Annotated in this window: 42 protein-coding genes and 1 pseudogene (1 of these 43 cut by a window edge); 14 read left to right on the top strand and 29 right to left on the bottom strand. The window is 68.3% G+C overall.

The genetic code is table 11. The features are described 5' to 3' along the window. The 10 genes from ACT6SE_RS00355 to ACT6SE_RS00400 all read right to left on the bottom strand — a co-directional run. Window positions 1–53, bottom strand: the 5' portion of a protein-coding gene (locus tag ACT6SE_RS00355) for a cytochrome b (protein WP_032961466.1). 484 nt of this gene lie to the left of the window's left edge; only the first 53 of its 537 coding nucleotides appear in the window; it begins with the start codon at window positions 51–53; its stop codon lies off the left edge, out of view. Further along, on the bottom strand, window positions 50–1,153 hold the full coding sequence (locus ACT6SE_RS00360) for a catalase family peroxidase (RefSeq protein WP_032961465.1): 1,104 nt from the start codon (window positions 1,151–1,153) through the stop codon (window positions 50–52). Before ACT6SE_RS00360 ends, ACT6SE_RS00355 begins: the two co-directional genes overlap by 4 nt. A 136-nt stretch (window positions 1,154–1,289) precedes the next feature. After that, on the bottom strand, window positions 1,290–2,657 hold the full coding sequence (locus ACT6SE_RS00365; RefSeq protein WP_046428142.1) for a leucyl aminopeptidase family protein: 1,368 nt from the start codon (window positions 2,655–2,657) through the stop codon (window positions 1,290–1,292). A gap of 3 nt (window positions 2,658–2,660) precedes the next feature. Then, window positions 2,661–3,380: an HAD family hydrolase gene (locus tag ACT6SE_RS00370; protein WP_046428145.1), complete on the bottom strand. Its 720-nt coding sequence runs from the start codon at window positions 3,378–3,380 to the stop codon at window positions 2,661–2,663. 74 nt (window positions 3,381–3,454) lie between these two features. Continuing rightward, window positions 3,455–3,922: a hypothetical protein gene (locus tag ACT6SE_RS00375; protein WP_032961458.1), complete on the bottom strand. Its 468-nt coding sequence runs from the start codon at window positions 3,920–3,922 to the stop codon at window positions 3,455–3,457. A gap of 91 nt (window positions 3,923–4,013) precedes the next feature. Next, window positions 4,014–5,123, bottom strand: coding sequence for an AI-2E family transporter (locus ACT6SE_RS00380; RefSeq protein WP_032961455.1), 1,110 nt, complete (start codon window positions 5,121–5,123; stop codon window positions 4,014–4,016). A gap of 67 nt (window positions 5,124–5,190) precedes the next feature. Next, on the bottom strand, window positions 5,191–5,646 hold the full coding sequence (locus ACT6SE_RS00385) for a hypothetical protein (RefSeq protein ID WP_014645650.1): 456 nt from the start codon (window positions 5,644–5,646) through the stop codon (window positions 5,191–5,193). Further along, entirely contained in the window at window positions 5,643–6,113 is a 471-nt protein-coding gene (locus ACT6SE_RS00390; RefSeq protein ID WP_014645651.1) for a phage holin family protein, read from the bottom strand. The genes ACT6SE_RS00385 and ACT6SE_RS00390 overlap by 4 nt, the downstream gene beginning before the upstream one ends. An 8-nt stretch (window positions 6,114–6,121) precedes the next feature. Beyond that, on the bottom strand, window positions 6,122–6,487 hold the full coding sequence (locus ACT6SE_RS00395) for a hypothetical protein (RefSeq protein WP_004153835.1): 366 nt from the start codon (window positions 6,485–6,487) through the stop codon (window positions 6,122–6,124). 101 nt (window positions 6,488–6,588) lie between these two features. Next, window positions 6,589–8,022, bottom strand: a complete 1,434-nt coding sequence (locus ACT6SE_RS00400) for a Do family serine endopeptidase (RefSeq protein ID WP_014645652.1) — start codon at window positions 8,020–8,022, stop codon at window positions 6,589–6,591. A 490-nt stretch (window positions 8,023–8,512) separates the two neighbouring features. On the opposite strand from ACT6SE_RS00400, the gene ACT6SE_RS00405 reads away from it, so the two are divergent. Both ACT6SE_RS00405 and ACT6SE_RS00410 read left to right on the top strand, forming a co-directional pair. After that, window positions 8,513–9,394, top strand: coding sequence for a hypothetical protein (locus ACT6SE_RS00405; protein ID WP_046428150.1), 882 nt, complete (start codon window positions 8,513–8,515; stop codon window positions 9,392–9,394). Between the two features lie 107 nt (window positions 9,395–9,501). Then, window positions 9,502–10,190: pseudogene (locus tag ACT6SE_RS00410) on the top strand (hypothetical protein). Window positions 10,191–10,205: 15 nt separating this feature from the next. Here ACT6SE_RS00410 and ACT6SE_RS00415 read toward each other — a convergent pair. Together ACT6SE_RS00415 and ACT6SE_RS00420 are read right to left on the bottom strand one after the other, a co-directional pair. After that, complete coding sequence (locus ACT6SE_RS00415) at window positions 10,206–10,565, bottom strand: DUF1428 domain-containing protein (protein ID WP_014645655.1); 360 nt, start codon at window positions 10,563–10,565, stop codon at window positions 10,206–10,208. A 91-nt stretch (window positions 10,566–10,656) separates the two neighbouring features. Further along, on the bottom strand, window positions 10,657–13,059 hold the full coding sequence (locus tag ACT6SE_RS00420) for a S9 family peptidase (protein ID WP_046428152.1): 2,403 nt from the start codon (window positions 13,057–13,059) through the stop codon (window positions 10,657–10,659). 210 nt (window positions 13,060–13,269) lie between these two features. Between ACT6SE_RS00420 and ACT6SE_RS00425 the strand changes: the two genes are divergently transcribed. Together ACT6SE_RS00425 and ACT6SE_RS00430 are read left to right on the top strand one after the other, a co-directional pair. Next, window positions 13,270–13,842 (top strand): OmpO family porin, encoded by a 573-nt coding sequence (locus ACT6SE_RS00425; protein WP_014645657.1) that lies wholly within the window; start codon window positions 13,270–13,272, stop codon window positions 13,840–13,842. 198 nt (window positions 13,843–14,040) lie between these two features. Further along, complete coding sequence (locus ACT6SE_RS00430) at window positions 14,041–14,724, top strand: response regulator transcription factor (protein WP_032961444.1); 684 nt, start codon at window positions 14,041–14,043, stop codon at window positions 14,722–14,724. 6 nt (window positions 14,725–14,730) lie between these two features. Here the strand turns inward: ACT6SE_RS00430 and ACT6SE_RS00435 are convergent, their stop codons facing one another. Continuing rightward, window positions 14,731–15,120 carry a DUF6165 family protein gene (locus tag ACT6SE_RS00435; RefSeq protein WP_046428155.1) on the bottom strand — a complete coding sequence of 130 codons (390 nt, stop codon included), beginning with the start codon at window positions 15,118–15,120 and terminating at the stop codon, window positions 14,731–14,733. A 178-nt stretch (window positions 15,121–15,298) separates the two neighbouring features. On the opposite strand from ACT6SE_RS00435, the gene ACT6SE_RS00440 reads away from it, so the two are divergent. Next, window positions 15,299–15,997 carry a TorF family putative porin gene (locus ACT6SE_RS00440; RefSeq protein ID WP_046428441.1) on the top strand — a complete coding sequence of 233 codons (699 nt, stop codon included), beginning with the start codon at window positions 15,299–15,301 and terminating at the stop codon, window positions 15,995–15,997. On the opposite strand, the gene ACT6SE_RS00445 is transcribed toward ACT6SE_RS00440, so the two are convergent. Continuing rightward, window positions 15,994–17,142: an MFS transporter gene (locus ACT6SE_RS00445; RefSeq protein WP_444811169.1), complete on the bottom strand. Its 1,149-nt coding sequence runs from the start codon at window positions 17,140–17,142 to the stop codon at window positions 15,994–15,996. The genes ACT6SE_RS00440 and ACT6SE_RS00445 overlap by 4 nt on opposite strands. 143 nt (window positions 17,143–17,285) lie before the next feature. Between ACT6SE_RS00445 and ACT6SE_RS00450 the strand changes: the two genes are divergently transcribed. Then, window positions 17,286–18,173 (top strand): LysR family transcriptional regulator, encoded by an 888-nt coding sequence (locus ACT6SE_RS00450; protein WP_014645661.1) that lies wholly within the window; start codon window positions 17,286–17,288, stop codon window positions 18,171–18,173. On the opposite strand, the gene ACT6SE_RS00455 is transcribed toward ACT6SE_RS00450, so the two are convergent. Next, window positions 18,142–18,609, bottom strand: coding sequence for a DUF1456 family protein (locus tag ACT6SE_RS00455; protein WP_014645662.1), 468 nt, complete (start codon window positions 18,607–18,609; stop codon window positions 18,142–18,144). The genes ACT6SE_RS00450 and ACT6SE_RS00455 overlap by 32 nt on opposite strands. Before the next feature lie 123 nt (window positions 18,610–18,732). Between ACT6SE_RS00455 and ACT6SE_RS00460 the strand changes: the two genes are divergently transcribed. Beyond that, window positions 18,733–19,485, top strand: coding sequence for an SDR family NAD(P)-dependent oxidoreductase (locus ACT6SE_RS00460; protein ID WP_014035694.1), 753 nt, complete (start codon window positions 18,733–18,735; stop codon window positions 19,483–19,485). Window positions 19,486–19,575: 90 nt separating this feature from the next. Here ACT6SE_RS00460 and ACT6SE_RS00465 read toward each other — a convergent pair whose 3' ends face one another. The 4 genes from ACT6SE_RS00465 to ACT6SE_RS00480 all read right to left on the bottom strand — a co-directional run bounded on the left by ACT6SE_RS00465 (window position 19,576) and on the right by ACT6SE_RS00480 (window position 23,696). Next, window positions 19,576–20,472, bottom strand: a complete 897-nt coding sequence (locus ACT6SE_RS00465) for an SPOR domain-containing protein (protein WP_046428160.1) — start codon at window positions 20,470–20,472, stop codon at window positions 19,576–19,578. Window positions 20,473–20,493: 21 nt separating this feature from the next. After that, entirely contained in the window at window positions 20,494–22,182 is a 1,689-nt protein-coding gene (gene argS, locus ACT6SE_RS00470; RefSeq protein WP_032961431.1) for an arginine--tRNA ligase, read from the bottom strand. A gap of 112 nt (window positions 22,183–22,294) precedes the next feature. After that, the gene (gene radC, locus ACT6SE_RS00475) at window positions 22,295–22,999 is read right to left on the bottom strand and encodes a RadC family protein (RefSeq protein ID WP_014035697.1); all 705 of its coding nucleotides are present in this window, start codon (window positions 22,997–22,999) and stop codon (window positions 22,295–22,297) included. Window positions 23,000–23,069: 70 nt separating this feature from the next. Further along, entirely contained in the window at window positions 23,070–23,696 is a 627-nt protein-coding gene (locus ACT6SE_RS00480; RefSeq protein WP_014645666.1) for a response regulator transcription factor, read from the bottom strand. Window positions 23,697–23,895: 199 nt separating this feature from the next. Here ACT6SE_RS00480 and coaBC point away from each other — a divergent pair, with 199 nt between their 5' ends. From coaBC to ACT6SE_RS00495, 3 genes are read left to right on the top strand one after another with little or no spacing between them, the layout of a single operon-like run. Continuing rightward, the gene (gene coaBC / locus ACT6SE_RS00485) at window positions 23,896–25,185 is read left to right on the top strand and encodes a bifunctional phosphopantothenoylcysteine decarboxylase/phosphopantothenate--cysteine ligase CoaBC (RefSeq protein ID WP_014645667.1); all 1,290 of its coding nucleotides are present in this window, start codon (window positions 23,896–23,898) and stop codon (window positions 25,183–25,185) included. Next, window positions 25,182–25,655, top strand: a complete 474-nt coding sequence (gene dut / locus ACT6SE_RS00490) for a dUTP diphosphatase (RefSeq protein ID WP_014035700.1) — start codon at window positions 25,182–25,184, stop codon at window positions 25,653–25,655. Before coaBC ends, dut begins: the two co-directional genes overlap by 4 nt. A gap of 12 nt (window positions 25,656–25,667) precedes the next feature. After that, entirely contained in the window at window positions 25,668–28,016 is a 2,349-nt protein-coding gene (locus ACT6SE_RS00495; RefSeq protein WP_046428169.1) for a phosphomannomutase/phosphoglucomutase, read from the top strand. 395 nt (window positions 28,017–28,411) lie between these two features. On the opposite strand, the gene ACT6SE_RS00500 is transcribed toward ACT6SE_RS00495, so the two are convergent. From ACT6SE_RS00500 to pyrE, 8 genes are all read right to left on the bottom strand, one after another. Continuing rightward, complete coding sequence (locus ACT6SE_RS00500) at window positions 28,412–29,125, bottom strand: response regulator transcription factor (protein ID WP_032961423.1); 714 nt, start codon at window positions 29,123–29,125, stop codon at window positions 28,412–28,414. After that, entirely contained in the window at window positions 29,106–31,766 is a 2,661-nt protein-coding gene (locus tag ACT6SE_RS00505; RefSeq protein ID WP_014645670.1) for a sensor histidine kinase, read from the bottom strand. The genes ACT6SE_RS00500 and ACT6SE_RS00505 overlap by 20 nt, the downstream gene beginning before the upstream one ends. 51 nt (window positions 31,767–31,817) lie before the next feature. Continuing rightward, window positions 31,818–32,468, bottom strand: coding sequence for a potassium-transporting ATPase subunit KdpC (gene kdpC / locus ACT6SE_RS00510; RefSeq protein WP_014645671.1), 651 nt, complete (start codon window positions 32,466–32,468; stop codon window positions 31,818–31,820). Next, complete coding sequence (gene kdpB, locus ACT6SE_RS00515) at window positions 32,465–34,522, bottom strand: potassium-transporting ATPase subunit KdpB (RefSeq protein ID WP_046428174.1); 2,058 nt, start codon at window positions 34,520–34,522, stop codon at window positions 32,465–32,467. The genes kdpC and kdpB overlap by 4 nt, the downstream gene beginning before the upstream one ends. 10 nt (window positions 34,523–34,532) lie before the next feature. Next, window positions 34,533–36,242 carry a potassium-transporting ATPase subunit KdpA gene (kdpA, locus tag ACT6SE_RS00520; RefSeq protein ID WP_014645673.1) on the bottom strand — a complete coding sequence of 570 codons (1,710 nt, stop codon included), beginning with the start codon at window positions 36,240–36,242 and terminating at the stop codon, window positions 34,533–34,535. An 11-nt stretch (window positions 36,243–36,253) separates the two neighbouring features. After that, on the bottom strand, window positions 36,254–36,346 hold the full coding sequence (locus tag ACT6SE_RS00525; RefSeq protein ID WP_005407770.1) for a potassium-transporting ATPase subunit F: 93 nt from the start codon (window positions 36,344–36,346) through the stop codon (window positions 36,254–36,256). A gap of 221 nt (window positions 36,347–36,567) precedes the next feature. Further along, window positions 36,568–37,230, bottom strand: a complete 663-nt coding sequence (locus ACT6SE_RS00530; RefSeq protein WP_032961414.1) for a hypothetical protein — start codon at window positions 37,228–37,230, stop codon at window positions 36,568–36,570. A gap of 18 nt (window positions 37,231–37,248) precedes the next feature. Beyond that, entirely contained in the window at window positions 37,249–37,908 is a 660-nt protein-coding gene (gene pyrE, locus ACT6SE_RS00535; RefSeq protein WP_032961411.1) for an orotate phosphoribosyltransferase, read from the bottom strand. A 162-nt stretch (window positions 37,909–38,070) separates the two neighbouring features. Between pyrE and ACT6SE_RS00540 the strand changes: the two genes are divergently transcribed. The 3 genes from ACT6SE_RS00540 (at window position 38,071) to ACT6SE_RS00550 (ending at window position 40,481) form a co-directional block, all read left to right on the top strand. Then, window positions 38,071–38,871, top strand: coding sequence for an exodeoxyribonuclease III (locus tag ACT6SE_RS00540; protein WP_041862998.1), 801 nt, complete (start codon window positions 38,071–38,073; stop codon window positions 38,869–38,871). Next, a complete protein-coding gene (locus ACT6SE_RS00545) occupies window positions 38,868–40,172 on the top strand; it encodes an AmpG family muropeptide MFS transporter (protein WP_014645677.1) in 1,305 nt (434 codons plus the stop codon). The genes ACT6SE_RS00540 and ACT6SE_RS00545 overlap by 4 nt, the downstream gene beginning before the upstream one ends. A gap of 78 nt (window positions 40,173–40,250) precedes the next feature. Further along, a complete protein-coding gene (locus ACT6SE_RS00550; protein WP_046428179.1) occupies window positions 40,251–40,481 on the top strand; it encodes a hypothetical protein in 231 nt (76 codons plus the stop codon). A gap of 111 nt (window positions 40,482–40,592) precedes the next feature. Here the strand turns inward: ACT6SE_RS00550 and ACT6SE_RS00555 are convergent, their stop codons facing one another. Both ACT6SE_RS00555 and ACT6SE_RS00560 read right to left on the bottom strand, forming a co-directional pair. After that, a complete protein-coding gene (locus ACT6SE_RS00555) occupies window positions 40,593–41,720 on the bottom strand; it encodes an anhydro-N-acetylmuramic acid kinase (RefSeq protein WP_080342706.1) in 1,128 nt (375 codons plus the stop codon). Between the two features lie 66 nt (window positions 41,721–41,786). After that, a complete protein-coding gene (locus ACT6SE_RS00560) occupies window positions 41,787–43,259 on the bottom strand; it encodes a M23 family metallopeptidase (protein WP_032961400.1) in 1,473 nt (490 codons plus the stop codon). Between the two features lie 167 nt (window positions 43,260–43,426). On the opposite strand from ACT6SE_RS00560, the gene tyrS reads away from it, so the two are divergent. Continuing rightward, window positions 43,427–44,638: a tyrosine--tRNA ligase gene (gene tyrS, locus ACT6SE_RS00565; protein ID WP_014035711.1), complete on the top strand. Its 1,212-nt coding sequence runs from the start codon at window positions 43,427–43,429 to the stop codon at window positions 44,636–44,638. Window positions 44,639–44,829 lie beyond the last annotated feature (191 nt).

Below are 44,829 nucleotides of genomic sequence, written 5' to 3' on the forward strand. Positions count from 1 at the left end.
GACCAGTGCAGCACCCGCGCCAGCAGGTTGAAGTGGCCGTTGCCGGTGCTCATCGTGCGGCCTCCTTCCGTTGCTCGACGTTGCCGGTGGCGCGCTCGCGTTCGCGGCGGTTGAAGGACTGCGAATACACGGCCGAGCGGGCCGCCAGGATCGGATCGTCACTGCCACGCACGCCGCTGGGCAGGATCAGCGGATCGAAATTGATCTGCCCGCAGGCGCCCTGTTCCTGCGACTGCATGCGGTCCAGGCTGAGTACGCCGGCCACTACCTGGTCACGCGATTCGGGCCACGGTACCGACGGATCATCGATGGCATCGCCCGGCTCGGCGGTGGTCACGACCAGGTTCCAGCGCACCGGGCCGCTGGCCAGGCGCTGCTGCAGTTCCTGGCTGAGGAAATCGACGCTGGCCTGCTTGCGGGTTTCCGCATCCATCTCCACCACCGGCGCCTGCGGCTGCCAGCGCCAGCGCACCGCGCGCTTCTGGCCCTGTGCATTGGTGAACCAGAAGCTGTTGACGCTGTTGAAGGTGGTGTCGGCCCAGCTGCTGGTCCACGGCGCGGTCTTGGCCCACTGCTGGAAAGCCTGCGCACTGGGGTATTTGGCCAGCACCGCGGCCATCTTCTGCGGATCGGGCTTGCCGGTGGCCGGGTCGGGAATGGAGGCGCGGGTCTGCTCGTAGAACGCCTCTGCGCTGGGCACGGCGAAGAACGGGAAGCTGTTCATCGCCATGCGCCATTCCTGGCCATCATCGCTGACCATCTGCACCGCGAGGCTGCGCACGCGTGCGGTGTTGTCGGCGCCGTAGGGGTCGCCGCCGCCGATCGACAGGCGGCCCATCACCGGCACGCGGCGCTGCGAGAACACCCGTGCGCTGGACAGGGTGGGGGCCTGCGCGCTGGGTTCGAACCAGCCGCTCACGCAGATGCCCTTGCTGTGCGCGCGGCGGAAGCCCGGGTGGGCCGGGCCGGTGGCCTCGATGGTGTCGGTGAAGCGCTGCGCGGTCAGGCGGTTTCCAATCCAGCCGGCCAGCCAGGCGAAGGCCAGCGCGACGGCACCCAGAATGAGTGCGATCAGTGCGATCCAGAGCAGGGGGGAATGCTTGCGTGGCGCGCCCGGCGTCTGGCCAGCGCGGGTGTAGCGGAAGAGCGACATGGTCGGAGTCCTGCCTTCACGGAGCGTGTGGGTGGTCGACCTACACATCCTCGCAGAACCCGGCCGGGGCCGAAATTCAATTTTTCGTCAGATTTTCCGGGGACGGGGTGCCGACCAACGGTCGGCACCCACCCGATCAGCTGTAGCGCTGCTTCAGCATCGCCCACGCCGAGCGCAGCGCCAGCGCTTCGCCACCGGCCGGACGGCCCGGGCGCTCGCCGTCGTTCCAGGCATACACATCCAGGTGCGCCCAGCGCTGGCCGTCTTCCAGGAAGCGCTCCAGGTACAGCGCGGCGGTCACCGAGCCGGCCATGCGCGAACCGGCGTTGGCCAGGTCGGCGATGCCGCTGCTCAGGTAGCGCAGGTAGGGGCGCCACAGCGGCATGCGCCAGACCGGGTCGCGGGTCGCGTCACCGGCCTGCAGCCACTGCTGGGCCACCGTGTCGTCGTTGCTGAACAGTGCCGGCAGGTCCGGGCCCAGTGCGATGCGCGCGGCACCGGTGAGGGTGGCGAAATCCAGCACCAGGTCCGGCTTCTGCTCACCGGCGAAGGTCAGCGCATCGCACAGGATCACGCGGCCTTCGGCATCGGTGTTGTCGATCTCCACGCTCAGGCCCTTGCGGGTGGCGATCACTTCGCCCGGGCGGAAGGCATCCGGACCGATCGCGTTTTCCACCGCCGGCACCAGCAGGGTCAGCCGCACCGGCAGCCCACGTGCCATCACCAGGCCGGCCAGGGCCAGTGCGTGCGCGGCGCCGCCCATGTCCTTCTTCATGTTGCGCATGCCGTCGGCCGGCTTGATGTCCAGCCCGCCGGTATCGAAGCACACGCCCTTGCCCACCAGCACCAATGCCGGATCGGTGTCCTTGCCCCAGCGCAGCACGACCAGGCGCGGCGCACGATGCGAAGCGCGGCCCACGGCGTGGATGGCCGGGAAATTCTGCTTCAGCAGTTCGTCGCCGGTAATCGCCTCGACCTGCGCACCATGTGCATCGGCCAGCGCGCGCGCGGCGTCTTCCAGCTGCTGCGGGCCCATGTCTTCGGTCGGGGTGTTGACCCAGTCGCGCACGCGCAGGCTGGCGGCGATCAGGTCGGCCACTTCGCCGGATGGCGCCGCCACCAGCTGCGCCGGTGCGCGGTTGCGCTTGCGATAGCGGTCAAAGCGGTAGCTGCCCAGGCCCCAGCCCAGCTGCAGCAGCGCCCGTTCGGCGGCCGGCAGTTCATTGGCCAGCTGCCACACGCTGCCTTCCGGCAGCGCGTGCGGCGCATGCGCATAGCTGTAGGCATCGGCACGATCACCCACGCCCATCACGGCACCGGCCAGGCCATCGGCGCCCGGCAGCAGTGCCACGCTGTGGGCGCCGGCGTTGAAGCCCTGCGATGCCAGCCACGCCTGCGTGGCAGCCGGCTGGCTGTCCTTCCAGGCGGCGAACTGCTCGCGGTCCAGCACGTACAACGGCAGCGCCGCAGCGGTGTCGGCGGTGAAACCAGTGATCTCGCTCATGCGTCAGGTACTCCGGGGTGCGGCGGCGTCGAGGTTGGCATCCAACCAGTCGGCCAGGCCGGTAAGGGTGTCGAACTGCAGGTCCGGCTGCAGCTGCGGATGGGTCCAGGTGGCTGCGTCGCGGTTGATCCAGCAGCCGCGCAGGCCGGCGGCAATCGCCCCGGCCACGTCCATGTCGGCATGGTCGCCGACGTGCAGCACCTGTGCCGGTGCCACACCCAGGCGGGTGCACGCGGCATGGAAGATGCTGGCTTCGGGCTTGGCCGCGCCGTGTTCGCGCGAACCCAGCTGGAAGGCGAAATGATGGGCCAGGCCGATCCGCTCCAGGTCGGCGTTGCCGTTGCTCAGCGCCGCCACCGGTACCCGTGCGGCAATGCGCGCCAGCGCGTCGATCGCATCGGGATAGCACTCCACCTGGTTGCGCGCGGAGTAGAACACTTCATACGCAGGCTCCAGCAGATCGAGGCTGGCACCGCTGGTGTGCAGTGCTTCGTGCAGGGTCAGCCGGCGCAGCGCACTCAGGTCGTGGTGGAGGTACGGATGGGCGTGGTACAGCCGCTCGCGCAGTTCGCGCATCGCCTCCACCGGATACATCGCGGCGGTAGCGGGGCTGTGTTCGCACATCCAGGCGTGCAGGACCTGTTCGATGCGGGCGCCGATCGGAGCGAACGGCCACAGCGTGTCGTCAAGGTCGAGGGTGATGGCTTGGACGGGGAAATTCACCTCGCCATTCTACCCCTGCCCGCGCGGGCTTTCATGCGACGCGGCGGGCGGGTGGGCACTGTGGCTGGGCCGGGTCAGCGCAGGTTGTACGAGCAGGCGATGGTGGTCTGGCCGTCGAACTGCTGCACGTCCAGGTTGTGCCGCCCAACTTCCTTCGTGTAGGTGCCTGCTACCGGATCGGACATCTTCGCCAGTGCCGCGACCTGTTCCACACTGGCCGAGCTGAAGTACGCGGTGAAACTGTCGATGCCATCCTCGCCGCTGTCGCCGTCATAGGACTGCAGCCGGTTCACGGGCTGGCCCAGCACCATCAAGGGCGTGGTCAGCCGGAACTCGCCGCTGGATTCGCCGTCCTGCGCCCTTGCCGGGGCCGGTGCCAGCATCCGGGCCATGGCGTCGAACTGCATGGGCGTGAGGTGCCGCTTGCAGGTAACCGCCTCAGCAAGCTGGGTGCGCGCCTGATCGGCAGTCGGCGGTGTCGCGGCGAACGCGGGAGCGGCAATGCAGGCCAAGGCAAGGCAACGCGTGGCGAGAGAGTTCATACGAGCGGATCCATCCGGGTAGGGCGCCATAGTCTGCCACTTCGTCCCTGTTTCTGGTTCCGCCACCTGCGTCCATCCGTTGTTGATGCCGTCACTCCAGCAGGCGTGCCCAGCCCTGCATGCCATCCAGGCGTGCCAGCACCAGCTTGATGCACACCAGCAGCGGCACTGCCAGCAGCAGCCCGATCATGCCCCAGGCCCAGCCGAACACCATCAGCGCCAGGATCAGCACCAGCGGCGACAGCTTCATCCGACGGCCCAGCACGATCGGGGTCACCATCTGCCCTTCCAGGGTGTGCAGGCCCAGGTAGGCGGCGGCCGGCAGCAGGGCCTGCAGCGGGTCGCGGAACTCGACGAAGCCCATCAACAGCATCAATGCCACTCCGATCAGCGGGCCCACGTACGGGGCGAAGTTCAGTAGTGCAGCCACCGTGCCCCACAGCAGTGCTTCCTGCAGGCCGATGCCGAGCAGCATCAGCACGCCGGCGAACACCAGCCCGACCAGGGTGTTGATGACGCTGATGGTCAGCACGTAACGCGAGACCTCCCGTTCGATCGAACGCAGGATGTCGGTGGTGAACCGCTGCTGCTGGCGGTTCGGGAACAGGGCGATCGCTGCGCGCTGCAGGCTCTGCCCGTAGATCATGAAGAACAGGGTCAGCAGCACCACCGCCAGCACCGACGCGGCCAGGCGCGGTGCACGGGTCAGCATGCGGTATGGATCGTCCAGCTGGGTGCGGATCACCTGCACCTTGTGGTTGCTGTCACCGCCGGCCACGCGGGCGAAGTTTTCCGCCGCCTGGTTGGCCTGCTGCACCGGCTTGGTCAGGTCCTGCACCTGCCGGGCCACCTTGCGCAGCTGCTGCGGTGCTTCCTGCGCCCATTCCATCGCCGGACCGATCAACTGCACCGCCAGCGAACCGGTCACGCCCAGCCCGGCGCCGAGGATCAGCAGTGCGCCCAGGGCGCGCGGAATCCACAGCTTCTGCAGCAGGCGCAGGATCGGGTTGCCGACCAGTGCGAAGAACATCGCCAGCAGCACCGGCAGGATGATGTCCTGCGCGGCCCACAGCGTGTAGCCCACCGCCAGGGTGGCCAGGACCACCAGCGACATCGGCCCGCGTGGACGCGACGGGGGCGGCAGCGGCGCCTCCGCACCCTGCGGATCGGCTGGTGACGGGGACAGGAGGGACTCGCTCATCGACGCACCAACCGGGAAGGGGAGCGCATTATCCGCCGGCCGCGATCGGCGCGGCGGAGTGCGTGGATCAACGTTCGGACAGCTCGGTGGCGGCTTCGGCCGGGCGCGGTTCGCGCGGTTCCGGTTCGGGTTCCGGGCGGGGGGCAGGTGCCGGCCGTGCGTTGGCGGCGGAGGCCGCCGCCTGTGCCTGTTCGCTGGCATCGTCGGCTTCTTCGGCCGCGTCGTCGGCGGTCGCTGCAGCCTGTGCCGCCATCGCCGTGGCAAACGCCGCCTGGGCACTGGCGAACAGGTTCGAGACCGAACCGACCATCTGCAGCCAGCGCGCACCGTTGACCTTGCCGGGCACTTCCAGCTTGCCGGCGATGAAGCCACCGGCCAGGCCGACCACCACGATGCGCAACGGCGACCAGCCCTTTCGCCAGACGTCGCTGAGCGTGGACCAGTGGTCCTGGGTCTCGCCCAGGCGCACGGTCACCACCTGTTCGCAGCGTTTCACCCGCCGCTGCAGCGCGCCGAACTTCATGGCTTGCCCTCGGGCAGCTGCACGCCGGCATCGGGGTCGTCTTCGCTGGGCTCGTCGAACAGGCCCAGGCGTGACAGCTGGCGCCGGGTGGCATGCATGCCGGTGTGGTGGAAGAAGTAGGACACCCGCCAGATCGCGTAGCCGGTGACGGCCAGGCTCAGCAGCGAGGTGATCAGCAGCGCCTGCAGCCAGCTAAGGCCCCAGCTCTGCAGCAGGGCGATGAGGGTGGCCGCCATCAGCAGCCAGGCCGAGGCACCAAATACGATCGCCACGCCGGCCCAGGCCAGCGCACGGCCGAAGGCACTGCGGGCCAAGGCGAAGTCGGCCGAGGCCAGCCGGCGCAGCGAGCGCACGGTGTGCTTGGCCGAATCGGCAGCGGCACGACCGGCCGCGCCGACCTGGCGGATGCTCTCATCCAGCGGCGGGGTGGCCGCCGGATCAGGGGCTTGCGCGTTGTCTTCGCTCACGCCGCGGCTTACTTGTCGCTGCTGCCGCGGGCCAGCTTGGCGATGATCCAGCCGGCAGCGAAGGCGACGCCGAACGATGCCAGCGGACGCTCACGGATCAACTCGGCGGCGCTGTCGATCAGGTCCTTGCCCTTGTCCATCAACGCGTCAACCTGTTCCTTGGCAGCGGCACCACCGAATTCGGCGGCGGCCAGGCCAGACAGTGCGCTGTCGGACAGTTCGGCCTTGACGTTGGCCTTGCCGATGCGCAGCTCGTCGGTCGCGGCACCGGTTGCGCCCTTGATCGCACCGCCGGCGGCCGTGGCGGCCTGCTTCAGGTGGGAACCGGCTTCACCCAGGTGTTCCTTCAGGTTCTCGGTATTGGTGGGGCTCATCGAATCACTCCTGTTGCGATGGGGGAACGGGTGTCGGCGGTGCCGACCTGGACTGACAGCAATAGCATTGCCGGGGTATAGGGGGTGTTACGGCGGGGCGATCAGCGCATCACGAGCTGGCCCTGCTGCTGGCCATTGTTGCGCAGCACGCGCACCACCAGGGTCGGCGGGCGCTGCTGGAAGTTGGCACGCCAGCTGGCCAGGTCGGCGAATTCACCCACGGTGGCGTCGGTGATGATGTCGCCCTGCTGCAGGCCGTTGCTGGCCGCGCGGCTGCCACGCTTGACCTCGCTGACCAGCACGCCGCCAACACCCGACTGTCGCAGCGACTCGGGCAGGTCGACGAAGGTGGCACCGGTCAACCGCGGGTCCAGGCTCTCGCCGGTGACCGCACGCGCCTGTTCCTTCAGCGTGGCCTTGATCTGCACGGGCTTGCCTTCGCGGCGTACGTCCAGCGTCATCGGGCTGCCGACCGCAGCCAGGCCTTCCACGTTGTGCAGGGCTTCGGCGCTGTCCACGCGTTGGCCGTTGGCCGAGACCACCACGTCGCCCGGCTTCAACCCGGCCGCGGCGGCCGCCGAACCGGCCAGCACGCGGGTGATCAGCGCACCGCGCGTTTCGCCCAGGCCCAGCCCCTGCGCGATCTGCGCGGTCAGGTTCTGGCTCTCCACGCCCAGCGTGCCGCGTACCACCACGCCGTGCTTGACCAGCTGGTCGACCACGCTGCGCGCCAGGTTGGACGGAATCGCCAGGCCCAGGCCGATGTTGCCGGCCATGCTGCCCTGCGGGTTGAAGCTGGCGGTATTGATGCCGACCAGCTGGCCCTGCAGGTCGACCAGGGCGCCACCGGAATTGCCGGGGTTGATCGACGCATCGGTCTGGATGAAGTTCTGGTAGCCCAGGCCACGGATGCCGCTGCGGCCCACCGCCGAGACGATGCCCGAGGTGACCGTCTGGCTGAAGCCGAACGGGTTGCCGATGGCCACCACGAAGTCACCGACCCGCAGCTGGTCGCTGTTGCCGAGCTTGATGTCGGTCAGGTTCTGCGCCGGGATGCGGATCAGCGCGATGTCGGTATCGCGGTCCGAACCGAGGAACTCGGCCTTCACCGTGCGCCCGTCGGCCAGTGTCACCTGCACGTCATCGGCGTTGTCGATGACATGGTGGTTGGTCAGCACCAGGCCTTCCTTGGCGTCGATGATCACGCCCGAGCCCAGCGATTCGTTGATGCGCTCCTGCGGGATATCCGGGAACAGGCGGCGGAAGAACGGGTCGTTGAAGAACGGGTTGCGCACGCGCACCACCTGCTTGGTGTTGACGCTGACCACGGCCGGCATCGCCTTTTCCAGCATCGGCGCCAGCGAAGGCACCGCCTGTCCGGCCACCGCGGCCGGCAACGCGGCGGTGGTCGGCAGCACCGCTGGCAGCGGTGCTGCATCGGCACGGTTGTCCAGGTGGGCATTGATGCCGGTGGCAACGAAGCCACCGAAGGCGGCGGCGATTGCGAGCGTAAGCAGGGTGGGAAGCGGTCGCATGGTTGTCGGTTCGCTGGCGTGGGTGGGGGCGGTTCGGCCCTACGGTAAAACAAGCTGAATGAGTGTGTCGCGATCTGGATAAATGCGCCATGAAAACCGCAGGCCGCGAAAGGCGAGTGAGGAGGCTGACAGCATGGCTGTGGCGACACCGCACAGGCGACGCCTGCACCACCGAAGACGATCGCCGGGGGCGCCGACACAGACCGATACCTGCGCAGTTCCGCGCAACCGGGTGCCGCAATGCGCCACAGCACGCATCGGATGCCGCGTCCGTGCAACGGCACGCAACGGCCATCTTCGACCACGCGCTTGCTGTGGCGTAGTCCTTAAAAAAAGGGGTTTCCTGTGAACCCGCCGCTTCCGCGGCAGTGGTGGGCTACACCATGGCCGTCGCATCAGATGCGATTGCGGGCGCGTGCCCCGTTCCACGATCGTCAATGTCGGTATAGCATCGCCCCGTTTTGATACTTAAGGCCCCCAGGAGGGCAACATGAGCAACGGTAATGGTGTGTCGGTCGTGACCGACGCTGTCGAGAACGTCAAAGAAGCCGCCACCAACGTTGGCGAGACCATCGCCCACGCCGCCGAAGACGCCGTGAAGTCGGTCAAGAAGACCGTCAAGCGCGCCACCAAGGCGGCCGGTACCCGCGTTGCCAAGGCCAAGAAGGCCGTGGCCAAGGTCGAGAAGACCGTTGCCAAGAAGGCCGACAAGGCCGCCAAGTCGGTCGGCAAGACCGTTGCCAATGCCAAGAAGAAGCTGGAAGCGGCCAAGAAGAACGCCAAGGCCGAAGCCGCTGCCCTGAAGAAGGAAGTGGCCAAGAAGAAGGCCGCTGCAGGCAAGGCTGTGACCAAGAAGACCGCTGCCGCCAAGAAGGCCACCAAGGCTGCCGGCAAGAAGGTCGCCACCGTGAAGAAGGCCGCCACCAAGAAGGCCGCCGTCGCGAAGAAGACCGTTGCCAAGAAGACCGCGGCCGCCAAGAAGGTGGTCGGCAAGAAGGTCGCCACCGCCAAGAAGGCTGTGGCCAAGAAGACCGTCGCCGCCAAGAAGGTCGCCGGCAAGAAGGCCGTGGCTGCGAAGAAGGTTGTCGGCAAGAAGGTTGCCGCCACCAAGAAGGTCGCCACCAAGAAGACCGCGGCCGCCAAGAAGGTTGTCGGCAAGAAGGCTGCCGTCGCCAAGAAGGCTGTTGGCAAGAAGGCCGCCGTCGCCAAGAAGGCTGTCGGCAAGAAGACCGCCGTCGCCAAGAAGGCGGTGGGCAAGAAGGTTGCCGCCACCCGCAAGACGGTCGCCAGGAAGGCTGCGCCGCTGAAGAAGGTCGCCGCCAAGAAGGCTCCGGCCAAGAAGGCCGTGCGCAAGGTCGCCAAGCGCAAGTAATCGCGCCGTGACCGAAGGCCCTGCCACCCACCGGGTGGTAGGGCCTTTCGCGTTTCTGGGGCGCTACCTGGGGCAAGATGCAGGTTCTTCCCGCCGGAGCCCCGACCATGCGCGGTATCGACTTCAGTTCCTGGCAGGGCGTGCTGTCCACGTTGGCCGGCCTGGTCCTGATCACCCTGCTCGGCGTCGGCATCCGCCTGCTGGTGATGCAGACCCTGCAGCAGCGCCGCGAGCGCGAGAACCGGCAGATCAACGAACGGCTGCGCACGCTGATGGCCGCCTACAAGACCCTGGGCGGTTCGTTCACCGGCGAGCTGGGCGTGGATCCCAGCCATCGTCGCGACCTGCGCCAGCGCGAAGATGCCGACGGCATCGCCGAGCCGCGCTCGGACCGTGCGCGGCGCATCCGCGATGCGGTCGAGGCCGCGCTGTCGGACATCCTGCTGCTGGGCACCGACGAACAGGTGCGGCTGGCCACGCGTGCCGCCAACGAACTGGCACAGGGGCGCCCGGTGCATACCCACGAACTGGTGGTCTCGCTGCGCGACTTCGTGCGCGAAGCGCTGGATCTGGCCCCGATTCCGGCCGATCTGCAGATTCCACCGCAGGGGCCGACCCGGCCCGTTGCCAGTGGTGGCGGCAAGGGCCGTAACGACGGCGATGCCAAGGGCGGCCGTGCAGAGGCGGTGGCGGTGGTGGTGGAATGGGCGCCGGCATGGGCGGCATGGGCCTCGGTGCCGGCGCCGCACTGGGCGCCGGCCATGCTGCTGCCAGCGATGAAACGGACGCGCGCTGAGCACGTCCGCCGGGTTCAGCGCGTCAGCTCGTAGAGCGGCACGAAGCCGCCGTAGATCATCCGCGCGCCGTCGAACGGCATCGGATTCTTCGTTGGATCAAACCGCGGGTCCTCCATCATCTTCTTCATGCCGGCGTCGCGGGTCGGCTTGTCCGGCCATTCGATCCAGGAAAACACCACCGTCTCATCCGGCGTGGCTTTCACCGCGCCGAAGAAGTCGGTGGTCTTGCCGTGCGGCACGTCATCGCCCCAGCACTCGACCACGCGCAGCGCGCCGTACTCGATGAAAACGGGATCCCCTGTGCGTGCATGGGCGAGGAACTTCTCCTTGTTGGCGGTGGGCACCGCCAGGACGAAACCGTCGATGTAGCTCATTGCCTGCCTCCGGATGGACCGTGCCACATGCACGGCCTTCAGGTACACGACGAACCAGCGCGTAGGGAATCGACATCCCGCGTGCGCCTGTTCAGCCCGGGCCACCCGGGAGCGGGGCCAGCACCGTATCCGGTGGCTGCTGGCCGGCCAGGTGGCGCACGAAGTAGTCCCACATGCGGTGCGTGTAGGTGGCGTCGTTGCGGAACAGTTCGTGGTCCTGCCGGGCCAGGTACAGCAGGTCGTAACTACGCTGGGCCTTGTTCAGGGCCGCGGCCAGCTGCAGGGTCAGCGCCGGTGGCGCGTTCTCGTCCAGTTCGCCATAGACCAGCAGCAGATGCCCGCGCAGGTTGCCGGCCAGTGCCGCATTGTCGAGCCCGGCAAGGGGGGCCGGCACGCCACCGGCCATGGCTGTAGCTGGCACCACGCCACCGAACAGCCGGTCCATGCCGTGCAGGGCGCCGCCGTACATGCCCTGGAAATTGTGGCTGCCGGCCGAGGCCACAGCCACCTTGTAGAACGCCGGGTGGCGCAGCAGTGCACGCGCCGCGCTGTAACCACCGAACGAATGCCCGTAGATGCCGACCCGCTGCAGGTCGATGCCCCGGTAGCGTTCGCCCAGCTGGCGCAGCGCGGCCACATGGTCATCGAGCTGCACATCGGCGCCGTGCAGGAAGCTGCTGTCATGGAATGCCTTGTCGCGGCCGCCGGTGCCGCGGGCATCGATGCTGACCACCACGAAGCCGAGCTCGGCCAGGCTGGCGCGCGATACCGGGTTCTGCGCCGAAACCGCTTCGGCATAGGTCACCGGCGCATTGCTGATGAAGGCGCCGCCGTACATCGCGTCGATCACCGGGAAGCTGCCGTCATCGCGATAGTCGCGGGGCAGGTAGACGGTGGCGAAGATCGGCGTGCGCCCGTCGGCGGCCAGCAGCCGTTCGCGCCGCGGCGGCCGCCAGCCAGCAGCGATGATCGCCTGCGCATCCGCAGCCTCCAGCACCATCACTTCGCTGCCATCGTCGCTGGCGCGCAGCACCGTGCGCGGCGGCTGCGCGAGGCTGGACACGGTATCCACCAGATAGCTGCCGCCCGGCGACAGCGCCTGCGGCGCGCGTCCGCCGAACAGCATGCCGGTGCCCGCATCGGCCAGGTGGTCGCTGCCATCGGCGGCCAGGCGCTGCACCGGCCCACCGTGCAGTGCTACCCGGTACAGGCCACGTACGTAGGGATCGCCGCCCTCGACACCGCCAGCACTGAAGTATGCCCAAGCGCCTGCGCTGTCCACCCCGAGCAGGTCACGCACCGCCCACCGGCCGCGGGTGAGCTGGCGCATCACCTTGCCGTCGGACAGGCGCACCCGGTACAGATGGCCCCAGCCATCACGCTGCGAGAACCACACGGCGGTGTCCTGGCCGGGCAGGATCGCAACCGAGGCACGGTTGTAGGAATACAGGCTGAGCTGCAGGCGCGCGTCGCCGGCTTCTTCCAGCACGGTGCGCAGCGCACCGCTGCCGGCATCGATCTCCACCAGGCGCAGTCGTCGCGGCGCGCCGAAGTGCGCGATCGCGGCATACAGCCGGTGGCCGTCCCAGCCCAGCACGCCGGCCTCGCTGAGGGTGTTCCAGCCCTCGGGCAGGGTGATGTCCTGCTGCCGGCCGCTGCGCACATCGACGATGTACAGGCTGTCACGCACCTGCTGTGCATCGCCCAGCAATCCCAGTTTCACCGTGTGCACGCGGGGCCGCGCGCCGCCGGCCGGGGTGCTTTCCAGATAGGGGTAGTCCTGCAGCGCACGTTCGTCGTAGCGGATGCCGGCAACATAGCGTCCATCGGGCGACCAGCCGACGGCGAATGGCCGCGCCGGCATCCGGCCCTGGCTGCGTGGAATACCGCGCAGGGTGAAATCGGGCAATACACCATAGCCATGGCCGGCGACACCGCCGGTGGTCAGCGCCCGCGGTGCCTGTCGGCGTTGCTGCAGCCATAGATTGTGGTCGCGCACCTGCAGCCAGGCCTCGCCGTCGGGTGCGGGCAGTGCATCGGCAGCAGGCATGGCGCCCTGCGTCCGCAGGCACTGCCAACGTGGCCACTGGCAGTCGACGCCGGCTTCACCGCTGAAGCGCAGGCGCAGGCCATCGGCCAGCACCTGCACATTGACCAACCGCAACCGTTGCCCGTTCACCCCCAGGGCCCCCGCAGCGCTGTCCAGCGCAGCGCGATCGAAAAGGATCTGCCGGGAGGCCTGCGCCGGATCGACCAGCACGCCCTCGCGCCGGCCCTGGCCGTCTTCGCGTTCGTACCAGAAGCGGCCATCGGCCAGCCAGTTCGGCAGGAGCGAGGCATTGCGCAGCGCACCGCGCAGGTGGCTGTCGTGCACGCGCTCGGCGCGCTGGTAATCGGAGGGCTGCAACGGCCGAGCCGATGCTGTGGAAAGCACGCCGATGAAGGCGAGGACGGCGGCGCAGAACCGGAACCGCAGCGGGGCAGGTACGTGCAAGGCAACCTCCTGTTGCAAGGGTCAGCGGAATTCGAATGCACGCGCGCCGCGCGCGTATGCCAGACGCAGCCTGAATCAAGCCAAAAAATTCAGCAATGCGAAGACCGCTGTTTTCAGGGAGCGTTGTGGCGAATAACGGAGAATTTACATTCCCGATGCGATGGCGCCCTGGCGCTGCTGCACACCATAAGAAAGTAAAGGTGTACCCCCATGAAGAATTCGCTGATTGCTCTGGCCCTGGCCGCTGCCCTGCCGTTCACCGCTTCGGCTGCTGAGAACCTGTCCTACAACTACGCCGAAGCCGACTACGCCAAGACCGACGTTGAAGGCATCAAGGCCGACGGCTGGGGCGTGAAGGGTTCCTACGGCTTCCTGCCGAACTTCCACGCCTTCGGCGAATACAGCCGCCAGGAAATCGACCACACCAACCTGAAGGTTGACCAGTGGAAGGTCGGTGCCGGCTACAACGTTGAAATCGCTCCGAGCACCGACTTCGTTGCCCGCGTTGCCTACCAGAAGTTCGACCGCAAGCACGGTCTGGACTTCAACGGCTACAGCGCTGAAGCCGGTATCCGCACTGCCTTCGGCGCCCACGCCGAGGTCTACGGCATGGTCGGTTACGAAGACTACGCCAAGAAGCACGGCGTCAATCCGGATGGCCAGTGGTACGGCCGCCTGGGTGGTCAGGTCAAGCTGAACCAGAACTGGGGCCTGAACGGCGAGCTGAAGATGAACCGCCACGGCGACAAGGAATACACCGTCGGCCCGCGCTTCAGCTGGTAATTGCTGCCTCGGCGCGATTGCGCGCTGGAGACGCCCCAACAGGCCCGGCATTTGCCGGGCCTGTTGCGTTTGCGCCGTGGCAAACCGGAATGCTGTCTGACTGGCGGAATGCGCGGGCCAGCCATTGCAAGGAATTGGATTCCGCCGCTGCGGGCACCGACCTACGTTGGATGTCCCATGTTGCCTGGACATGCCGCAATGCCGCTGACCCTCCCGCCTCTGCTGCCTGATCGGCCACGACGCCTGGCGCTGCTGGACCCGCACCCGGTACTGCGGTTGGGCGTGGAAGTGCTGCTGCGCCAGCACGCGGGTGTGCAGGTACGGGTGAGCCTGTCCAGCGAGGCGCACCTGCTGCACCTGCTGGAGCGCAGCCCGACGTGTGTCGACCTGCTGCTGATCGATGCGTTGCCCATGGGCGACCTGGGCGATGGGTTGGCCCTGTTGCACGTGCTGTCGCAGCGCTGGCCGGCACTGCCGGTGCTGGTGCTCTCGGCACACTGCAATGCCAGCACGGTGGCCACCGCGATGCGTGCCGGTGCGCGCGGCTTCCTGTCCAAGTCGACGCCACCGGACGTGCTGCTGCGTGCCATTGATGTGGTCGCCCGGGGAGGGCGCTTCGTGCCACCGGAGCTGCGCGCGGAACTGAACCTGCCGGGCACGCGTGCACGCAGAATGCCGGCCCCGGCACTGGTGCCGTTGAGCCAGCGCGAACGGGAAGTGCTCGGGCTGGTGCTGAAAGGGGTCAGCACCAGCGAAATGGCCCTGCGATCGGGGCGTTCAGCCAGCACGATCAGCTCGCAGAAAACCTCGGCCTACCGCAAGCTCGGCATCCGCGGGGACGGTGACCTGTTCCGCTTCCGCCACCTGCTGGAATGCGGATGAGCGGCGTTACTCGCCCTGGTACTGCTTCTCTTCCACCAGTGCAGAACCGGCCAAGCGGTTGATCTCGTTCTTCACCTGCACGCGCTCGCCATTGGTGCCATAGACACCGCGTGCCAGCTGGATGAATGCATCATCGAACACCTGGGCCGCTTCCTTGTCGCGCAGCTGGTCCTGGATGTCCCACATACGCTCGTTGATCGCCTTCAACTGCTGCTGCAGCGCGGCCAGGGCCGGCTGTGCCTGCAGCTGCTGCTGCAACAGGGGCAGCAGGCCGTCCAGCTCGGTGCGCACGTTGGCCAGCTTGGCGGCATCGTCGATGCGCTCGGCCTTGATCTGGAGAATGGTGATCTTGTCGATCAGCTCGCCGATCGATACCGGGGTCAGGATGGCGTCCACGCGGTTGGTTCCTGGAAACAGGGCGCCATGATACCGCGCCGCTGGCGCATGGCCCCGATCCACGGGATTTACGCCGAATTTGCGCCGCGGGCCGGGCCGCACCCTCGATCCGTTACGTCCACGCGCTGGACACTGCCGTCCCGGCGGCGTGACCGCCTTCGACGAGGAACACAGTGCAGTGAACAGCAAGGGGATGATGGCGGCGGTGGTGGCCGCCCTGGCAGGGCTGCTTGGCATGGGCAGCGCGCAGGCACAGGTGCAGGTCAGTGGCAGTGCGGCCTTGACCAGTGACTACCTGTGGCGCGGCAGCTCGCAGAGCGATGGTGACCCGGCGGTGCAAGCCGGCGCGAAGATCTCGATCCCATCGGGCTGGTACGCCAGCGTGTGGGGGTCCAACGTCTCGTTCAAGCCGGACAATGGCGCGCGCAGCGAGTTCGACCTGGTGGCGGGCTGGTCCGGCGCGCTGGCACCGGACTGGACGCTGGATGCGAACCTGACCCGCTATGTGTATCCGGGTACCGGTCGTGCGCTGGACTGGACCGAACTCAACACCACCGTGACCTGGAAGCAGCGCGCCTGGCTGCAGGTCGCGCATTCCAACGATGCGTTGGCCGGTGGCCATCGCGGAACCTATGCCCAGCTGGGCGTGCGTGTGCCGCTGCACGAACGCGTCCGCCTGGAAGCAGCGGTGGGCCAGTACTGGCTGGCCACCGCGCAGGGCCCGGATTACCTGCATGGCCAGCTCAGTGCCATTGCCACGCTGACTCCGGCATGGGAGCTGCGCGCCACCGTGCATGACACCGACAGCGCGGCCAAGCGACTGTTCCCGGGCAATGCCGGTGGACGCTGGGAGCTGGCGCTGCAGGGCAGCTTCTAGTTCGACGATGCCGCCTGGCGCGCGCGCAGCGCGCCGGGCAGCCACAGCAGCAGGGCCAGCACGGCCACGGCGGCACCGGCCACGCAGACGCCGGTCCAACCGTAGCGCTGGTAGACCTGCGCCGACAGCAGCGAACCCAGCGAGCCGCCGATGAAGTAGCCGGTCATGTAGCCGGCATTGAGGCGGTTGCGCGCCGCGGGCTGCAGCGCATAGATCAGGTTCTGGTTGCTGACGTGCAGCAGCTGTGCGGCCAGGTCCAGCACCACCACGCCGATCAGCAGCGCCAGCAGCGAGTGGGCCGACAGCCCCAGTGGCAGCCACGACAGCAGCAACAGCACCAGCGCGATGGCAGTGGCGCGTCCGGTCTGGCCGCGGTCGGACATGCGCCCGGCCAGGCCGGCCGCCAGCGTGCCGGCTGCACCGACCAGCCCGAACAGGCCGATGGTGGCATCGCTGTAGGAGTAAGGTGGCTGCGCCAGCAGGAACGCGAGCGGGGTCCAGAAAATCGCGAACATGGCAAAGCTGCAGGCACCCAGCAGGGTGCGCTGGCGCAGCACCGGCTCCTGCACGAACAGCACGCCGATCGAGCGCAGCAAGGCGAAATAGCCCAGGCCGGCGCTGTGGTGGAATCGCGGCAGGCCGCGCTGCAATGCCAGTGCGGTCAGCACCAGGGTGCCGGCAGCGATGGCATACACCAGGCGCCAGTCACCCAGGCTGGACAGCAGGCCGGCCACGGTACGCGCCAGCAGGATGCCCAGCAGCAGGCCACTCATCAGCGTGCCGACCACGCGGCCACGATGTTCCGGCGCGGCCAGCGTGGCCGCGAACGGCACCAGCACCTGTGCCACCACCGAAAACAGACCGGTGATCGCGGTCCCGACCAGCAGCCAGGCCAGCGACGGCGCGCAGGCACTGATCACCAGGCCACCGGCCGACAGCAGGCTCATCACCACGATCAAGCGGCGGCGCTCGAACAGGTCACCCAGTGGCACCAGCAGGATCAGTCCGGCGGCATAGCTCAGCTGTGCTGCGGTAACCACCATGCCGACCTGGCCGAACGGCACGCCGAAGGCATCTGCGATGGTGTGCAGCAGCGGTTGCGCATAGTAGTTGCTGGCCACGGCCACGCCGGTGGCGACCGACATCAGCAGCACCTGCCAGCGGTGCAGAGGGGGAAGGGAGGGGCTCACGCGGTGTTCCAGGAAGCGGGGTGCACAGTGTCCGCCTGCTGCGGTCATGATGGAAATGAATCATCATCATCCTTGTCATCTGAAAACAAGATAGCTGGATGAACCTCAAGCAGCTCGAGTTTGCCGTCGCCCTGGCCGAGGAGGGCAATTTCACCCGTGCCGCCGAGCGCTGCCACGTGGTGCAGTCCGCGCTCAGCCACCAGATCGCCCACCTGGAACAGGAACTGGGTGCCACGCTGTTCGAGCGCCTGCCACGCCAGGTGCGGGCTACCGCCGCCGGCGAGGCGTTGCTGGTGCACGCACGCCAGGTGCTGGCCAGCCTGCGCCACCTGCGCGCCGACGTGGCCGCCGTCAGTGGCGAAGTGCGTGGCCTGCTGGCCATCGGGCAGATTTCTTCGCTGACCGACATCGACGTCGTGGCGATGCTGGCGGCCTTCCAGCGGGTGCACCCACAGGTGGAGTTCCAGCTGCGCGTGGACAAGAGCGAAGACCTGATCGCACAGGTGCAGTCGCGCGCGCTGGATGTGGCACTGGTCGGCCTGGCGCCGTCGGCAGCGCTGGATGGCGTCTGCCACCAGGTGCTGCAGGAGGAGGATCTGGTAGCGGTACTGGCGCCGTCGCACCGGCTCGCCGGGCGCACGCGGTTGCCATTGACCGCACTGCAGGATGAAGCGCTGGTCGACTTCCCGCGCGGTACCGGTGCGCGCCGGCAGACCGACGATGCCTTCGCCGCCGCTGGCCTGCCGCACACGGTGCGTTTCGAGGTCAACCTGATGGAACTGGTCGAGCGCTTCGTCCGCCACGGATTGGCGGTCGGCATCGTGCCGGCGTTGATCGCCGAAGGTTTCCAGGGCGTGGTTCAGATTCCACTGCAGCCGACCCCGACCCGGCGCGTACACCTGGTCTGGCAGCGGCTGCCGACGCCGGCCGCGCGCGCCTTCGTCGAGGCCGTGCTCAGCCGCGCAGGCGCAGGCTCAGGCCCTTGAGGAAGTTGCGCAGCATCTGGTCCAGGCAGCGCCGGTAGTTGGTGTGCCCGGGCTGGCGGAACAACGCACCGACTTCCGACTTGGACACGTTGAAGCCGGCGCTGGCGAAGATCTCCATCAGGTCCACGTCGCGCAGCTGGAAGGCCACGCGCAGCTTCTTCAGCACCAGGTTGTTGTCGATGCGGGTTTCCACCGCACGCTGCGGCTGGCTCTCGTCGCGACCGCGCAGGTGCACGATCAGGCCATCGAGGAAGTGCGCCAGTGCGCTGTCGTTCATCGCCTCGAAACCGGCTTCGTCCTCGCGGCGCAGCCAGGCCTTCACCTGCTCGGTATCCACGGCGAAGGCCGGGTCGGCCATCTGGCACAGGGTGACCACGTGCTGGTCACCCAGGTCCAGGGAGTAGCGCACGCTGCGCAGGACATCATTGTTGATCATGGCGCAATTGTACCGGTCACCCCGACACGTGGGGTCGCCGCCCCGGATCTGGCCGATCCGGCAACACGGGTGCTGCCGGACGGTGCCAGAATGGAGATCTGGTTTTCCCCCTGGAGTTGCCTGATGACCCGCACTGTCCTGATTACCGGCGCCACGTCCGGCTTCGGCGCCGCCGCCGTCCACCGCTTCGCCCAGGCCGGCTGGAAAGTGATCGCCACCGGCCGCCGCGGCGAACGCCTGCAACCGCTGGTCGAGCGCTATGGCAAGGACGTGGTGCACGCCGCCGCCTTCGACATCCGCGATCCGGTGGCGATGGAGGCGGCCCTGCTGGCGCTGCCGCCGGCCTTCGGCGAGATCGACCTGCTGGTCAACAACGCCGGTCTGGCGCAGGGCACCGCACCGGCACAGAGCGCCAGGCTGTCGGACTGGACCACGATGATCGACACCAACATCACCGCGCTGGTGACCCTGACCCACCGCCTGCTGCCGCAGCTGGTGGAGCGCAAGGGTGCGATCATCAACATCTCGTCGGTGGCCGGCGTCTACCCGTACCCGGGTGGCAACGCCTACGGTGGCACCAAGGCCTTCGTCAGCCAGTTCTCGCTGGGCCTGCGTTCGGACCTGCACGGCACCGGCGTGCGCGTGACCACGATCGAGCCGGGCATGGCCGAGACCGAGTTCACCGTGGTCCGCACCCATGGCGACCAGAATGCGTCGGACAAGCTGTACAGCGGTGCCAATCCGATGACCGCCGAAGACATCGCCGAACAGATCTTCTGGGTGGCCACGCTGCCACCGCACCTGAACATCAATCGCCTGGAGCTGATGCCGGTCAGCCAGTCCTTCGCCGGGTTCCAGGTCGCCCGCGAGGGCTGACGCCGTGTGTGGAGTCGAGCCATGCTCGACTCGGCAGAAACAAAAAAAGCCGGGCAATGCCCGGCTTTCTTCATGCAGTCCCGCAGAACGTCACTGCGCCTTGATGGCCATCGCCTGCAGGCCGGTGCCATCCAGCTTCTGCTTCGCTTCAGACAGTTCGCCGGCGCTGCCGTACGGCCCCATGCGCACGCGATACACGGTCTTGCCGTTGATCTGCGCCGACTCCACGCGTGCCGCCAGGCCCATCATGGCCAGCTTGGCCTTGGTGGCTTCGGCGTCGCCGGACGCACCGAAGGCACCTGCCTGCAGGATGTAGCGGGCGTTGTCGGCGGGCGCCGGTGCGGCAGTGGTCGCCGGCGCGGTGGGCGCGGCTTCCGCGCGCGGCGCGGGGGTGGCGGCCGTGCTGGTCGACGCCGGTGCGGTGCTGGCCGGCGGGGTTGCCGCGGCCGGGCGCTCGCTCAGCGGTGCCGGCAGCGGACGGTTGCTCGCGGTCACCGGTGCGGTGCTGGCGACGCTGGCCGTTGCGGTCGGTGCCGGCGTGGCCGTGCTCGCCGGCGGCACCGGCTTGCCCTCCAGCGCGGCCTGCGCGCGCGACGCTTCGGCCTTGGCCCGGCGCTGGTCCTCGGCACGCGCGCTGGCGGCCAGTTCGGCGTCGGACATTTCCACTTCCTTGCCCGGCAGCAGGGTGTAGAAGTCGTACTGCGTCGCCGCGGGCTTCTCCGGTTCGGCCGGCTTCGGCGTGGCCGGCTGCGCGGCTGGCTGGCTGCCGACATCGCTGTCTGCATCAGCAACCGGGGCCGGCTGCGCGTTCGGGTTCGGCTGCGGACCGGCGCGCAGGAAGCCGTCGCCTTCGCCCTTGAACAGGTTCGGCGCCGCCAGGAACACCACGGCGGCGATCGCCACACCGGCCACCAGCCACACCCATCCGGGTGTGCCCTGGCTGCTGCTGTTGCGTCGTGCCTGGGTTTTGCCGCGTCGTGCTGCCATGTGTACTGCGTCTCCTGATGCTTACATTTTTTCCGGGGCGCTCACGCCCAGGAGTTCGAGGCCGTTGGCCAGCACCTGGCGCGCCGCGCAGGCCAGGGTCAGCTTGGCGTTGCGATCGGCGGCGTCTTCCACCAGCACCGGCGTCCCGTGATACCACGTGTGGAAGGCATGCGCCAATTCACGCAGGTACTGCGCCACCAGGTGCGGCTCCAGCGCCACGCCGGCCGCTTCCACCACTTCCGGATAGCGCGAGATCTCGTTCATCAACAGCAGCGAGGCATCGTCGGCCAGGTGGCCAAGGTTGGCCAGGCCATTGCCCTGCTCGTACACCAGGCCCTTTTCCTGCGCCTGGCGCAGCAGGCTGCAGACACGGGCGTGCGCGTACTGCACGTAGAACACCGGATTGTCGTTGCTCTGCTGGCGCGCCAGGTCGATGTCGAAGGTCAGCTGCGAATCGGGCTTGCGCGCGATCAGGAACCAGCGGGTCGCATCGCGGCCGGCTTCTTCGATCAGGTCGCGCAGGGTGAAGTAGCTGCCGGCACGCTTGGACAGCTTCACTTCCTCGCCGCCGCGCATGACCGTGACCATCTGGTGCAGCACGTATTCCGGCCAGCCCTGCGGGATGCCCACTTCCATCGCCTGCAGGCCGGCGCGCACGCGCGCCAGCGAGCCGTGATGGTCGGCGCCCAGTTCGGTGATCGCGCGCTCGTAGCCGCGCTGCCACTTGGACAGGTGGTAGGCCACGTCCGGCACGAAGTAGGTGAAGGTGCCGTCGGACTTGCGCATCACGCGGTCCTTGTCGTCACCGAAGTCGGTGCTGCGCAGCCACAGCGCGCCGCCTTCCTCATAGGTGTGGCCGGACGCCTGCAGCTTGGCCACCGCTTCGGCAACCTTGCCGTCGGCGTACAGCGAGCTTTCCAGGAAGTAGATGTCGAAGTCGACACCGAACGCGGCCAGGTCCAGGTTCTGCTCGTTGCGCAGGTAGGCCACGGCGAAGCGGCGGATTGCCTGCATGTCGTCCGGGTCCTTGGCGCCGACCACGGTGCTGCCTTCCAGGTCGACGCTGGCACCGGCCATGTAGGCGCGGGCGACATCGGCGATGTACTCACCGCGGTAGCCGCCTTCCGGCCAGCCGTCCTGATCGGGTGCGATGCCCTTGATCCGCGCCTGGGTGGACAGCGCCAGGTTCTCGATCTGCACGCCAGCGTCGTTGTAGTAGAACTCGCGCTTGGCGTTCCAGCCGTTGGCATCGAGCACGCGGGCCACGCAGTCGCCGATCGCCGCTGCGCGGCCATGGCCGACATGCAGCGGGCCGGTCGGGTTGGCCGACACGTACTCCACGCCCACCGTGCGGCCATTGCCGGACAGGTTGCGGCCGTAGTCGTGGGCTTCCTTGATGACTGAGGCGGTTTCGCGCTGGTACGCGGCCGGGGCCAGATGGAAGTTGATGAAGCCGGGGCCGGCGATCTCGACCTTGCTGACGTCCTCGCTGCGCGGCAGCGCCTCGACCAGTGCCTGTGCCAGTGCGCGCGGATTGCTGCGCGCGGCCTTGGCCAGCAGCATCGCGGCGTTGGTGGCGAAGTCGCCGTGGTCACGGGTCTTCGGGCGCTCGACCACGAAGTCCGGCGGCAGGGAGTCGGCGGGCAGGGTGCCATTGGCGCGCAAGGCTTCGATGCCTTGGCTGATCAGGGCGCGGAGGAGATTTTTCACGAGGCCTGCTGTGAGAATGAGCGGCGGAATCGCCCATTTTAGCGCAGATGCCCGCGCCCACGCTGACCAGGACATGCCTGCGGGGCGCCCGCCCGGCCCTGACCAGGGCCGTTCAGCCGAACAGGCGCGGCTGGGGCGGGGACAGCAGGCCCCGTTCAGCAAATGAAACGGGGCGGCCCTCGCCGACCACGAAGTGGTCGAGCAGGCGCACGTCCACCAGTGCCAGCGCCTGCTGCAGTTCATCGGTGATGCGGGTATCGGCGCCGGAGGGCTCGGGGTCGCCGGAAGGGTGATTGTGGCTGAGGATCACCGCTGCCGCATTGTGCAGCAGGGCTCGCCGCACCACCTCGCGGGGATAGACCGGGGCGGCATTGATGGTGCCCTGGAACAGTTCTTCGCAGGCGATCAGGCGGTGGCGGTTGTCCAGGAACAGCGCCATGAAGATCTCGCGGGCCTGGCCGCGCAGGCGGTGCTGCAGATAGCGGCCGACCGCAGCGGGGTTGTTGCCGACGGCCTCGCCCTGCTGAAGTTCGGCCGCCAGATAGCGGTGGGCCAGTTCCAGCCCGGCGGCCAGTGCACAGCTTCGAGCAGGGCCCAGCCCCGGCAACCGGGCCAGCTCGCGGGCCGGGCGGTCCAGCAGCACACGCAGGGGACCGTGCGCCTGCAGCAGGTCGCGCGCGGTCTGCACCGCATCGCGTCCACCGAAGCCGGAGCCGAGGAACAGTGCCAGCAGTTCTGCGTCGGACAGCGTGGCGGGGCCGCGTGCGATCAGCTTCTCGCGGGGACGTTCCTGTTCGGGCCAGTCGTGGATGGGCATGCCTGCATCATCGCCAGTGGGGGCGATGCGGCCCATCAGGGCAGGACGCATGCCCGGGTCGGCCGTTGCCTCAGTCGCGTCGCGACTGCAGGTAGGCGAACAGCTCCTGGTTGTTCTGCAGCCCCAGCTTGCGCTTGGCCTCGGCCTTCTGCCGGCTGATCGTCTTGGGGCTGCGGCCGCAGTGGACGGCGATGGCGTTCACTTTCAGCCCGGCGGCCAACAGGTCCAGCACTTCCTGTTCGCGGGCGGACAGCGCCGCCGGTTCGCGCGCGAACATCAGGTCGCGCGCCTGCAGGTGGTGGCGCAGCTGCTGCGAGACGAACACCTGCCCTGCCATGGCCGCGTTCAGGGCCTGCGGCAACTCGCCGAAATCGGCGCACTTGTCGACCAGGCCGCTGACACCCTCACGCAGCAGGCCATCGAGCAGGCCGGGGTGGCGGGCGCCGGTAAGCACCACCACGGGCATGCGCGGGTGGCGTGCGCGCAGTTCAGCGATCAGTTCCGGGCCATCCGGGCCGGTGCCCGGCATGGAGAGGTCGGTCAGCACCGCGTCGCAGCCGTGGTGCTCGACCAGCTGCAGCAGCTCGGCGCCGTCACGCGCGCTGCCGACGACCTCCATCAGGTGGGTCTGCAGCACGATGCGGATGCCGTGCAGGACGACGGGATGGTCGTCGGCGATGATGATGCGCGGGTGCACGCGGAATCCTCGAAAAGCGAAGCGGCACACCTGCGGCGGCCACTGACGATTCTGCAAACGTGGCCGGCCTACAGGTATAGGAAAGTTCCGAATCGCAGTGTCTTGAACCCCGGAAGCGCTGTGGTGCAAGTCCCATCTGCTGATAGCTGCCCGCTATGTGCGCTGTGCACCGGGACATTACCGACCATCGGGTAAGCTAATGCCCTCGTTTGCACAGGAATTCCAGGTGGCTGACTCCCCCAACGCTTCCCCCGCGCCCGGCCGCGCGCTGGAAGGCCAGAAACTGCTGTTGTGCGTCGGAGGCGGGATCGCGGCCTACAAGGCCCTGGAACTGGTGCGACGCCTGCGTGATGCGGGCGCCCAGGTGCAGGTGGCGATGACCGCCGGCGCCCAGCAGTTCGTCACCCCCCTCAGTTTCCAGGCCCTGTCCGGGCAGCCGACCCGCACCACGCTGTGGGACAGCGCCGCCGAACAGGCCATGGGCCACATCGAGCTGGCCCGCTGGGCGGACCGCATCGTGGTCGCGCCGGGAACCGCCGATCTGCTGGCCCGGCTGGCCCAGGGCCATGCCGATGACCTGGTCAGCACCCTGTGCCTGGCCAGCACCGCACCGCTGACGATCTGCCCGGCGATGAACCATCGCATGTGGCTGCATCCGGCCACCCAGGCCAACATCGCCCTGCTGCGCCAGCGTGGTGCGCAGGTGATCGGCCCGGTCGATGGCCCGCTGGCCGAAGGTGAATCCGGTCCCGGTCGGCTGGCCGAACCCGGCGACATCGTGGCCGCGCTTGCCGCCAATGGCGGCGCCGCTGCGACGGTTGCCGCGCCGGAAACCCGTGCCCTGCAGGGGCTGCGCCTGCTGATCAGTGCCGGCCCGACCTACGAAGACATCGATCCGGTGCGTTACGTCGGCAACCGCAGCAGCGGCAAGATGGGCTTTGCCCTGGCCGCCGCTGCTGCCGCGCTGGGCGCGCAGGTGGTGCTGGTCAGCGGTCCGGTACAGCTGCCGACGCCGCCGGGCGTGCAGCGCATCGACGTGCGCTCGGCCGCGCAGATGCGCGATGCCGTACTGAAGTCGCTGCCCGCCGACATCTATATCGGTGCCGCCGCGGTGTCCGACTACACGCCGCGCCAGGTCGCCGCGCAGAAGCTGAAGAAGACTGCCGACAGCCAGTCGCTGGTGATCGAACTGGTGCGCACGCCGGACATCCTCGCCGAAGTCGCTGCACAGACGCAGTCGCTGAAGCTGGTGGTCGGCTTCGCCGCCGAGACCCACGACGTGGAGAAATACGCGCGCGGCAAACTGGTCGACAAGCGCCTGGACCTGGTGATCGCCAACCAGGTCGGCATCAGTGGCGGCGGTTTCGAGAGCGACAACAATGCCGCCACGGCCTTCTGGCAGGACGGTGAACAGGTATTCCCGGCCACTTCCAAGCGCGAGCTGGCCGAACAACTGCTGGCGCTGATCGCGCGGAGACTCCAGGCATGACCCAGGCATCCACTTCCCACCCGCTGCAGGTCAAGCTGCTCGATCCGCGCTTCGGCGACAGCTGGCCGCTGCCGGCCTATGCCACCGAGGCCAGTGCCGGCATGGACCTGCGCGCGGCGCTGGATACCGCGCTGACCCTGCAGCCGGGCGACACCGCGCTGGTGCCCAGCGGCCTGGCCATCCATATTGCCGACCCGAACCTGTGCGCGGTGATCCTGCCGCGTTCCGGGCTGGGCCATCGGCATGGCATCGTGCTGGGCAACGGCACCGGCCTGATCGATGCCGACTACCAGGGGCCGCTGCTGATCAGCGTCTGGAACCGTGGCCGCGAGGCCTTCACCATCGAGCCGGGCGATCGCATCGCGCAGCTGGTGGTGGTTCCGATCGCCCGCGTCAGCCTGCAGGTAGTGGATACTTTCACCGACAGCGTGCGGGGCGCGGGTGGATTCGGCCATACCGGGGTGCGTTGACAGGGGACATCGATGAGCGGCATCGGGGAAGGACAGCGGGGACGGTCGTTGGGTCGCAGTGCACCTCTACTGGGGGTGCTGTTGATCCTGTTGGCCGGCTGGTTCGGATGGAGCGCGGTGCAGCAATGGCGGCAGGAGGCCAACGGGCAGGCGCTGGAAGAGGCGCGTGACCAGGCCGTGCAGGGCCTGCAGCAGGCTGCTGCGGGCCAGTTGCAGCAGCTGCAGCAGCAGTTGAAGAACGATCGCGTGCAGCAGGCGCTGCAGGCCGGCGACGCCGCTGCGGCGGCGCTGGCCGTTCGCGAGAGCTGGACCGGGGTCGAGCAGGTCGAGGTGCTGGCGGCCGATCTGGCCAACGCCTATGCCGATCCGGCCACCTTCGGGTATTCCCGCCTGGCGCTGCTGGAAGCGGCGCTGGCCGAGGCCAGGCCAAGCCTGCGCGTGGTCCGCGACGGCGGCGGCAACCGCCTGGGCCTGGCCGCGCCGGTGCAGCTGGGCAGCCTGGGGCCGGCTGTCATCTATGTCCGCCAACCGCTGCTGCGGCTGACGTCGCCGCTCGACCAGGTCAGCGCGCCGTCCGCCGGCTTCCTCGGCCTGCGCCAGGGAGCATTCGATCTGGTCACCCAGGGCGACCCGAGCCTGGCCGAAAGTGCGGAAGCGCTGGCGCGCCCGGTTGCAGGCACGCCGTTGCGGCTGGTCGCGTCGGTGCCGAATGTCGAGGCCGGTCCGCTCGGCCTGGGCGCGCTGGCCAGCGCCATTGTGGCGTTGCTGCTGGCGTTCATTGCCGTGTTGCTGGTGGTGGGGCGCGACCGGCTGCCGAAGTCGCTGCCGTTGCCGCGCCGCGCCGCCGCGTCCGAAGCCGACCATGGCCCGACCCTGAGCGAGAGCCTGCAGCAGGCGCCGCCACCGGTGGCCGCCGTGACCGGCAGTGGCGATGCCACGCCACCGCCGCCACCGCCGGTGCCTGCCGAAGAGCTGGCCGCCGGCATCTTCCGCGCCTATGACATCCGCGGCGTGGTGGGCAGCGAACTGACACCCAAGACCGCGGCGCTGATCGGCCAGGCCATCGGCACCGTGGCACTGGAGCAGGGCCTGCGCGAGGTGGTGATCGGGCGCGATGGCCGCCTGTCCGGACCCGAGCTGACGGCCGGGCTGGCCGAGGGCCTGCGCCGTGCCGGCTGCGCGGTGATCGACATCGGCCTGGCGCCGACCCCGCTCGTGTACTACGCCGCCTTCCATCTGCGTACCGGCACCTGCGTGGCGGTCACCGGCAGCCACAACCCGCCCGAGTACAACGGCTTCAAGGTGGTGATCGGCGGCGAGACGCTGTCCGGCGACGCGATCACCGATCTCTACCAGCGCATCGTCGAGGGCCGCCTGGTGCAGTCCGCCGAGCCGGGTGACTACCAGCAGCGCGATGTCAGTGCCGACTACATCCAGCGCATCGCCGATGACGTGCAGCTGGACCGTCCGCTGAAGGTCGTGGCCGATGCCGGCAATGGCGTGGCCGGCGCACTGGCCCCGCAGCTGCTGGAAGCAATCGGCGCCGACGTCATTCCGCTGTACTGCGATGTCGATGGCACCTTCCCCAACCATCATCCCGACCCGAGCGAGCCGGCCAACCTGGAAGACCTGGTGCAGACGGTCAAGCGCTTCGGCGCCGACCTCGGCGTAGCCTTCGATGGCGACGGCGACCGGTTGGGCGTGGTCACCGGCGAAGGCAGGATCATCTATGCCGACCGCCTGCTGATGCTGTTCGCTGCCGACGTGCTGATGCGCAATCCGGGCGCGATGGTGATCTACGACGTCAAGTGCACCGGCAAGCTGTCCGACCATGTGCTGCGCAACGGTGGCAGCCCGCTGATGTGGAAGACCGGGCATTCGCTGATGAAGGCGAAGATGCGCGAGACCGATGCCGAGCTGGCCGGTGAGATGAGCGGCCACTTCTTCTTCAAGGAACGCTGGTTCGGTTTCGACGACGGCCTGTACGCCGCTGCGCGCCTGCTGGAGATCCTGGCCCAGCGCGAGGAAACCCCGGACGAAGTACTGGGCGAACTGCCGGAGATGGTCGCCACGCCGGAGCTGAAGGTGCCGGTGGCCGACGGGACGCCGCATGCGCTGGTGGCGATGCTGGTGGCGGCGGCGCAGTCGCCGGACAACCCGTATGTGGGGGGCCGCCTGTCGACCATCGATGGCCTGCGCGTGGACTTCGCCGATGGCTGGGGCCTGGTGCGCGCCTCCAACACCACGCCGGTGCTGGTGCTGCGGTTCGAAGGCAACGACGAGGCCGCACTGGAGCGCATCAAGGCCTTGTTCCGCAGCCAGCTGCAGCCGGTGCTGGGCGACACCCCGCTGGGGTTCTGAGGTGGGGCCGGGCGGTGCCCGGCACCCGCCGAATCAACGTCAACGTCAAAGGCCGGCTATCCGTAGGATGCGGGGTGGGTCCGGTTACGGGGGACGCTGCAAGTCCCCCTCCGGGGCCCGGCCCAGCCGCTGGCGGCTGGGCGTTCGGGCGCTTGCGAAGCAGTGCTTCGCAAGCAAAGCGCCCTCACCCATGTAAGCTCGGTCGCCGCATCCATGCGGCTCACGCCCCCGCAACCGGACCCACCCCGCCTTCGACAGATTTCCGCGATCTGTCCGAACCGCATGAACTGCTCTTGGTAGGTGTCGACCTTGGTCGACACAGCAGAGATCCACGCCATGCGTGGATGCTCTTCCGAATTTGCTTTGGTGGGTGCCGACCGTTGTTCGGCACACCCTCACCCCTTGAATCGCAAGCCCACGCCCGGTTCGGTGAACAGGTAGCGTGAATCCAGCGCCGAATCGCCCAGCTTGTGCCGCAGCTTGCCGACCAGGATGCGCAGGTAATGGGTATCGTGCTGGTGGGTCGGCCCCCAGATCTCCTGCAGGATCTGCGGCTGCGTCACTACCCGCCCGGCATTGCGCAGCAGCAGCGACAGCAACGCGTATTCCTTGCGGGTCAACGCCACCGGTTCACCCTGCAGGGCGACTTCGCGGCGCACCAGATCCACGCGCAGGTGGCCGTCGTCGAACACCGGCGGCGTGCCATCACTGGGTACGCTGCGCGTGCGCAGCAGCGCCCGCACCCGTGCCATCAGTTCCTGCGTGCCGAACGGCTTGGTCACGTAGTCGTTGGCGCCGGTATCCAGTGCGCGCACCTTCTCGGCTTCGCCGGCGCGCACGGTCAGCATGATCACCGGCACCTGGCTCCACTGCCGCAGCTGTTCAAGTACCTCGTGGCCTTCCATGTCCGGCAGGCCGATATCCAGGATCACCAGGTCCATGTCCTCGCTGGCGGCCAGCTGCAGGCCTTCCTGGCCGGTGGCGGCCTGTCGCACCTGGTAGCCCTGCGCGCGCAGGCTGATGTCCAGGAACCGGCGGATCTGGGTTTCATCATCGATCACCAGCACGCGCGCGGCCGGCACGCTGGCATCAATCGGGGTCGGGCTCATCGTGGGAGGCTGGCTTGAGCAGGGGCAGGGTGATGCGGATCAGGGTACCGCGACCGTCGCGTCCGGGCAGCGCCTGCACGCTGCCGCCATGTGCGCCGATCATGCCCTGGCAGATGGTCAGGCCCAGGCCGGTGCCGTGGCGGCCGCGGTCGCCGCGCTCGACGCTGTAGAACATGTCGAAGATGCGCGCGCGCTCGTCGTCGGGAATGCCGGGGCCGGCATCGATCACGTCGATGCGCAGCTGGCCGTCCAGTTCGCGCGCCTGCACCTGCACGGCGGCGTCGGGCGGCGAGAACTTGGCCGCGTTCTCCATCACGTTGAACACGGCCTGTTCGACCAGCGCCGGGTGTACCCAGATCGGCGCCAGCGTGGACGGAATGTCCAGCTCCAGCCGCACCTTGGGCTGGTAGCGCTGCAGGCGCCGTGCGGCCGAGCCGATCAGTTCGTCCACGCCGATCCAGTCACGGTTGATCTTCAGACCTTCGTGGCCAAGGCGGGTCATGTCCAGCAGGTTCTGGATGTAGCGGTCCAGCCGCTCGCCTTCGACCAGGATGGTGTCCAGCAGGGCACGGCGATCGGCCGTGTCCATCGCCGCGCCGTAACTGGCCAGGCTGTCGGCCGAACCGATCATCGCCGCCAGTGGAGAGCGCAGGTCGTGCGACACCGAAGAGAGCAGGGCCGAGCGCAACCGCTCGGTCTCGTTGCTGACATGCGCCTGTTCCAGTTCGGCCACCAGCCGGGTACGCAGTGCGGCCTGCGCGATGTCATCGACCATCGCTTCGGCAAGCTGCCGCTGTTCGGGCAGCAGGCGTGCCTGTGCGCCGGGCAGGTACAGGCCGGCCACGCCGATCGCGCGATCTTCGCCATCCAGCAATGGCAGGAACCACCACTGCGCACCGGCCAGGGTGTCGGTGAAGCGGCCGCTGGGCTGGCCGTGGCGCAGCGCCCAGTCGGCGGCAGCCAGGTCGGTATCGCCGGGTTGGCTGCGGCCACCGGCGGCAGTGTCCGCGCCGATCCGCAGCCACGCCGGCACATCCATCGCCTGCTCCAAGGCATGCCGACCTGCCTGTGCCACCTCGCCGTTGCCAGCGGCGCTGGCCAGCTGACGGCCCAGCTGCTGGCGTGCACGTGCATGGCGATTGGCCGCACGCAGCGCAATGACCTGCATGCGCAGGCGCGAGGCCAGCCGTCCGGCCACCAAGGCGGCGGCCAGGAACAGGAACACGGTGATCACGCCCTGGCGCGCACCGATGGCGAAGGTGAAGCGGGGCGCGATGAACAGGAAGTTGTAGGCCAGGAAGCACAGGATCGCCGCCATCACCGCCACGCTGGCACGCGTGCGCGCCGCCACCAGCACCACTGCCACGATGAATACCATCGACAGGTCGGCCATGCCGACCCAGCGTTCGGCCAGCCAAGCCACCGCACAGGCCAGCGCGGTGGCGATCAGTGCCTGTACCGGCTCGTAGCTGATGCCGCGCATCGGTGGCAGCAGACCCTCGCGGCGCGAGCGCGCCCGGGCCTGCGGCGTGCTGATGATGGTGATCTCGTAGTGCGCCCCGCGCTGGATCAGCTGCTGGGTCAGGGTTCGGTTGAACATCCGCGCCAGCGGGCGCTCACGGGTGCGCCCCAGCACCAGGGTCGATACGCCGTTGTGCGCTGCATGGTCCAGCAGGGCATCGGCGATGCTCGATCCGTGCAGCAGTTCGGCGTCGCCACCCAGGCGCCGTGCCAGGGCGAAGGCCGCATCGATCTCGCGCCGCGTGGCCTCGTCCTGGCGCCGGCCCTGCACGGTCACCACCGTCCACGGTGCGTCGCGGCGCTCGGCGATGCGGCGCGCCACCCGCACCAGGTACTCGCTCTGGCCGCCGCCATCGATGGCCACCAGCACGCCGCGCCGCAGCGGCAGGTTGCCTTCGCCCCGTGCGGCGCGGGTTTCACGCAGGCTGCTGTCGACGCGGTCGGCGGCTTCCTGCATCGCCAGCTCACGCAGGGCGGTCAGGTTGGCCGGCGAGAAGAACGCCTGCAGCGCCTGCGCGGCCTGTTCGGGCACATAGACCTTGCCCTGCTGCAGGCGCGCGATCAGTTCGCGCGGCGGCAGATCGACCAGCACGATGTCGTGCAGGCGATCGAGCACGCCATCGGGCACGGTCTCGCTGACCCGCACGCCGGTGATGCGCATCACCACGTCGTTGAGGCTTTCCAGATGCTGGATGTTGACCGTGGTCCAGACGTCGATGCCGGCGTCGAGCAGCTCCATCACATCCTGCCAGCGCCGCTCATGGCGGCTGCCGGGCGCATTGCGATGGGCCAGTTCGTCCACCAGCACCAGCGCTGGATGCCGTGCCAGCACGGCATCCAGGTCCATCTCCTGCAGCGCGTGGCCGTGATAGGCCACGTCCTTCAACGGCAGCTGCGGCAGACCTTCCAGCAGGGCCTGGGTTTCGGCGCGGCCATGGGTTTCCACCAGCCCGACCACCAGGTCCACGCCGCGGCGCAGCTGCTCCTGGGCACGGGTCAGCATGGTGTAGGTCTTGCCCACACCCGGCGCAGCGCCGAGGAACACGGTCAGCTTGCCACCGGCTTCGCGTTGCAGGCCTTCCACCAGGGCATCGGCCTGGCGGGTACGCGCATCAGTCATGGGGGCCACTGTCATGGCCGCCATTGTGCGCGCAGCCGATGCAGGCCGGCATCACGGCGCCTTGGCCGCATGGTCCAGCGCGAAGTTCAGCGTCACCACGTTCACCCGCGGCTGGCCGAACACGCCCCACTGGCGCCCTTCAGTATGTGCCTGCACCAAGGCCTGCACGCGCTCCACCGGCAGGCCGCGGGCACGTGCCACGCGTGCCACCTGCAGCTGCGCCGCCGCCGGCGACAGCTGCGGATCCAGCCCGCCGCCGGACTGGGTGACCAGGTCGGCCGGCACCTGCGCCGGGGCGACACCTTCGCGCGCGGCCACCGCCGCCGTGCTGGCGGCAACACGCTCGGCCAGCGCCGGGTTGCTGCGCGCCAGGTTGGAACCGGCCGCGGCCATCGGGTCGTAGTTGGCCGCCGACGGCCGTGCCTGGAAGTAGCCATCACCGGTGAACGGCTGCGACAGCCAGGCCGAGCCGCGCACCTGGCCGTTGCCATCGCGCAGCAGGCTGCCCTCGGCCTGGGTGGGGTAGGCCAGGCCGGCGAAACCGGTGGCGATGCCGGCGTAGACTGCGCCGGCCAGCAGCAGGGTAGCCAGGCCCAGGCCGATCGCCGGGCGCCAGCCGGCGCCGTCCTGCAGGCTGGCCACGCGGGCTTCGGCCTTCGGTTCGCGGGGCAGGGTGGTGGAGGTGGAAGCAGAACGGTTCATGCGCCGAATACCAGGACAAGGAAGAGGTCGATCAGCTTGATCGCCGCGAACGGCAACAGCACGCCGCCGAGGCCGTACACCAGCATGTTCCGGCGCAGCAGCGCGGTGGCCGTGGCCGGACGGAAGCGCACGCCACGCAGGGCGAGCGGGATCAGCGCGGGAATCACCAGCGCGTTGAAGATCAGCGCCGCCAGCACCGCGTTGCGTGGGCTCGACAGCTGCATCACGTTCAGTGCGGCCATGGCCGGAACCGCAGCGGCAAACAGCGCCGGCAGGATCGCGAAGTACTTGGACACGTCGTTGGCCAGCGAGAAGGTGGTCAGCGCACCGCGGGTGATCAGCTGCTGCTTGCCCACTTCCACGACCGCCAGCAGCTTGGCCGGGTCTGAATCGAGGTCGACCATGTTGCCGGCCTCCTTCGCCGCCTGCGTGCCGGAGTTCATCGCCAGGCCGATGTCGGCCTGGGCCAGCGCGGGAGCATCGTTGGTGCCATCGCCCACCATCGCCACCAGGCGGCCACCGGCCTGTTCCTGGCGGATGCGTGCCAGCTTGTCTTCCGGACGGGCCTCGGCGATGTAGTCATCAACGCCCGCTTCGGCGGCGATGGCGGCAGCGGTCAGCGGGTTGTCGCCGGTGATCATCACCGTGCGGATGCCCATCGCCCGCAGCTGTGCGAACTTCTCGCGCATGCCGTGCTTGACCACGTCCGACAGCTCGATCACGCCCAGCACGTGGCGGCCCTCGGCCACCACCAGCGGGGTGGCGCCATTGCGCGCGACCTGCTCGACGCGGCCGGCCAGTTCAGCCGGCACGCTGCCGCCGAGCGCCTGCACGTGGGTGCGGATCGCATCGGCAGCGCCCTTGCGGATCTGCCGCCCATGCTCCAGATCGACGCCGGACATCCGGGTCTGGGCACTGAACGCCAGGTAGTCGGCACGGTCCGGCTCGGCGGTGGCGCAGCCCTGTTCGCGCGCCAGGCGCACGATCGACTTGCCTTCCGGGGTCGGGTCGGCCAGCGAGGACAGCAGTGCCGCCTCGCGCAGCTGGCTGGCGTCGATGCCGGCCAGCGGATGGAAGTGGCTGGCCTGGCGGTCGCCGTAGGTGATGGTGCCGGTCTTGTCCAGCAGCAGCACGTCGACGTCGCCGGCCACTTCCACCGCCTTGCCCGACTTGGCCAGCACGTTGGCAGCCAGCGCACGGTTCATGCCGGCGATGCCGATGGCCGGCAGCAGGCCGCCGATGGTGGTCGGGATCAGGCACACCAGCAGTGCGATCAGCAGCAGTGGATCGACCTGCACGCCCACGGCCGCGCCGATCGCCGGCAACGTGGCCACCACCACCAGGAAGGTCAGCGTCATCGCCGCCAGCAGCAGGGTCAGCGCGATCTCGTTGGGGGTCTTCTGGCGATTGGCACCTTCCACCAGCGCGATCATGCGGTCCAGGAAGCTGTGGCCCGGCTCGGCGGTCACCCGCACGATGATCTGGTCGGACAGCACCTTGGTGCCACCGATCACACCGGAACGGTCGGTACCAGCCTCGCGCAGCACCGGTGCCGATTCGCCGGTCACTGCCGCTTCGTTGATGGTGGCCAGGCCCTGCACGATCTCGCCATCGGCCGGCACCAGCTCACCGGCACTGACGATCACATGGTCGCCCGGGCGCAGCTCGGCGGCAGGCACCTGGGCTTCGGCTGCGCCCGGCTGCGGCGCCGCCAGCCGGCGCGCCACCAGGTCCTGGCGGGCACGGCGCAGCGAGGCGGCCTGGCCACGGCCACGCGCTTCGGCCACTGCCTCGGCGAAATTGCCGAACAGCACGGTCACCAGCAGGATGGCGGTCACTGCCAGGCCGAAGCCCAGCGGTGCATTGCCGGTCAGGGTGACGATCGCGGCGACGATCGTGCCGGCCATCACCACCGCCATCACCGGGCTGCGCACCAGATGCATCGGCGCCAGCTTGCGCACCGCTTCGACCAGCGCATGGCGCAGGCCGGCGCCATCAAGCAGGGCAGGGCGCGGTGCATGGGTACTACGGGTTGAACTTGCTTGGGTACTCATCAGGGTGTCCTCAGCGCAGTCCCAGGCTCAGGTGATCGGCGATCGGGCCGAGTACCAGCGCCGGCATGAACTGCAGCACGGTCAGGATGACGATCACCGAGACCAGGGTCAGGGCGAAGGTCGGGGTTTCGATCTGCAGGCTGCCGGCAGACTCCGGCGCCTGGCGCTTGGCGGCCAGCTGTGCGGCCACCACCAGCGGAATGATCAGCAGCGGGAAGCGGCCCAGCAGCAGTACCAGCGAGCAGCTCAGGTTCCACCACAGCGTGGCGTCACCCAGTCCTTCGAAGCCCGAACCGTTGTTGGCGTAGGCCGAGACATACTCGTAGAACACCTGGCTGATGCCATGGAAGCCGGGGTTGGAGGTGCCGGCCAGGCCGGGCACGGCCAGGGTGATCGCAGTGAACACCAGCAGGGTGATCGGCTGCAGCAGCACCAGCAGGGCCAGCAGGCGCACCTGGGGCGTCTCCAGCTTGCGGCCGAACAGTTCCGGCGTGCGCCCGGTCATCAACCCGGCCAGGAACACACCCAGCAGCAGATAGACGATGAACTGCTGCAGGCCACAGCCGATGCCGCCCCAGATCGCGCTGACCAGCATGTTGACCATCGCGATGCCACCGCTCAGCGGCGCCAGCGAATCGTGCATGCCGTTCACCGAGCCATTGGAGACCTGGGTAGTCACCGCCGCCCACAGCGCCGTGCCGTCGGCGCCGAAGCGCACCTCCTTGCCTTCCATCAGCAGCGGGGTGGCGGCGCTGGCGCTATGCCCTTCGCTCCACATCATCGCGCCGGTGGAAAGCAGCGACATGCCCAGCATGCAGCTGAACACCAGGGCGCCGAAGCGACGCCGGCCGGTGAACGCGCCGATCATGAAGATCACCGCCATCGGCACCAGCAGGATGCCGACGATTTCCAGCGCGTTCGACAGCGGGGTCGGGTTCTCCAGCGGGAAGCTGCTGTTCGGGCCGTACCAGCCGCCACCGTTGGCGCCAAGCTGCTTGGCCGCGACCATCGCCGCCACCGGGCCCAGCGGCAGCTTCTGTCCGGTCATGCCGGCGCTGGCATCGATCGGCGTGGCCTGCGGGCCACCGGCCATCGTCGACGGCACACCCTGGCTGGTCAGCAGCAGGGTCCACACCAGGCACAGCGGCAACAGGAAACGCACGCACAGGCGCACCACGTCCACGTAGTAGTTGCCTACCGCCACCTGGCGGTCATCGCCGGCACCGGTGGCCGCCGCAGCCTGCGGCGCACGCGAGAACAACGCGCGCAGCGTCGCCACCGCCAGCGCCAGGCCCATCATCGGCGTCACCACCTGCAGGCCGGTGATGCCGGTCATCTGCGAGAGGTAGGACAGCTGCGCCTGGCCCGAATAGTGCTGCTGGTTGGTGTTGGTCAGGAACGAGATCATCGTGTGCAGCGCGGTGTCCCAGCGCATGTTCGGGATCTGGTCCGGGTTCAGTGGCAACCAGGCCTGGGTCATGAACACCGCCTGGGTCAACACAGCGACCACCACGTTGCTCAGCACGAAGGCCAGCACGTAGCCGCGCCAGGACATCGCGCGCGAGGGATCGACGCCGAACACCTTGTACAACGGCTTTTCGATCCAGTTGAACAGCACGTCGACCTTCATCGGCGTGCCGCGCATCACGCGGGCCAGGTACAGGCCCAGCGGCCACGCCAGCAGCAGGCTGGCGGCAAGAATGACAAGCATCTCAGTCATGGCCGGCTCCGTTAGAACGATTCGGGCCGCAGCACGACATAGAGAAGATAGGCGGCGGCGACCAGCACCAGCACGCCACACAACAAAGACAGCCAGGGGGACATTTCAATAGCGACCTGGTGGAACCCCTCCACCTCAGGCCGTCATCGTCGTCCTGCCGCCCATAAACGAACTACGCGCCGGACCGGGCCGACGCGTAAAGAGTGCATAAATTCCGTGGGCCAACCCGTAACCAGGCGCCGCCTGCTGTAGAGCCGAGCCCATGCTCGGCTGCCCTTTCCCAAGGTCACGCGGAGTCGAGCGTGGGCCCGACGCTACAGGCGAATCACGGCGCCTGGCTCGCCTGCGCCACGCCCTTCAGCTCGCGATAGCGCTGCAGCGTGCTGTCGATCTCGGCCTTCAGCGCCTGCTGCTGCTGCAGGAATCCGGCCTGCAGGCGTTGCTGCGACTGCAGTTGCACGTGCCGCTGGCGGATCGCCTCGGCCTGCTTGTCGGCCACCTTGCCACCGGCCAGTTCGCGGTCACCGGCGGCCGACAGCAGCGCCACCAGCGATTCGCGCAGGCTGGTGACGTTGTACTCGGCGGTCTTCAGGTTGTTGTCCAGCACTTCCTGGCGTTCGGCGAACACCCGGCGCAGGTCGTCCTCGCTGCCATAGGTGGACAGCATCGCCTGCTCGGTGCGCTGGCGGGTCTGCTCGGCCATCAGGTCCAGCTGCTGCTGCTGTGCCACGGTGCTGGCTGCGGCGCGCTCCTCGTCGGTCAACGCGCGCTGGACCTGCGCATTGCGCAGGCCGCTCTTCGCGTTGAACTCCTCGCGGGCGTGATTGACCGCATCGGCCGGCAGCGAATCACTGCAGATCCGCTCCTTGCCCTCGTTCCAGCAGTACAGCTTCTTTTCCACCTTGCCGCCGTCGCGCGACTGCGCCGGCACGGTGAACGGCACGGCCAGCAGCAGGCCGGCAAAGAGAACAGCAGGAACTCGGGACATGACCTTTCCCCTGGTCGGTCAGCGGATCGAACGGACGCCGTACTGGGCCCGGTAGGCTTCCAGCGGCTGCCGGTAACCGACAAGTTCCGGGTTGCCGGAGGCGAAATCAAGCAGATCGGCCAGCGATGCCACGGCGATCACCGGAATGCCGGCTTCTTCGGCCACCGACTGTGCCGCCGAGCGACGGTCGGCTTCCGAGGCGATCTCCTGGCGGTCCAGTGCCACCACGATGCCGGCCGGGGTGCCGCCGGCAGCGCGGATGATGCCCAGCGCTTCGCGGATCGCGGTACCGGCGGTGATCACGTCATCGACGATCAGCACGCGCTTGCCATTCAGGTCGGCGCCGATCAGCTGGCCGCCTTCACCATGGTCCTTGGCTTCCTTGCGGTTGAACGACAGCGGCAGGTCGCGGCCACGCTGAGCCAGCTCGCAGGCCATCGCGGTGGCCAGCGGAATGCCCTTGTAGGCCGGGCCGAACACCACGTCGTACTTGATCCCGGTGGCATCGATGGCATCGGCGTAGCAGGCGCCGAGCTGCGACAGCAGCGAACCGGAGTCGAAACGACCGGCGTTGAAGAAATAGGGGCTCAGCCGGCCGGACTTGAGGGTGAACTGGCCGAAGCGCAGGGCGTCGGCAGTCAGGGCCAGCTGCAGGAAACGGTGGCGGTGGTCGCTCATCAAAACTCGATTCATCTTCATTTGGAGCACAAATCCTAATCCAGCTGGGCGTTTTGCGCTCGTCCAGCGCCATGTGAAAGCCGTCCAGGCCCGGCCTGGCGGACTGCGCAGCCCTGCGGGCAACCGGTATGCTTGCCCGGTTTCCCGCCGCAGGTCCCCCGCATGCGCATCATCAGTTTCAACGCCAATGGCATCCGTTCCGCCGCGACCAAGGGCTTCCTCGACTGGTTCCGTGCCCAGGACGCCGACGTCCTGTGCATCCAGGAAACCAAGGCCCAGGAAGACCAGCTGACCGACCCGATGTTCCGTCCGGACGGCCACCACTGCTTCTATCGCGATGCCATCACCAAGAAGGGCTACAGCGGCGTGGCGATCTACAGCAAGCGCGAACCGGACCAGGTCATCACCTCGCTGGGCTGGGCGCCGTTCGACGACGAAGGCCGCTACATCGAGGCGCGCTACGGCAATCTCAGCGTGGTTTCCTTCTATATCCCATCGGGCAGCTCGGGCGACCTGCGCCAGGGCTTCAAGTTCGAAGTGATGGAATGGCTGCGGCCGATCCTCGAAGCGTGGGCGCGCAGCGGCCGCGACTACGTGCTGTGCGGTGACTGGAACATCGTGCGTTCGGCGCTGGACATCAAGAACTGGAAGTCCAACCAGAAGAACTCCGGCTGCCTGCCGGAGGAGCGCGACTGGCTCAACGCGCTGTGCGCCGACCACGGCCAGGCCACCGATGTCGCCGGCGGCCGTGGGTGGGCCGATGCCTACCGCCTGCTCAACCCCACCGGAGAGGACTACACCTGGTGGAGCAACCGCGGCGCCGCCCGTGCCAACAATGTCGGTTGGCGCATCGACTACCAGTTCATCACCCCGGGCCTGCGTGACCGACTGCGCAGCTGCTCGATCTACCGCGACGAGCGCTTCTCCGACCACGCCCCGTTCACCGTGGACTACGACCTGTGACCGAGGCCGCCACGCCGGTCAGCTACAAGGGCTGGGCCGGCATCAAGCGCGCCTTCGGTACCCCGTCGGCGCTGACCATGGCCATGCTCGGCTTCGGCAGTGGCCTGCCGTTCCTGCTGATCGCCTCGCAGACCCTGTCCACGCGCCTGCGCGACGTCGGGCTGGACCTGGGCAGCATCGGCCTGATCAGCCTGGCCAGCTTCTTCTACCTGCTCAAGTTCCTGTGGGCACCGCTGCTGGACCGCTACGCCTTCCCGCTGCTGGGGCGGCTCGGCCGCCGCCGCTCCTGGCTGCTGGTGTCGCAGGTGCTGGTGCTGGTCGGGCTGGTCGCGCTGGCCTTCGTGCGGCCCGAACAGGGCGTGTGGCCGTTGGTGATGTGGGTGCTGGTGGCGTCGTTCGCCGGCGCCACCCAGGATTCGGCCGTCGATGCCTACCGCATCGAGATCGCGCCGCAGACCGCCCAGGCGGCGCTGGCCGCCACCTATACGCTGGGCTACCGCATCGGCCTGATCCTGGCCGGTGCCGGCGCGCTGTACCTGGCCCAGTTCGAAGGCTGGATCGTCGCCTACCTGGCGATGGCCGCGCTGATGCTGCTGCCGATCGTCACCACCCTGCTGTGCGCCGAACCGCAGCGCCCGGCCACCGCCGTGCAGCGCCGCATCGATATTGCCGAAGCGTTCGTCCAGCCCATCTCCAGCTTCTTCAGCCGCAATGGCGTGGCACTGGCGCTGGTGCTGCTGGCCTTCGTCGGCCTGTTCAAGTTTCCCGACCAGGTGATCGGAGTGATGGCCGGGCCGTTCTATCTCGACTCGGGGTTCGACAAGGCCGACATCGCCACCGTCTCCAAGCTGTTCGGTGTGTGGATGGGCATCGGCGGCGCGTTCCTTGGCGGCATCGCGGTGGCTGCGTTCGGCTTCCGCCGCATGCTGCTGGTGGCCGCGCTGGGCGTGGCGCTGTCCAACCTGGCCTTCCTGCTGATGGCGCACAATCCGGGCAAGCTGTGGGCGTTCTACGCCGCGCTCAGTGCCGACAACCTGTTCCAGGGCTTTGCCGGCACCGTGCTGGTGGCCTTCATGTCGTCGCTGACCGACCGCAACTTCACCGCCACCCAGTACGCATTGCTGGTCTCGCTGGCCAACCTGCCGGGCAAGTTCGTCGGTGGCGTCTCCGGCTACATCGTCGAAGCCACGTCCTACAGCACGTTCTTCATCCTCAGCTCGATCACCGTGGTGCCAACCCTGCTGCTGCTGGCGTGGCTGTGGCCGCGGATCGCCGATCGCGGGCCGCCGCCGGTCGCCTGATTGCCTGCCCGCCCGGACTGCGGGATCATCGCCCCCGACGCGCCGAGGGGGCGGTGCCTTGCGAACGGGGAAGTGAGCATGGCCGACGTTGTGCTGCGGGACCTGGACCCGCTGCTGCTGGAACGCATCCGACGGGTCGCGGTCGCCCGCGGCTGGACCCACGAACAGACCTGCGCCGCCTTGCTGGAGCAGGGGCTGTTCAGCAGTGAACTGGAGGTCCGCTCCGGCTTCGGCGATCCCGAAGTGGACGTCCTCTCCGCCGCGATTGCCGCCCTGCAGGCCCTGCCGGCAGGGCAGGGCTTCGATTAGCGCCCTTATAGAGCCGAGCCATGCTCGGCTGCTCTTGGCCCGGCCCGGCCCGCGCTAAGCCGAGCAGGGCTCGGCTCTACAACGGCGCCTCACCTGCGCGGACGGCCCACCTCACGCCAGGTGGATCGCCCCCAGGATCCGCGGGCCCGTTGCCCCGGTCACGCTCGGCAGGTTGCCCGCCAGCCCGTCCATCGTCCGCTGCGCCAGCCAGGCGAAACCCATCGCCTCCACGTACTCCGGGTCCAGCCCATGCACCGCGCTGGACTCAACCTGCACCTCCGGCAGCCGCGCCGCCAGCCGCTTCATCAGCTGCCGGTTGCGCACGCCGCCGCCACAGACCAGCAGGCGCCGGGTCTGCGGCTGCTGCGCCAGCAACGCATCGGCCACGGTCGCCACGGTCAGCTCCAGCAGGGTGGCCTGCACATCGGCAGCGGCGTACTCGCCTTCCCCCATGTGGGCTTCGGCCCAGGACAGGTGAAACTGTTCGCGCCCGGTGCTCTTCGGCGGCGGCAGCGCGAACCACGGGTCCGAGCGCCAGCCGGCCAGCAGGCCCTCGTCCAACGTGCCACTGGCAGCGTAAGCGCCATCGGCATCGAAGGTGCGGCCGGTATGGCGCTGGCACCAGGCGTCCATCAGCGCATTGGCCGGGCCGGTATCGAAGCCACGCACCGCGCCTTCGCGCGGGATCAGGGTCAGGTTGGCGATGCCGCCCAGGTTGAGCACCGCGCGGTCTTCGTCGGCGGCGCCCAGCATGCCCAGGTGGAAGGCCGGCATCAGCGGCGCACCGTGGCCCCCGGCCGCCACGTCGCGGCGGCGGAAGTCGGATACCGTCGTGATCCCGGTCAGTTCGGCAATGCGGTTGCCGTCGCCCAGCTGCACGGTGAACGCCGGGTCGGCCAGCGGGCGGTGGCGCACGGTCTGGCCGTGCGAGCCGATCGCGCGCACCTGGCTGCGGTCCACGCCGGCCTCGGCCAGCAGTTGATTGGCGGCCCCGGCGAAGTTGATCGCGATCCGCGCGTCCAGTTCGCCCAGTTCCTCCAGCGACTCCAGCGGGCCACCTTCGCCCAGCGCCACCAGCCGCGCGCGCAGCACCGGCTCCCAGCGGGCGGTCAGGCCGTGCACGAAGCGGCAGCCACCGCCGGCGGGGAACTGCACCAGCGCGGCATCGATGCCATCGGCGCTGGTGCCCGACATCAGGCCAAGGTACAGGGGGGCGTCAGCGTCGGCAGTCGTGTTCATGGCAGGCATAAAAAAAGGACGCGGCAAGCTTGGGCTGCCGCGTCCTTCTTCGTCAACGCAAGACGCTCAGCCGCGCTTGCGGCCGGTCGCCTGCTTGTCCTTGGCGCTGGCCACCTCGGGCGCAGCCTCGTCGCGGCTGGTCGGTGCCGGGCTGGCGTCGGCGTAGATCAGCTTCTCCATGCCCTGGATGCGCGCCATCGCCGGCGCGGTCTGCGCGCGGAAGGCGACCAGCTCGGCGCCCTTCAGCGGTTCCGGCGGCGGCATGGTCACGGTCAGCGGGTTGCGGTGCTCGCCGTTGACGCGGAATTCGTAGTGCAGGTGCGGCCCGGTCGCCAGGCCGGTCGAGCCGACATAGCCGATCACCGTGCCCTGGGCCACGCGCTGGCCGGTCCTGATGTTCGCAAAGCGCGACATGTGGCCGTACAGGGTGGTGTGGCCGCGGCCATGGTCGAGGATCACCACGTTGCCGTAGCCGCGCTGCACGCCGGCGAACTGCACGCGGGCATCGCCGGCGGCCATGATCGGAGTGCCGGTGCGCGCGGCGTAGTCCACGCCCTTGTGCATGCGCATCTTGCCCAGCACCGGGTGCTTGCGCGCGCCGAAGGTCGAACTCAGCCGCGCGAACGGGATCGGCATGCGGATGAAGCTCTTCTTCAGCGAACGGCCGTTGATGTCGTAGTACTCGGACTTGCCGTTGCGGTCGAAGCGGAAGCCGGAATAGGTCTTGCCACCGGTGGTGAAGGTCGCCGCCAGGATCTTGCTGGTGTCCACCTTCTCGCCTTCGCGCCAGGTTTCATCCATCACCACGCTGAAGCGGTCGCCCGGCTGCAGGTCCTTGGAGAAGTCGATGTCGTACTTGAAGATGTCGTCGGTCATCGTCGCGATCGCCGACGGCGACAGCCCGGCCCGTCGGGCCGCGGCATACAGCGAACTGGTGATCTCGCCGCTGGTGACCACGGTGCGCGTGGAGGACTCGCGCTTGGTCACTTTCTCCTTGATGTCATCGCCGGCCAGGCTCAGTTCCACGCGGTTGTCGGCATCGCGGTCGAAACGGATGCTGCGCAGGTCGCCGGACAGCGGCATGTCGAAGGCGATCTCGGCACCCGGGCGCAGTTTGGTCAACGCCTCACGCGCGCCGGGGTGGTCCAGCACCCGGTGCAGGGTGGTGGCCGGAATGCCAGCCTTGTCGAACAGGTCGCTCAGGGTCTGGCCACGCTGCACGCGCAGCACCTGCCAGCTGTCACCCGGCACCTGCTGCTGGCGGGCCATGGTCAGCGGCGGCAACGGCAGCGCCAGGCTGGTGTGGCTGTCGGCGTAGGGGGCATCGATGGTGTGCGAGAAACCGGGGACGATCGTCGCCACCAGGGCGCCGATGGTCGCAAACAGGCTGGCATGCATCCAATGGCGGCGGGTCCAGCGCTCATTGAAGGCGGCGGGAAGATGTTGCCTGAGCTTCCGATGCAGGGTGTTGTCGTGCAGGACGTGGAGGCGTTCCTGGAAGCGCTGCTTGCGTGCGCGCCCTTGTTCGGAATTGTGCATCGGCAGTTTTTTCCTGGCGGCCTGGGAGTGCGGGCCTGATCGCCGGTTACCATAGACACCTCAGAAAACCGCGTCAAACCCTTGTGCCCATTGGCTTTTGTGAAGCCAATCGGGTTAACTTCGCTTTAACACCCCACACAAGAATCGGCGTTGCCGGGAGTAGTCACGTGTCCTCGATTGAAGAAGCCCTTGCCCTGATCGGCCGTGGTGCCGACGAGATCCTCAAGCTCGAGGATCTGCGTGCGCGCCTGCAGGAAGGCCGTCCGCTGCGGATCAAGGCCGGCTTCGACCCCACCGCGCCCGACCTGCACCTGGGCCATACGGTGCTGCTGAACAAGATGCGCCAGTTCCAGGACCTCGGCCACCAGGTCATTTTCCTGATCGGCGACTTCACCGGCATGATCGGCGACCCGTCCGGCAAGAGCCTGACCCGCAAACCGCTCAGCCGCGATGACGTGCTCGCCAACGCCCGTACCTACGAGGAACAGGTGTTCAAGGTGCTCGACCGCAGCCGTACCGAAGTCCGCTTCAACTCGGAGTGGTTCGGCAAGATGGGCGCGGCCGACATGATCCGCCTGGCCGGCCAGCACACCGTGGCGCGCATGCTCGAGCGCGACGACTTCGCCAAGCGCTATGCCGCCCAGCAGTCCATCGCCATCCACGAGTTCCTGTACCCGCTGGTGCAGGGCTACGATTCGGTGGCCCTGGAGGCCGACGTCGAACTGGGCGGTACCGACCAGAAGTTCAACCTGCTGATGGGCCGTGGCCTGCAGGAACACCACGGCCAGAAGCCGCAGGTGGTGCTGACCATGCCGCTGCTGGAAGGCCTGGACGGCGTCAACAAGATGTCCAAGTCGCTGGGCAACTACATTGGTATCAGCGAGCCGGCCATCGACATCGTCACCAAGACCATGAAGGTGGACGACACCCTGATGTGGCGCTGGATCGAACTGCTGTCCTTCGACATCAGCCAGGCCGAAGCCGTGCAGCTGCGCGAGCAGGTGGCCAATGGCGGCTTGAACCCGCGTGTGGTCAAGCTGCGCCTGGCGCGTGAACTGGCGACCCGTTTCCACGACGCCGCCGCGGCCGAGCAGGCCATTGCAGGCTGGGAAGCAGCGGTGACCGGGCAGGGTGACATTACCCAGCTGCCGCTGCAGGACGTGGCGATTCCGGCCGAAGGACTGCGTATCGCTGCGCTGCTGACGGCGGCCGGCCTGACCCCGAGCAACTCTGAAGCCAATCGCAAGCTCAAGGAGCGCGCGGTCAAGGTCGACGGTGAAGTGGTCGAAGATGGCCAGCAGGTGCTGCAGCCGGGCTTCGAAGGCCTGCTGCAGGTCGGCAAGCGTACTTTCGCCCGCGTGCGCCTGGTCACTGCCTGACAGCAGGGAAGGGCCGGCGCCAGCCGGCCCTTCCTTATGCTCTTGTAGAGCCAAGCCTACGCTTGGCTGCGCTTCGCGGGTTTCTACCGCAGCGCGACGGATGAACAGATGCAACATCCGGTGAAAAAAATCGCCACACCCCCTTCACAAATGATGTGGATGGGGCCATACTTCTCCTCCCCCGTCGCAGG

This window comes from Stenotrophomonas sp. LC732, from assembly GCF_052446685.1.
In the GTDB taxonomy this organism is placed as follows: Bacteria; Pseudomonadota; Gammaproteobacteria; order Xanthomonadales; family Xanthomonadaceae; genus Stenotrophomonas; species Stenotrophomonas muris.

Bases quoted from the DNA above. Each gene is read 5' to 3' on its own strand.
- coaBC (WP_014645667.1), top strand. From the start codon at position 23,896: ATGCCCTCGTTTGCACAGGAATTCCAGGTGGCTGACTCCCCCAACGCT.
- ACT6SE_RS00425 (WP_014645657.1), top strand. From the start codon at position 13,270: ATGAAGAATTCGCTGATTGCTCTGGCCCTGGCCGCTGCCCTGCCGTTC.
- ACT6SE_RS00525 (WP_005407770.1), bottom strand. From the start codon at position 36,346: ATGTCCCCCTGGCTGTCTTTGTTGTGTGGCGTGCTGGTGCTGGTCGCC.
- dut (WP_014035700.1), top strand. From the start codon at position 25,182: ATGACCCAGGCATCCACTTCCCACCCGCTGCAGGTCAAGCTGCTCGAT.
- ACT6SE_RS00550 (WP_046428179.1), top strand. From the start codon at position 40,251: ATGGCCGACGTTGTGCTGCGGGACCTGGACCCGCTGCTGCTGGAACGC.
- ACT6SE_RS00360 (WP_032961465.1), bottom strand. From the start codon at position 1,153: ATGTCGCTCTTCCGCTACACCCGCGCTGGCCAGACGCCGGGCGCGCCA.
- kdpC (WP_014645671.1), bottom strand. From the start codon at position 32,468: ATGAACCGTTCTGCTTCCACCTCCACCACCCTGCCCCGCGAACCGAAG.
- kdpA (WP_014645673.1), bottom strand. From the start codon at position 36,242: ATGACTGAGATGCTTGTCATTCTTGCCGCCAGCCTGCTGCTGGCGTGG.
- kdpB (WP_046428174.1), bottom strand. From the start codon at position 34,522: ATGAGTACCCAAGCAAGTTCAACCCGTAGTACCCATGCACCGCGCCCT.
- ACT6SE_RS00560 (WP_032961400.1), bottom strand. From the start codon at position 43,259: ATGCACAATTCCGAACAAGGGCGCGCACGCAAGCAGCGCTTCCAGGAA.
- ACT6SE_RS00505 (WP_014645670.1), bottom strand. From the start codon at position 31,766: ATGACTGATGCGCGTACCCGCCAGGCCGATGCCCTGGTGGAAGGCCTG.
- ACT6SE_RS00555 (WP_080342706.1), bottom strand. From the start codon at position 41,720: ATGAACACGACTGCCGACGCTGACGCCCCCCTGTACCTTGGCCTGATG.
- ACT6SE_RS00500 (WP_032961423.1), bottom strand. From the start codon at position 29,125: ATGAGCCCGACCCCGATTGATGCCAGCGTGCCGGCCGCGCGCGTGCTG.
- pyrE (WP_032961411.1), bottom strand. From the start codon at position 37,908: ATGAGCGACCACCGCCACCGTTTCCTGCAGCTGGCCCTGACTGCCGAC.
- ACT6SE_RS00415 (WP_014645655.1), bottom strand. From the start codon at position 10,565: ATGAGCTACATCGACGGTTTCGTCCTGGCGGTGCCCACCGCCAACAAG.
- ACT6SE_RS00385 (WP_014645650.1), bottom strand. From the start codon at position 5,646: ATGAAGTTCGGCGCGCTGCAGCGGCGGGTGAAACGCTGCGAACAGGTG.
- ACT6SE_RS00450 (WP_014645661.1), top strand. From the start codon at position 17,286: ATGAACCTCAAGCAGCTCGAGTTTGCCGTCGCCCTGGCCGAGGAGGGC.
- radC (WP_014035697.1), bottom strand. From the start codon at position 22,999: ATGCCCATCCACGACTGGCCCGAACAGGAACGTCCCCGCGAGAAGCTG.
- ACT6SE_RS00400 (WP_014645652.1), bottom strand. From the start codon at position 8,022: ATGCGACCGCTTCCCACCCTGCTTACGCTCGCAATCGCCGCCGCCTTC.
- ACT6SE_RS00375 (WP_032961458.1), bottom strand. From the start codon at position 3,922: ATGAACTCTCTCGCCACGCGTTGCCTTGCCTTGGCCTGCATTGCCGCT.
- ACT6SE_RS00460 (WP_014035694.1), top strand. From the start codon at position 18,733: ATGACCCGCACTGTCCTGATTACCGGCGCCACGTCCGGCTTCGGCGCC.
- ACT6SE_RS00395 (WP_004153835.1), bottom strand. From the start codon at position 6,487: ATGAGCCCCACCAATACCGAGAACCTGAAGGAACACCTGGGTGAAGCC.
- ACT6SE_RS00455 (WP_014645662.1), bottom strand. From the start codon at position 18,609: ATGATCAACAATGATGTCCTGCGCAGCGTGCGCTACTCCCTGGACCTG.
- ACT6SE_RS00530 (WP_032961414.1), bottom strand. From the start codon at position 37,230: ATGTCCCGAGTTCCTGCTGTTCTCTTTGCCGGCCTGCTGCTGGCCGTG.
- ACT6SE_RS00540 (WP_041862998.1), top strand. From the start codon at position 38,071: ATGCGCATCATCAGTTTCAACGCCAATGGCATCCGTTCCGCCGCGACC.
- ACT6SE_RS00430 (WP_032961444.1), top strand. From the start codon at position 14,041: ATGCCGCTGACCCTCCCGCCTCTGCTGCCTGATCGGCCACGACGCCTG.
- ACT6SE_RS00380 (WP_032961455.1), bottom strand. From the start codon at position 5,123: ATGAGCGAGTCCCTCCTGTCCCCGTCACCAGCCGATCCGCAGGGTGCG.
- ACT6SE_RS00405 (WP_046428150.1), top strand. From the start codon at position 8,513: ATGAGCAACGGTAATGGTGTGTCGGTCGTGACCGACGCTGTCGAGAAC.
- ACT6SE_RS00465 (WP_046428160.1), bottom strand. From the start codon at position 20,472: ATGGCAGCACGACGCGGCAAAACCCAGGCACGACGCAACAGCAGCAGC.
- ACT6SE_RS00365 (WP_046428142.1), bottom strand. From the start codon at position 2,657: ATGAGCGAGATCACTGGTTTCACCGCCGACACCGCTGCGGCGCTGCCG.
- ACT6SE_RS00445 (WP_444811169.1), bottom strand. From the start codon at position 17,142: ATGTCGGTCGCCACCGGCGTGGCCGTGGCCAGCAACTACTATGCGCAA.
- ACT6SE_RS00495 (WP_046428169.1), top strand. From the start codon at position 25,668: ATGAGCGGCATCGGGGAAGGACAGCGGGGACGGTCGTTGGGTCGCAGT.